Raw genomic sequence first — 55,947 nt, forward strand, 5'->3', positions numbered from 1 at the left:
CATGGCCTGCAGGCCTGGCTGGCGCTGAAGTTCGGCGCGCCTTTCCATGACTTCGCCGGCTCCGTCGTGGTGCACGCCTTCGGCGGCTGGCTGGCGCTGGCCGCGGTGCTGCTGCTGGGCCCGCGCAACGGCCGCTATCGCGAGGGCCGGCTGGTGGCCTTCGCGCCGTCGAACATTCCGTTCCTGGCCCTGGGCGCCTGGATCCTGGTGGTCGGCTGGTTCGGCTTCAACGTGATGAGCGCACAGACCCTGGACCACGCCAGCGGCCTGGTGGCGGTGAACTCGTTGCTGGCCATGGTCGGCGGCACCATCGCCTCGCTGCTGGTGGGGCGCAACGACCCCGGCTTCCTGCACAACGGCCCATTGGCCGGGCTGGTAGCAGTGTGCGCCGGTTCCGACCTGATGCACCCGGTGGGCGCCCTGGCCACTGGCCTTGTAGCCGGTGCGCTGTTCGTCTGGGTGTTCACCGCGGCGCAGACGCGCTGGAAGCTCGACGACGTACTCGGCGTGTGGCCGCTGCACGGCCTGTGCGGCGCCTGGGGCGGCATCGCCTGCGGCGTCTTCGGCCAGCAGGCGCTGGGTGGTTTGGGTGGGGTGAGTCTGGTCAGCCAGGTGTTGGGCACTCTGCTGGGCGTGGTCATCGCCTTCGTCGGTGGGGTGTTGGTCTACGGCGGGATCAAGGCGGTGGTGGGTATTCGCCTGAGCCAGGAGGAGGAGTATTACGGGGCTGACCTGTCGATCCACAAGATCGGGGCGATCAATCACGATTGAATGCTGTCCGTCCATTGGGGTATCTGGCGTGGCCGGTGAATTCAATCGCGGACGGAGTCCGCTCCTACGTTCGTGCTTTCCTGGTGTCGTGGTGGATAACGCCGTAGGTGTTAGGCGCCCTACGGATTTAGGTGCTGGGTTCAAGAGCGCCCTCTCCCCAACCCTCTCCCGCAAGCGGGAGAGGGGGCAGTCCGTGCCGAGAAAAGAATTGGCTCCAGCCGAACATCACCGAGGCTGCCGGCTAACGCCATAACATCAAGCCCTGCCCAACGGTTCCCTCTCCCTTCAGGGAGAGGGTTAGGGAGAGGGGCGGAGTTGAACCCGTGCGCGGATGTCACCGGCCAGTTCGCGAGCAAGCTCGCTCCTACGAAGAGCAAAAGCAAAAGCGCGTTTGCTCTTGGACTTCCAGAGAAACACCCGCGCGCACCGAAACGCCCCTTCAGAAGGCCGAGCGAAACCCGCGCTCAGGAGGTCATGCGACATGGATGTCGCGAGAGCCCCGCGGGCTACAGGGACGTACCCTCGGGGCGGGCCTCCGTGGCGGGGGAATTCGTGAGGGTAGCCCGGCTTCATCGGGCCCGTATGTTGGGGCAAGCCTTTTTGGTTCCTTTTGTGGCGTTTGACAAAAGGGACTCGCCCGAGGGGGCGAAACAAAAAATCTCCGCAGACTCGGAGCGGCGCGTTACACCAAGCAAGAAGGCAGCTGGGTTCCCGCGTTCGCGGGAATGACGGTGTTAGGTTGGGTGCAAGGGACCAAAGCTCACATGCGAAGCCATCGTCCCATCCCAAATGAAAAATGCCGTTTCCCCCAGGGAGAGAAACGGCATTTTCATGAGTAGCCCAAATTACCATCAAGGCCACTGGCACCAGGCCGGAAGGCCACTACGCATGGCCCCCGCCTGCAGTCCGCTACCAGAGCGGCATGGTATAGCTGAGGATCAGACGGTTCTCATCCGCAGCGTTGCTGGCAGCAGAGTTCCGACTGAAGTTGCTGCGAGTGGTCGCGTTACGCCATTTCACGCCGAAGCCCTTCAGCACACCGTCCTGGAACACATAGGCGACATCGGTATCGCGCTCCCATTCCTTACCTTCACCGCTGGTAGTCAGCAGGTCGATATTGTCGCCCTTGATGTAGCGGGTCATGAAGGTCAGGCCAGGGATGCCGATGCCGGCGAAGTTGTAGTCGTAGCGAGCCTGCCAGGACTTCTCGTCCTTGTTGGCGAAGTCGTTGATCTGTACGAAGTTCACCAGGTAGGGATCGGTGCCGTTGATGTAGGCGAAGCCGGTGTCGCCGCTCATCTTCTGGTAGCCGAGGCCGAAGGCGTGGTAGCCCAGGCTGTAGGTGAACATGGCGTTGAGCGCCTTGTTGTCGACGTTGCTGGTGCCGTCGTCGTTGGACTTGGCCCAGCGCAGGTCGGTCTTCAGCGACTGGCCCTCGGTGATCGGCAGGACGTAGGTCGCAGTCAGGAAGTGCTGCTTGTAGAAGTCCTCCAGCTGGCCGTAGTGGTAACCGGTGCTGAAGTTCTTGGTCCAGGCGTAGGTGCCGCCGGCGAAGTCGAATTCGTTGGTGGTGGCGCCGGTGCGGAAGGTGATGTTCTTCTTGCCGCCGCCGGTGATGGTCATCTCCTGGTAGTCGGAGGAATCACGCAGGTTGGTCTGGTTCAGGCGGCCGGCGTCGAAGGTCAGGCCGTCGAGCTGGGTGGAGTTGAAGGCGCCGCCCAGGAACACCTGCGGCAGCAGGCGGCTGTCGTTGGGCATGATCACCGGCAGTTTCGGGATCAGGGTGCCGACCTTCAGGGTGTTCTTCTCGTAGCGCAGCTTGGCGGTCATGCCCAGCTTGCTGTAGTCGTCGGCGGCGTCGCCGCTGGCGGTCTTGGGCAGCAGGCCGGTGCCGGTGCGGTCCGCGCTGGAGTCCAGCTTCAGGCCGAGCATGCCGATGGCGTCTACCCCCACGCCAATGGTGCCCTCGGTATAGCCGGACTCGTAACGCAGGATGAAGCCCTGCGCCCACTCTTCGGCCTTGCTCTGCTGGGCCGGAGTGGAGGTGCGGAAATCGCGGTTGAAGTAGAAGTTGCGCAGTTCGACGCTGGCCTTGCTGTCCGAGATGAAGTCGGCGTGAGCCAGGGCGGGGATGATGCAGGTGGAACCCAGCGTGGCCATGGCCACGGCGCGGGCGATCGGAGTCTTGCTCATTGTTATTGTCTCCTCGAGCGCTTTGAGCAGTTCGGTGATGCCTGGACTACGCCGGCATGTCGATCTGTTACAGCCTGTCTACTAAATCATTACAGGCTTTTTCCGACTCTTAGACCTTAGTCGCTGTTCTCCGAGTTATCCCGCTGATTTGCCTGGAGTTGGCCTACCCCCTGCGCTCTGCACCAAAGGAGGGCCTTTCATTGCACCCAATGCGGGTAGTAGCCGAGGCGGTCCTGTACCTGCGCGTCGTGCGCCGGGACCACGGTGATTTCCGGGTGCGCCAGGAGCATTTCGTGGACCTTCGCCAGTTGCGCCAGGGTCTGCGCGCGGTCGCGGTCCACCAGGCGGCTGCTGACCCAGAACTTCTGCCGCGGACCGCTGAAGCCTTCCAGGCGCCAGCTGGTGTCGCCGCTGAAGAAGAAGCGGCGGCCGTCCGCCAGGGTGAGGAACAGGCCGACCGAGCCGGGCGTGTGGCCGGGCATCGGCACCAGCACCAGGCTGCCGTCGCCGAACAGGTCCAGGCTCTCGTCGAAGGCCAGGAAGGGCGTGGGCGAGAACACGTAGGGCCGCCAGGGCGTCGCCGCGCTGAACTGGCTGGGGAACACCGCCGGCGGCGTGGCGATGTGGGCGTAGTCGATTTCCGCATAGGGCGCCCATACCGGCACCTCGGGGAAGTCCACCAGTGCCGAGGCATGGTCCCAGTGTGCGTGGGACAGGTAGATGCGGTCGATGCGGATGCCGCTGCCGGCCAGTTGCTCGCGCACCGGATGCACCTCGCCGAAACGGAACAGCGGCTTGTCCCACCAGGGCATGTCCTGGGCGAACTGCGCCTGCGCCTGGCTGCCCAGGCCGGTGTCGAACAGCAGCGTGGCCGCATGGTGCTGGATGAGCAGCGCTGTGTGGTTGACGCGCACCTTTCGCGTCCAGTCGCCGTCGGCGAGGGTCAGGGCGTCGAGGGTGGTGAGCCCGGAGGTGCGCACCAGGGCGAAGCGCAGCCCGTCGGCGTGGCCGGGCAGGCTGGCCAACCCCAGCAGCAGGGCGAGGAAGCATCTGGCGAGGCGCATGTTCGGCATCCTTTTCGACGGCTCAGAGCGTGGGCAGGGGGAGGTAGCCGGGGAGGGCGCGGATGCGTTCCTGCCAGGCCTGCACGTGGGGGTAGGCAGTGGTGTCCAGGCCGCCTTCGGGGGCCAGGGCGACGTAGGGGTAGACCGCGATGTCGGCGATGCTCGGCCCGGCCGTACGGGCCAGCCAGGGATGCCGCGACAGTTCCCCGTCGAGCAGTTCCAGGGCCTGGCGCGCCTTGGCCTGGGCTGCGCCGAGGTCGCCGGGGCGCTTGAACAGCTGGATGACCCGCGCCTGTGCCGGCCCGTGCTGGATCTCGTTGGCGGCGAAGCTCAGCCAGTGGGCGATGCGCCCCTGGGGCTCGGCGTCCAGCGGGTACCAGGACGGCTCGGCATAGCGGCGCGCCAGGTAGACAAGGATGGCCTGGGAGTCGCCCAGGCCGAAATCGCCATCCTCTAGGGCCGGCACCTGGCCGCGCGGGTTGATGGCGAGGAAGGCGGGGCGCTTGTGCACGCCGTTGCGCAGGTCGACGTTGACCAGTTCGGCGCTCTGACCGATCAGGCTGAGGAACAGGCGGACCTTGTAGGCATTTCCGGAGAGCGGGATGTCATGCAGTTTCATGGCGGTGTTCCTGCTGGGTGTTGTTGTCGGGAACGGCTTCGGTAAATATTAGACAGACAAGTCTGTATAGTTCAAGCTCGAAATACGGCCATCCCGTGCCCGCCGGTTCAAGAGCGCCGACGCCTCGCGCATAATGACCGCCCAGGAGGTGCCCATGACGTCCAGCAAGGCTTCCAGCAAGCGCGAGCAGTTGCTCAATACCGCCCTTGACCTGTTCTACCGCGAGGGCTACCACGCCACGGGCATCGACCGCATCCTGGCCGAGTCCGGGGTGGCCAAGATGACCCTGTACAAGCACTTCAAGTCCAAGGACGAGCTGATCATGGCCGCCCTGGAGGAACGCCATGCGCGCACCTTGCGGCGTTTCGGCGATGCACCGCGGCGGGCACCGCGCGAGGCCATCCTGGCGGTCTTCGACAACCTGCACGGCTACCTGCACGAGGACGGCTTCAGCGGTTGCGCCTTCATCCACGCGGCCGCCGAGTTCCATGACCGCGGGCACCCGATCCACCGCCAGGCCGCCGAGCACAAGGGCTTCATCGAGGCGTTCTTCCGTCGCCAACTGGAGGCCCTCGGCGTGCACGAACCGGGCAAGCTGGCGCGGCAGCTGCAATATTTGCTGGAAGGGGTGCTGGTCATGGCGCACATGCACGGTCCGGCCGACCAGGCCCTGGAAGCGCGCGAGGTGGCGGAAACCTTGCTGCGCCAGGCCGGCCATTGACGGGGGAGGAGACGATGGGCCCTGAATGCCAACTGTTCGGAACCCTGGGTTGCCACCTGTGCGAGGTGGCGGAAGCGGTGTTGATGCCTTTCGTCGAGCACGGCCTGCTGGTGGAACTGATCGACATCGCCGACCGCGAGGAATGGGTCGAGCGCTACGGCCTCAGCATCCCGGTGCTGCGCCGCTGTGACACGGGAGCGGAGCTGAACTGGCCGTTCGACGCCGAACAGGTAGCTGCTTTTTTGCGCTGCTGATTTTTCCTCCGACGTTTCTGTGCCTGGCGCTGCTCTGTGTCAGTCTTGCGCTGTCGTACCCTTTCGTTGGAGACAGCACTTATGAAAATCGGATTCCTCGGTCTTGGCGGCATGGGCGCCGGCATGGCCGCGAACCTCATCCGCGGCGGTCACCAGGTGCACCTGTGGAACCGCTCGCCGGCGGCGCTGGAGCCATTGCTGGCCCTGGGCGGCCTGGCGGCGGCCGACCCGGTCGCGGCCTTCGATGCCGACGTGGTGATTTCCATGCTCGCCGACGACACCGCGACCCGTGCGGTGCTCCTCGACAGCGGCGCCCTGGACTCGGCGCGGCCGGGGCTGATCCACCTGAGCATGGCCACGCTGTCGGTGGCCCTGGTGGGCGAGCTGGCCGAGCGCCATCGCCAGCGCGACGTCGCCTTCATCGCCGCGCCGGTGTTCGGCCGCACCGACGTGGCCGAGGCCGGCAAGCTCAACATCCTCGCCGCCGGGCCCACCGAGGCCATCGCCGAAGTGCAGCCGCTGCTCGACCTGATGGGGCAGAAGACCTGGCCGCTGGGCGACGCTCCCCTGAGCGCGGCGGCGGTGAAGATCGCCGGCAACTTCATGATCGCCAGCGCCATCGAGGCCATGGGCGAGGCTTCGGCCCTGGCCAAGGGCTTCGGCGTGGAGTCCGCGCAGTTGCTGGACATCATGGGCAGCACTCTGTTCAACGCACCGGTGTACCGCAACTACGGCGCGCTGATCGCCGAGCAGCGCTATGAGCCGGCGGCGTTCCGCCTGGTGCTCGGCCTGAAGGACGTGGGCCTGGCCCTGGCGGCGGGGCAGAGCTGCCACGTGCCGCTGCCGTTCGCCAGCGTGCTGCGCGACAACCTGCTGGAAGCGGTGGCCCAGGGCGACGGCGAACGGGACTGGGCGGCGCTGGCGCAGGTGGCGATGCGCCGCTCCGGGCAGGCCTGAAGCCAGGCACTTGTAGGAGCGGACTCCGTCCGCGATGGCATGCGCGCCGGCCTTGCCGGCGGAATCGCGGATAAATCCGCTCCTACGCTCTCCCGGACAGCATGTAGGCGCGCGCCCAGCGCGTGATTCGCGGGTGGGGAAATGCCTGCCGGGAAAAATCGCAGGCAATAAAAAACCCGCCGGTTAAGGCGGGTTTTTCGGGAATTGGTCGGAGCGACTGGATTCGAACCAGCGACCTTCTCGTCCCGAACGAGACGCGCTACCAAGCTGCGCTACGCTCCGTTTGATGGCGCGCATTCTACCGAAAAACTTTTGATGCACAAGGGGTTAGCGAAAATTTTTTCAGAAATATTTTCCGCCCCCCGAAAAAGCCGACGCCCCGCGGGACTCGGAGTCCGGCGGGGCGCCCTGGTGCTGGAGGTCGGGGATCAGAGATCCTTGACGGTACGCACCTGGTCCTTGTTCACGCGTACGCGTTTGCCGTCCAGTTGTTCGAATTCATAGAAACCGGTGTCGTCGTCGTACTTGGGCGTGTCGACGGACTGGATCTCGCGGCCGTCGTTCAGGGTGATGACGCTGGGGCTGGAGCAGCCAGCGAGTGCGCCAAGGCCCAGGACGAGCAGGAAAGCTGGGAGCGCGCGATTGATCATTCGTATATCTCCTGTACGAATCGAGGTTTGTTCGGAGTTTCCGACTGGGAGAGTAGTGGCAAAGTTCCCGGGAAATTCTCGAAAGACAGTGTATCGGCTGTCTAGCTCGGGCCGTTCAGCAGTTCGGGGGAGTTCAGGTTGGCCAGGCGGGGGTCCCCCTTGGCGCAGGCCACGGGACGCGCGCCCAGGGGTAGCAGGACCTGGCGCGGGCTGCGCTCGCCGCGTTGCCAGGCGGCTTCCAGCTGTGGCGCCAGGGCCTTGGGCAGGATGCAGAACAGCGGTTCCCAGTGGTCGCCGTCGTACAGCATGTGCGGTGCCTCTGGATGTGCCGCGGCGGCTTGGCGCAGGCGTTCGATGAGCTCTTCGTCGAACAGCGGGGCGTCGCAGGGCAGCACCAGCAGCCAGGGGTGGCGGGCGGCCTGCAGGCCGGCGCGGATGCCGGCGAGTGGGCCGGGGTAGTCCGGGGTGTCGTCGTGCACCAACTGGTCGGCGTAGGCCCGGTAGATGTCGGCGTTGCGGTTGCAGGAGATGATCAGGTCGTCGCTCAGCGGGCGCACGCGTTCGCGCAGGTAGCTGATCAAGGGCCGCCCGCGCCATTCCAGCAGGCCCTTGTCGCGCCCCCCCATGCGCTGGCCGCGCCCCCCGGCGAGCAGCAGGACGGAACAGGGCGGCAGGGTGGCGTCAGGCATGGCGAGGTCTCCGGAACGGGCCTGTGATATAACACCGGCATCCCCGTCTCTCAAGCAAGGACACCGTCCATGAGCCATTTGGCCACGCCCGAATTCGTGCCGCTGAACATCGCCGTGCTCACCGTCAGCGACACCCGCACGCTGGAGACCGACACCTCCGGCCAGCTGTTCGTCGACCGCCTCACCGCCGCCGGGCACAACCTGGCCGCGCGGGTGCTGCTGAAGGACGATCTCTACCGCATCCGCGCCCAGGTCGCCGCCTGGATCGCCGAGGAGCAGGTGCAGGTGGTGCTGGTCACCGGCGGCACCGGCTTCACCGGCCGCGACAGCACCCCGGAGGCGGTCACCTGCCTGCTGGACAAGCTGGTGGACGGCTTCGGCGAGCTGTTCCGGCAGATCTCGGTGGCCGACATCGGCACCTCCACCGTACAGTCCCGCGCCCTGGCCGGGCTGGCCAACGGCACCCTGGTGTGCTGCCTGCCGGGTTCCACCAACGCCTGCCGCACCGCCTGGGATGGCATCCTCGCCGAGCAACTGGACGCCCGCCACCGCCCGTGCAACTTCGTGCCGCACCTGAAGCAGGCCGCGCCCTGCGAGAGCCGCGGATGAGCTGCTGCGACAAGCCCGGCCTGCTGCTGGTCGAGGAAGCCCTGGCGCGGCTGATGGCGCTGGCGGCCCAGGCGCCGATCGCGGAAGTCGAACAGGTTTCCCTGGGCGAGGCCGAGGGCCGCGTGCTGGCCGAGCCGCTGTTGGCCGGCCTGGACCTGCCGCCCTGGGACAACAGTGCCATGGACGGCTACGCGCTGCGCCTGGCCGACTGGCAGGGCGAGCCGCTGCTGGTGAGCCAGAAGATTTTTGCCGGCATCGCCCCCGAGCCGCTGCAACCCGGCACCTGCGCACGCATCTTCACCGGCGCGCCGGTGCCCCATGGCGCGGATTGCGTGGAGATGCAGGAAAACGTCGAGGTGCTGGAGGACGGCCGCGTGCGCTTCCGCGAAGCGCTGCGCTTCGGCCAGCACATCCGCCCGCAGGGCCAGGAGACCCGCCAGGGTGACCAGGTGCTGCCCGCCGGCACGCGCCTGGGCGCCATCGAGCTTGGCCTGGCCGCCTCGCTCGGCCAGGCCGTGCTGAACGTGCGGCGCAAGCCGCGGGTGGCGCTGCTGTCCACCGGCGACGAGTTGGTGGAGCCGGGCCAGCCGCTGCGCACCGGGCAGATCTACAACAGCAACCGCGCCGTGCTGAAGGCCTGGCTGCTGCGTTCCGGCTGCGAGGTGCGAGATGCCGGCATCCTCCCCGACGACCTGGCGAAGACCCGCGAAGTGCTCGGCTCGCAGGGCGGCACCGACCTGATCCTGACCACCGGCGGCGTTTCCGTGGGTGAGGCCGACTTCCTCGGCGCGGCCCTGCGCGAGGCCGGCGAGCTGGCGCTGTGGAAGCTGGCGATCAAGCCGGGCAAGCCGCTGACCGTGGGCCACTACCAGGGGACGCCGGTGATCGGTCTGCCGGGCAACCCGGCCTCCACCCTGGTCACCTTCGCCCTGCTGGCGCGCCCCTACCTGCTGCGCCGCCTGGGCGTCGAGGCGGTGACGCCGCTGCGCTTCGAGGTGCCCGCCGGCTTCGCCTGGAAGCACGCCGGCAACCGCCGCGAATACCTGCGCGCGCGCCTGGAGAACGGCCGTGCGCTGATCTACCCGAACCAGAGCTCCGGCGTGCTGCGCAGCGCCGCCTGGGCCGATGGCCTGGTGGAAGTGCGCGAGGGGCGGACACTGGAAGAGGGCGAGATGGTGCCCTTCATTCCCCTGAGCGAAGTGCTGTTGTAGGTGCAACTGTCTTGCCGGCTGCGCCGGGGTGCTCTTCGTAGGAGCGAGCTTGCTCGCGAATGAGCCCAGCAGCGGAGTCTGTTCGCGAGCAAGCTCGCTCCTACGAAAAGCCGTGCTCGCCGGTAATGTAGGAGCGGACCTTGTCCGCGATAGCCGAGGATATCGGCGCGACTCGCGGATGAGATCCACTCCTCCCGCACCATTCCATGTAGGAGCGCGCCCTGCGCGCGAATCGCGGGCAGGGCCCGCTCCTACACCTCCGGCAAACACAAGGCCCCGTAGGATGGGTTGAGCGAAGCAATACCCATCACCGCCACCGCATGGGTTTCGCAAGCTCAACCCATCCTACGAAGAGCACTCCGGCGCGGCCGGCAAGACAGTTGCTCCTACAGGGGACACCCGGCACCTGCCCGCGAATCTACTCACCCCGCCGCCGGCCGATGGCGCTGGCGGTATTCCCCCGGCGTCTCCCCGGTCCAGCCCTTGAAGCTGCGGTGGAAGGAGCGCGACTCGGTGAAGCCCAGGTACTGGGCGATGTCCTGGATCTGCAGGTCGCTGTGCAGCAGGTAGTGCTCGGCCAGTTCCTGGCGCAGCGTGTCGAGGATCTGCTGGTAGCTGGTGCCGGCCTGCTGCAGGTGGCGTTGCAGGGTACGCACGGTCATGTCGAAGCGCTCGGCGACGCGTTCCTTGCGCGGCAGGCCGTCCTTCATCAGCAGGCGCAGGGCGTTCTTCACCCGTAGCGGCAGCGGTTCGTCGTCGTCCAGCTCGGCCATCATGGCCAGGGCGTGTTCTTCCAGGGTGCGCAGCAGGTTGGCGTCGGCCTGGCGCAGCGGGAAGGCCAGCAGGGGCAGCGGCACCAGCAGGGCGCTGCAGGGTTTCTCGAAGCGCACCGGGCAGCCGAACAGCCGCTCGTACTCGGCCAGCTCGGTGCCGGCCGGTTGCGCGTGCTCGAACCAGACTTCCTCGGGCGAGCCTTCGAAATCGGCGATCCAGCGCGCGTAGAGCAGCCACGAGGCCAGCACGTTCTCCACCATGTGGCGGCGGATTTCGGCGGCCTGGTGGCGGCAGTTCCAGACCAGGCGCACGTGGCCGTCGCCCGGCTCGACGCGGCTCACGCCCATGTCCCCCACCAGCTTCTCGTAGGGAATGATGCGGTTCATCGCCTCGCCCAGGGTGGCGCAGTTCATGGTGATGTAGCCGAGCACGCTCCAGGAGCCCGGCTGCACGAAGCGCGCGGCGTGCAGGCCGAACAGCGGGTCGTCGGCGTGTTCGCAGAAATACCCCAGCAGGCGTTCGTGGGCTTCACTGGGCAGGCGCTGGCTGTTGTCGGCCAGCTGTGCGCGGGTGAGGTCGGCGGCCCGCAGGGCGGCGTCGACGTCCAGGCCGAGGTGCTCGGCCTGGCGCAGGTACTTGAGCAGGGCGGGTACGGAGGTATAGCCGAGGGCGTGCATGGTGCGCTCTTGTTCTGGTGGCTCTATTGGCGACTGGCGCTGGCCCGATCCGACAGTGACAGGCCCGGGCGGCCGACTAGTATAGGCAGCCATTGCGAGCGACCGGAACAGGAGCACGGCAGGCATGCGACGCTGGAATGGCTGGGGTGAGGAAAGCACTTCGATGGAACTGCCCGGCTCGGGCCGGACCTTTCTCGCCGAGCAGATCGGCCCCGGCCTCGCGCTGCCCGACGCCAGCCTCGACGCCGTGCTGGCCAAGGTGCCGGCCTCGCGCCTGGCCGAGCACCCGCTGCTGCTTCGCGAGCCCATGGACCGCCTGCTGCACGCCCGCGGCCAGAGCCTGCCGGACTGGCTGGCCATGCGCGAGGGCGAGTTCGGCCGCTTCCCCGACGGCGTGGCCTACCCGCAGAGCGCCGAGCAGATCCGCGAACTGCTGCGCTATGCCGAACGCACCGATTGCCTGCTGATCCCCTACGGCGGTGGCACCTCGGTGGCCGGGCACATCAACCCGCCGGCCTCCGACAAGCCGGTGCTGACCGTTTCCCTGGCGCACATGAACCGCCTGCTGGAGCTGGACGAGGAGAGCCTGGTGGCCACCTTCGGCCCCGGCGCCAACGGCCCGCAGGTGGAAAGCCAGCTGCGCGCCCGCGGCTACACCCTCGGCCACTTCCCGCAGTCCTGGGAGCTGTCTACCCTCGGCGGCTGGGTGGCCAGCCGCTCCAGCGGCCAGCAATCGCTGCGCTACGGGCGCATCGAGCAACTGTTCGCCGGCGGCACCCTGGAGACCTTCGCCGGGCCGCTGGAAATCCCCACCTTCCCGGCATCCTCCGCCGGCCCCGACCTGCGCGAGCTGGTGCTGGGCTCGGAGGGCCGCTTCGGCGTCATCTCCTCGGTCAAGGTGCGCGTCTCGCGACTGGCCGAGCAGGAGCGCTTCTACGTGGTCTTCCTGCCGTCCTGGGAACAGGGCCTGGCGGCCATCCGCAGCCTGGCCCAGGCGCGGGTGCAACTGTCCATGCTGCGCCTGTCCAACGCGGTGGAAACCCGCACCCAGCTGACCCTGGCCGGCCATCCCGGGCAGATCGCCTGGCTGGAGCGCTACCTGAAGTGGCGCGGGGCGGGCGAGGGCAAGTGCATGCTGACCTTCGGCGTCACCGGCAGCCGCGCGCAGAACGTCGCCTCGCTGAAGCTCGCGCGGCGCCAGCTGAAGGGCTTCGGCGGGGTGTTCACCGGCACCCTGCTGGGGCGCAAGTGGGAAGCCAGCCGCTTCCGCTCGCCCTACCTGCGCGAGACGCTCTGGCAGGCCGGCTACGTGGTGGACACCCTGGAGACCGCCACCGACTGGAGCAACGTCGACAACCTGATGCAGCGCATCGAGGCCAGCCTGCACGACGGCCTGGCGGCGGAGGGCGAGCGGGTGCACGTGTTCAGCCACCTGTCCCACGTCTATGGCGAAGGCTCCAGCATCTACACCACCTACGTGTTCCGCCCGGCGTCCAGCTATGCCGCCACCCATGAGCGCTGGCGCCGGCTCAAGCAGGCCGCCAGCCGGACGATCGTCGAGAACCGCGGCACCATCAGCCACCAGCACGGCGTGGGCCGCGACCACGCGCCCTACCTGGCGCTGGAGAAGGGCGAACTGGGCATGGCCACCCTGCGCGCCCTGGCCGGCCATTTCGACCCCGCGGGCCGGCTCAACCCCGGCACCCTGCTGCAGGACTGACGCCATGTGGAACGCCGCCTGGCGTCGGCAGGCGCTGGCAGAACTGGCCGGGCGCGACTGGGACCTGATCGTGGTCGGCGGCGGCATCACCGGCGCCGGCATCCTCCGCGAGGCCGCCCGGCGCGGCTGGCGCTGCCTGCTGCTGGAACAGCGCGACTTCGCCTGGGGCACTTCCAGCCGTTCCTCGAAGATGGTCCACGGCGGCCTGCGCTACATCGCCAAGGGCCAGTTCGGCCTGACCCGCGACTCGGTGCGCGAGCGCCAGCGTCTGCTCGGCGAGGCGGCGGGGCTGGTGGAACCGTTGAGCTTCATCATGCCGCACTACCGCGGCGGCTTCCCCGGGCCGAAGGTGTTCGGCGGCCTGCTGGCCGTGTACGACGCCCTGGCCGGCAAGCGCAACCACCTCTATTACCCGCTGCAGCAACTGCGCTACCTGGCGCCGGGGCTGAAGGAGGATGGCCTGCTGGGCGGCACGCGCTTCGCCGATGCGGTGGTGGACGACGCCCGCCTGGTCATGCGCGTGCTGGACGAGGCCCGTGCCGACGGCGGCGAGGCGCTCAACGGCCTGCGCGTGCTGGAACTGAGCCGGGACGGCGGCCGGGTGACCGGCCTACTGGCCGAGGACCGGGAAAGCGGCGAGCGCTTCGCCTTGCGCGCCGGCGCGGTGGCCCTGGCCACCGGCGCCTGGGCCGACGGCTTGCGCCGCAGGGAAGGCGACGAGCACATTCGCCCCTTGCGCGGCAGCCATCTGCTGCTGCCGGCCTGGCGCCTGCCGGTGGCTCACGCCTTCAGCTTCATGCACGCGGCGGACCGGCGCCCGGTGTTCGTCTTCCCCTGGGAAGGCGCCAGCGTGGTCGGCACCACCGACCTGGACCATGGCGACGGCCTGGACAGCGATGCCTGCATCAGCGAGGAGGAAGTCGACTACCTGCTGGCCGCCTGCGCGCAGCAGTTCCCCGCCGCGTGCATCGGCCGGGCCGACATCCGTTCGACCTGGGCCGGCGTGCGTCCGGTGGTCAGCAGCGGCGCGGCGCAGAAGAAACCCTCGGACGAAAAGCGCGAGCACGCCCTGTGGCAGGAGCCCGGCTGCGTGACCCTGGCCGGCGGCAAGCTGACCACCTTCCGCCTGCTGGCCCTGGAAGTGCTGCAGGCCTGCGCGCCCATGCTTGGCAAGACGCTGGAGGACAGCGGCTCAGCAATTTTTGCCGCAGTGCCCGAGGTCGACCTGCCCGGCCTGGGTCCGCAGCAGCGGCGGCGCCTGGCCGGCCGCCACGGCCGCAACCTGCCGCAACTGGCGAGGTTGCTGGCGGAAATCGGCAACGGGCGAGTGGGCGACAGCGACTGCCTGTGGGCCGAACTGGCCTGGGCCGCCGAAGGCGAGCTGGTGCTGCACCTGGACGACCTGCTGCTGCGCCGCACGCGCCTGGGCCTGCTGCTGGAGAACGGCGGCGCCGGCGAACTGCCGGCCATCCGCGCGCTGTGCCAGGCGCGACTGGGCTGGGACGACGGGCGCTGGCATGAAGAAGAGCGCGCCTACCTGGAGCTTTGGCGGCGCTGCTACAGCTTGCCGGCCCTGTCGGGTAGCTGAAAGCCATGAGCGGCAAGCCGCAAGAAGACCGAGAGCGTGCAATGGATAACGACAAGAGCTACCTGCTGGCCATCGACAACGGCACCCAGAGCGTGCGGGCGCTGCTCTTCGACCTCGCCGGCAACCTGGTGGGCAAGGGCAAGGTCGAGCTGGAGGCCTACTATTCCAGCCAGCCCGGCTGGGCCGAGCAGGACCCGGAGTACTACTGGGCCAAGCTCGGCGAGGCCTGCCAGTTGCTCTGGGCGCAGAGCGGCATCGACCGCAGGCTGATCCGCGGCGTGTCGCTGACCACCCAGCGCGGCACCGTGATTCATGTCGACGGGCAGGGCAAGCCGCTGCGCCCGGCGATCCTCTGGCTGGACCAGCGCCGCGCGGAAGTCGAGGGCCGCATCAAGGGGCCCTGGGGCTGGCTGTTCAAGCTGGCCGGCGCCGAGGGCGCGGTGGATTACTTCCGCAGCCAGGCCGAGGTCAACTGGGTGGCGCAACAACAGCCGGAGCTGCACGCGGCCACGCACAAGGTGCTGCTGCTGTCCGGCTTCCTCACCCATCGTCTGTGTGGGCGTTTCGTCGACTCCCTGGCATGCAGCGTGGCCTACCTGCCGTTCGACTACAAACGCCTGAAGTGGGCCGCCCCGCGGGACTGGAAATGGCAGGCGGTGAAGGTGCGCCAGGAGCAACTGCCCGAGCTGTTCAAGCCCGGCGCCAAGCTCGGCGCGATCAGCGCCGAGGCCAGCCGCCACACCGGCATCCCCGAAGGCCTGCCGCTGATCGCCGCCGGCGCCGACAAGGCCTGCGAGGTGCTCGGCGCCGGGGCCATCGAGCCCAGCGTGGCCTGCCTGTCCTACGGCACCACGGCGACCATCAACACCACCCGTGCGCGCTACCTGGAGACCATCCCGCTGATCCCGCCATACCCGGCGGCGATTCCCGATCACTTCAACACCGAAGTCATGATCTACCGCGGCTTCTGGATGGTCAGCTGGTTCAAGCGCGAGTTCGGCCTGCGCGAGATGCAGCGTGCCGCCGAGCTGGGCGTGGAGCCGGAGAAGCTGTTCGACGAACTGGTCGAACAGGTGCCGCCCGGCTCCATGGGCCTGATGCTGCAACCCTACTGGACGCCGGGCATCCGCGAACCCGGCCTGGAAGCCAAGGGCGCGATCATCGGTTTCGGTGACGTGCACACCCGCGCGCACATCTACCGCGCCATTCTTGAAGGCCTGGCCTATGCGCTGCGCCAGGGCAAGGAGCGCATCGAGAAGCGTTCCGGCACCCGTATCGAGCGCCTGCGCGTGGCCGGCGGCGGCTCGCAGAGCGATGCGGCCATGCAACTGACCGCCGACATCTTCGGCCTGCCGGCGGAGCGCCCGCATGTCTACGAGGCCTCCGGCCTGGGCGCGGCCATCGACTGCGCGGTGGGGCTGGGACTGTTCCCGGACTTCGCCGCCGCCATCGCCGCCATGACCCGCGTCGGTGAGGTGTTCCAGCCGCGCCCGCAGGCGCAGCGCACCTACGAGCGGCTGTACCGCGAGGTCTACCAGCGCATGTACCGGCAACTGAAGCCGCTGTACCGGAGCATCCGCGAGATCACCGGCTACCCGGCCTGAACTTCGCGCCCCGGTTCGATGGTCCATAGTGAATGGACTTCAAGGAGGGGAGAGGACCATGGCGAAACCCGAGGCGATGCTCATCCTGCACGGCAAGCAGGCGGCCAACGACGAGGTGCGCGCGGCGGTGCTGGCGCGCCGCGAAGCCGGCTGGCGGCTGGACGTGCGGGTCACCTGGGAGGAGGGCGATGCCGAGCGCCTGGTCGGCGAAGCCCTGGCGGCCGGCTACCCGACGCTGGTCGCCGGCGGCGGCGACGGCACCGCGCGGGCCGTGGCCGAGGCGCTGTACCGCGCCGACGCCGCGGCCAGCCTGGCGCTGCTGCCGCTGGGCACGGCCAACGACTTCGCCCGCGCCGCCGGCATCCCGCTGGAGCCGGCCGCGGCGCTGGGCCTGCTGGAGGAGGTGGCGCGGCCCATCGACCTGGGCGAGGTGGAGAGGCGCATCTTCCTCAACATGGCCACCGGCGGCTTCGGTTCCACGGTCACGGCCAACACCTCCGAAGACCTGAAGAAGGCCCTGGGCGGCGCGGCATAGGCAATGGCCGCCAGGCCGGCGGCGGGCACCCGCTATGCGCCCAGGCGCTGGCCGACGACGGCCTGCTCGACGTCAGCATATTGCCGGCGCCGGGCGACATGCTGTCCGCCCTGGGCAGCCTGCTCGGCAGCGGTGGCGGGCTGCAGGAGCTGTTCGTCCGCGCGCGCCTGCCGTGGCTCGAACTGGAGGCCGGCGAGGGCCTGGCGATCAATCTCGATGGCGAGCCCCTTCAGGCGCGCCGGGCGCGTTTCGAGGTGCGTCCGGCGGCGCTGCGCCTGCATCTGCCGGCGGACTCGCCGCTGCTCGGCGGCTGATCGCCGGGGCTGGCCCGGAACGGGCTTCTGAGGCATGATGGCGTTGCGCCAGTATTTCGTCGCCGGAATTCTGGCCGATACAGCGACACGCTATTCATCCCGATTTCAGGAGCCCCCATGGCCGGCATTCTCGACAGCGTCGATCAACGCACCCGACTGGTGGGGCAGAACCGCCTGGAGATCCTGGTGTTCCGCCTGGCCGGCCGGCAGCAGTTCGCGATCAACGTGTTCAAGGTCCAGGAGGTGCTGCAGCTGCCGCGCCTGACGCTGATCCCGCAGCGCCACCCGATGATCTGCGGGGTGATCAACCTGCGCGGCCAGACGCTGCCGGTGATCGACCTGTCCCACGCCATCGGCATGCGCCCGCTGCGCCCCGAGGAGCGCAGCACCATCATCGTCACCGAGTACAACCGCTCGGTGCAGGCCTTCCTGGTCGGTGGCGTGGAGCGCATCCTCAACCTCAACTGGGAGGCGGTGCAGCCGCCGCCCGGCGGGGCCGGGCGCCAGCACTACCTGACCGCCATCACCCGCATCGACGAGCGCCTGGTGGAAATCATCGACGTGGAGAAGGTGCTGGCCGAGATCGTGCCGATGAACACCCGCGTCTCCGCCGAGCGCCTGGACGACGACCTGCTGGCGCAGACCAGCGGCCGCGAGGTGCTGGTGGTGGACGACTCCAGCGTCGCCGTCAACCAACTGCGCGACACCCTCGGCCAGCTCGGCCTGAAGCTGCACGTGGCCACCGACGGCCTGCGCGCGCTGCGCCAGCTGCAGGCCTGGGCCAATGCCGGCGAGGACATGGACGAGAAGCTGCTGATGGTCTTCACCGATGCCGAGATGCCGGAGATGGACGGCTACCGCCTGACCACCGAGATCCGCAACGACCCGCGCCTGGCCGGGCTCTACGTGGTGCTGCACACCTCGCTGTCGGGCAGCTTCAACGAGGCCATGGTGCGCAAGGTGGGCTGTGACGACTTCCTCTCCAAGTTCCAGCCGGACCTGCTGGTGGACGTGATCCGCCGGCGCCTGGAGAAGCTGCCGGCCTGAGCCGCGATGGTGTGAACGCCGGCGCCTGCCGGCGCAATCGCGAATGAGATCCGCTCCTACCATACGGGCGGGCACGGCTTCTCGTAGGAGCGAGCATCCCGGCGCGGCCTGCTCACCACCTGTAGGAGCGGGCCCTGCCCGCGATTCGCGCGCAGGGCGCGCTCCTACAGGGGAATGGCGCGGGTGGGGCGGCGTAGGAGCGGATCTCATCCGCGAATCGCGCCGACAGGTCCGCGATGCGCCGATTGCTAGGCGCCGGCCCGCCCCGTATAACGGCTTCTTTGCCGCATCAAGGAAGCCGCCAGCATGATTACCCTCAGCGCCCTCTACCGTTACCCGCTCAAGTCCGGGCAGTTCGAGCCCCTGGAGCGCATCGGGCTGGACGCCCTCGGCCTGCAGGGCGACCGTCGCTGGATGGCGGTGGAGGCTTCCAGCGGGCGCTTCCTCACCCAGCGCCTGCTGCCGCAGCTGGGCCGCATCGAGGCGCGCTGGCAGGACGGTGGCAAGGCCCTGCGCCTGCGTGCGCCGGGCATGGAGGACCTGCTGGTGGCGGTGCCCGGCGTGGACGATGCGTTGCGCGGCGTGACCATCTGGCGCGACAGCCTGCAGGTGCCGGATGCCGGCGAGGCCGCGGCGGACTGGCTGAGCCGCTTCCTCGGCCGCCCGTGCCGGCTGGTGGAGATCCCCGAGCAGCGCGCGCGGCAGGTGGACACCGCCTATGCCGAGCCGGGCGAGAAGGTGCATTTCGCCGATGGCTTCCCGCTGCTGCTGATGAGCCAGGCCTCGGTGGACGACCTGGCCGCGCGCGTCGGCCATCCCCTGGAGATGCTGCGCTTCCGCCCCAACCTGGTGCTGGAGGGCAGCGCGCCCTATGCCGAGGACGGCTGGAAGCGCATCCGCATCGGCGAGGTCGAGTTCCGCGTGGCCAAGCCCTGCGGCCGCTGCATCCTCACCACCATCGACCCGCACACCGGCGAACGCGACCCCAACCGCGAACCCCTGGCGACGCTGCTCAAGTACCGCCAGGTGGACGGCGAGGCGCTGCTCGGGCAGAACCTGCTCCCCCTCGGCCGCGGCGAGCTGCGCGTGGGCATGCCGGTGGAAGTCCTGGAGTGATCCAGCTCCCGCGGATGGGCTTTCGCCCGCACCTGTAGATACCGTGTCACCTAGCCTCGAGCAAGGGCCAGTTCCACATTGTATGGCTGGCCCGACTTGAGGACGCCATAGGCGATCTGCAGCAGCTTGCGCATGGCGGCACAGATGATCTGTTTACCCGCTTTGCCTTTCTCCTCGAGCCGTAAACGCAGTGCCCGTATCGCCTGGTTATGGCTCATGGCACAGATGGCTGGCATGAACAGGCCTGCCCGCAAGAGGCGTGAGCCGATCTTTGAAATCCTCACCTGGCCCTTGTGTTGACCGGATTCCCTGAGCCTCGGATTGAGCCCTGCAAAAGCCACGACCGCCCGGGCACTCTCGAAGCGGCTGATTGATCCAAGTTCGGCCAGCAACAGGGCTGCAGTTTTGTCGCTGATACCCTCGATACTCGTCAGCAGATCGCGCTTGCCCCGCAAGTCAGGATCGTTGTCGATATGTTGGCGAATCGCTTCCAGCGTCTGTTCAATCTGCTGTTCCAGATGGGCCGAGACCGACAGGATCGACTCTTTCACCACGTCGCTCTTGGCGGTTTCCAGGCGGTTGATTTCCATCTGGAACAGCTCCTTGAGCTCTTCGTAGCGCCGTACCAGCGCACGGAGTTGCCGCACGCTCACCGGGTCCGGCTGCCAGAGCTGGAGATCCTCGGCATGCCGAGCGCCGTAGAGGGCGATCAACTTGGCGTCGACCTTGTCGGTCTTGACCCGTTGCAACTGGCTTTGCGCATAGCTGGCGATACGTGCCGGATTCATCACGCAGACACGATATCCCCGGGCCAACAGATAATCGCCCAGAGCTTCGTGATAGATGTTGGTGGCTTCCATCACCACCCACGCCCCTGGCTCGGCATGTTTTTGCAGCCACTGGTCAAAGACGCTGAAGCCCGACTGATCGTTGCTCAGATTGCCTTTGGTGCGGTATTTGCCATTGCTCTGCAGAACCGCAATGTCGAAAGTTTTCTTGGCGATATCCACGCCAACTACGATGGCCATAACTCCTGCTACCTCTTACAGCTTTACATCATCAGCACTCCACTCCATCCAACCTTGCCTATACGAGCTACCACCGGGGTGGGGCTCCAGATACCGTTCGGACTCACGAGTGGATTGGGAAGGCAGGAGACTATCTACAGTGCAGGCTCGTAGCCTAGGAGCGGACACGTCTTCCTGGTCTTCCTTCCGGTGATCAGCCGGAGACTACCCGCCGTTATGGCGGGTCGTCGACATACAAGGAGCGGGCCCTGCCCGCGATTTCGCGCGCAGGGCGCGCTCCTACAGGGGGAATGGCGTTGGGAATAACGGTCTTGCCGACTGCGCCGAGATGCTCTTCGTAGGAGCGAGCCGTGCCCGCCCGTATGGTAGGAGCGGATTTCATCCGCGAATCGCGCCGATACCCCCGGCTATCGCGGACATGGTCCGCTCCTGCATTCTCCGGCAAACACCGCCGTAGGATGGGTCGAGCGAAGCGATACCCATCGCCACGATTCTGAAAGGCGCTCCGGCCCGCGCTCGCAGTGCGCGGATGCGAAGGTCAGGCGGCGGATAACCGCGAACGGTTATCCGCCCTACGCCAAGGGGCGGTCAGAGCTCGTCGAAGAAGCGCTCGTGCCAGTCCACCAGCGGCTGCGGCACGCCGATCTTCTGGCCGTAGATGACCGCGTAGGACAGCACGTTCTGCACGTACTGGCGGGTTTCGTCGAAGGGGATGCTCTCCACCCAGACGTCGAAGGACAGGTGGCGGGCGTCCTTCAGCCACTGGCGCACGCGGCCGGGGCCGGCGTTGTAGGCGGCGGTGGCGAGCACGCGGTTGCCGTTGAACTGGCCCTGCACCTGGCTGAGGTAGGCGGCGCCGAGGCGGATGTTGAGGTCCGGCACTATCAACTGCTGCGGCCCGGCCAGGGGAATGCCGAACTTCTTCGAGGTTTCCTTGGCGGTGGCCGGCATCAGCTGCATCAGGCCGGTGGCGCCGACGCCGGAGCGCGCATCGGACATGAAGGCGCTTTCCTGGCGGGTGATGGCGAACACCCAGCTGGGGTGCAGGTCGCGGTTGCGCGCTTCGCGCAGCAGGCTGTCGCGGTGCGCCACCGGGAAGCGGATGTCGAGGTCGTCCCAGTACTGCGCCTGGCTGATGGCGCGGATGGCCGGGAAGTACCACTGCATGTCGTAGGCCATGCGGGCCTGGGCCAGCAGTTCGTCGCGGTTGAACACCCGCGCGGCGTAGTACCACTCGCGGCGGGCGCTGATCACGTCGCCGCGGGCGTAGAACTCCAGGGCGCGGCGGGTGCTGGCGGCGTTGCGCACGCGCTGCATCACCTGCGGGCTGATGCTCACCGGGCGGTTGTTCAGCTGGTAGGGCGCGTTGATCCGGTCGGCGGCGAGGAAGCCGTAGAAGTCGCGCTCGCGCGCCAGCGGCTGGTACAGCGCCATGGCCTGCGGGTTCTGCGGCTGGGCCAGCTGCAGGGTGCGTGCCTGCCAGTAGCGCCAGCGGTTGGTCTCGGCGAGGTCCTTGGGCAACTGGCGCGTCAACTGGTAGGCGTCTTCCCAGCGGCCCAGGCGCATCAGCAGGCGCAGGCGCCATTCGCTGACGGTGTTGTCGCGCAGCTCGGGGTCGTAGCGGGTCATCAGCGGCAGGGCGCGCGGGTCATAGCGGCGCGCCAGGCCCAGGCCGATCTGCCGGGCGATGTTGACCTTCTCCTCGCCGGTGAACGGCAGGCTGCTCTCGTAGCCGTCGAGCAGGCCCAGGGCGCGCTCCGGGTCCTGCTTGGCCAGGCGCCGCAGGCCCAGGCCGACCACGTCGGCCATGGCGTGGGTGCGCAGGCTGAAGCGTTCGGTCTGGCTCAGTTGGGCGGGGTTCTGCGCCACCTTGACCATCAGCTCGCCGAGGCTGCCGAGGGTTGGCAGGCGCCTGGCGAGGGTGGTGGCCAGGCCGTAGTTGCCTTTCTCGGCCGCCAGCTTCAGGCGCTTCCAGACCATGTCCTCGGTGAGCTGGCCGTCGGCCTGCCAGAGGTCGAACAGGGTGTCGCAGGCGTCGGGCTGCGACTTGCCCACCAGCCACAGCTTCTGCGCGGTCTCGTAGCCGGCGGCCTTCTGCCCGTGGGTGAGCTGGTACTGGCCGTACAGGCAGTCCAGCTCGGTGAAGTTCATCTTCGGGTCGTAGTAGTTGAGGAAGGTCTTCCAGTCCTGGCGGTCGGCCAGCTGGCGCAGCCAGCGCAGTTTCAGCCAGTTGATCTGCGGCAGGTCGCCGTGCTCGGTGAGGAAGCCCTCGATCTCGGCGTCGCTGGCGCTTTTCAGACGGTTGGTCAGGTCGTCGTAGCCCAGGTAGGGTTCCAGCGGATAATCCGCCAGGGCCTGGCGGTAGCGCAGGTAGGGGCCGTTGTCGTTGCGCGCCAGGGCAGCCTTGGCCTCGTCGTACATCTGCCGCTGTTGCTGCAGCGGGGCAGCGTGCGCCGGCGCGGCGCTGGTCAGGGTGAGGATCAGGCAGGAGAACAATAGTGAAAGGCGACCGCGCATGACTCTTCCGCAAAGTGATTCGTGGCGCAGTCTGGCCGGCGCCGATAGGCACAAGCTTAGCCTGTTGCGCCGCGGCGGCGGAAGCGTTGTGGGGCTACCGTCGGGCACAAAAGATGACAGCCGCAGCGCTCGTGCAAGGCTCTGACTTTTTTCGAGTTTCCCTTACACTGCGGCCCCAGTTTCCGGAGATGCCCCATGACCCTGCTGAAGTTCACCGATGTATCCCTCGCCTTTGGCACCACGCCGCTCCTGGACCAGGTGTCCTGGCAGATCGAGAAGGGCGAGCGGGTCTGCATCATCGGTCGCAACGGCACCGGCAAGTCGAGCATGCTCAAGCTGGTCAAGGGCGAGCAGATGCCCGACGACGGCGCTATCTGGCGCGCCCCGGCGCTGAAGATCGGCGAGCTGCCGCAGGAGCTGCCGGTGGCCGACGAGCGCACGGTCTACGACGTGGTCGCCGAGGGCCTGGCCGAGGTCGGCGAGCTGCTCAGCCGCTACCACCACCTGAGCCTGCACATCCAGGGCGAGGACGACCTGACCCAGCTGGCGCGCGTCCAGCAGGCCCTGGAGGCCCGCGACGGCTGGCGCCTGCAGCAACTGGTGGAAACCACCCTCACGCGCCTGCAACTGCCGGCCGACAAGACCCTCTCCGAGCTTTCCGGTGGCTGGCGCCGCCGCGTGCTGCTGGCCCAGGCGCTGGTGGCCGAGCCGGACCTGCTGCTGCTGGACGAGCCGACCAACCACCTGGACATCGGCGCCATCGCCTGGCTGGAAGAGGCGCTGTCCGGCTTCCCCGGCGCGGTGCTGTTCATCACCCACGACCGCGCCTTCCTGCAGGCCGTGGCCAACCGCATCCTCGAACTGGACCGCGGCCACCTGATCGACTGGAAGGGCGACTACGCCAGCTTCCTGGTGCACAAGGAGCAGCAACTGGCGGCGGAAGAGGCGGCCAACGCGCTGTTCGACAAGCGCCTGGCCCAGGAGGAAGTGTGGATCCGCCAGGGCATCAAGGCCCGGCGCACCCGCAACGAGGGCCGCGTGCGCGCGCTCAAGGCCATGCGCAACGAGCGCGCCGAGCGCCGCGAGCGCACCGGCAAGGCCAGCTTCCAGATGGAGACGGCGGAGAAGTCCGGCAAGCAGGTGATAGTCGCCGAGAAGGTCGGTTTCGCCCATCCCGGCGGCGAGCCGCTGATCCGCGATTTCTCCATGGTGCTGCAGCGCGGTGACCGCATCGGCCTGCTCGGCGCCAACGGCACCGGCAAGACCACCCTGCTCAAGCTGCTGCTGGGCGACCTGCAGCCGACTTCCGGCAGCATCAAGGAAGGCACGCGCCTGGAAGTGGCCTATTTCGACCAGTTGCGTCACCAGCTGGAGCCGGAAAAGACTGTCATCGACAACATCGCCGAAGGCCGCGAATTCATCACCATCAACGGCCAGAACCGCCACGTGCTGAGCTACCTGGGCGACTTCCTGTTCTCCCCGCAGCGCGCCCGCACGCCGGTCAAGGCGCTGTCCGGCGGCGAACGGGCACGGCTGTTGCTGGCCAAGCTGTTCAGCAAGCCGGCCAACCTGCTGGTGCTGGACGAACCGACCAACGACCTGGACGTGGAAACCCTGGAGCTGCTGGAAGAGGTGCTGCTGAGTTTCGACGGCACCGTGCTGATGGTCAGCCACGACCGCGCCTTCCTCGACAACGTGGTGACCAGCACCCTGGTGTTCGAAGGCGAGGGCCGCGTGCGCGAGTTCGTCGGCGGCTACCAGGACTGGCTGCGCCAGGGCGGTTCGCCGCGCCTGCTGGGCGTGGGCGAGGAGAAGGCAGCGAAATCCGAGCCCGCCCCGCAGGCAACTGCGGCACCGGCCGCGGCGCCGGAGGCGGCGAAGAAGAAGCTCAGCTACAAGCTGCAGCGCGAACTGGAGGCCATCCCCGGGCAGATCGACGCCCTGGAGGCCGAACTGGCCGGCGTGCAGGAAGAAATCTCGGCGCCCAGCTTCTACCAGCGCCCGGCGGAGGAGACCCGCGTGGTGCTGGAGCGCCTGGACAGCCTGCAGGCCGAGCTGGACCGGCTGATCGAGCGCTGGGCCGAACTGGAAGAATGACCTGCCCCGTCGGGAAGGTGCCCGGGGGCTGCCGCTGTGGCGGCGATCGGCGAGTTGGGGAAGGGCATGGCGATCGAGTACCGCATCAATCTGGATGACGAACAGGGCTTCAGCTACCGCATCGAGCTGGAACGCCGCTTCGATGGCGAGCAGGCCACCGGGGCGCCGGCGTGGACGCGCCTGGAGCACAACCAGTGCAGCAACTGCCCGCTGTCCCGCGAGCAGCACAGGTATTGCCCGGCGGCGGTGGACCTGCACCGGGTGATCGAGGATTTCCGCGGCCTGCCGGCGCTGAAGAAGGTGGATGTGCTGGTGCGCACCCCCGAGCGCGAGTACCACAAGCAGGTCGGCCTGGAGGAGGGCCTGCGGGCGCTGCTGGGGGTGATCATGGCCACCAGCGCCTGCCCGCTGCTGGGGCGGCTCAAGCCCATGGCCCAGCAGCACCTGCCGTTCGCCAGCAACCAGGAGTTCATCACCCGCGCGGTGTCGCTGTACCTGATGCGCCAGTACTTCAACTACCGCGAGGGGCGCCACGCCGACTGGGAACTGAAGGGGCTGGTGCGCCTATACCAGCAGCTGCAGCTGGTCAACCAGGCGTTCTGGCAGCGCATCCACGACAGCTGCGTGGGCGACTCCAACCTCAAGGCCTTCCTCAGCTTCTTCTCCATGTCCTCGAGCATGAGCTATTCGCTGGAGGCGCAGTTGCAGAAGGTTCGCCCGGCATTGATGAGCGGGGGAGAGGTGTTCTGAAGCCAGGCGCCCGCCGCGACGGGCGCCCGGGCTGACTCACTCGGTCTTCTGCAGGCGCACCGCCAGCACGTCGCAGGGCGCGCCGTGCAGCACGTCGTTGGCGGTGGAGCCCAGCAGCAGGGCCAGGCCGTGGCGGCCGTGGCTGCCGACGATGATCAGGTCGCAGCCCTGCTCCTTGGCCAGGCGGTGGATTTCCTGGCGCGGCTGGCCGTAGACCAGGTGGCTCTGGGCGATGGATACCTGCGGGTAGCAGAGGGTGAACTGGTGCATGCGCTCCTTGGCCTGGTCGAACTGCTGTTGCTGCAGCATCGACAGGTCCATCGGCACGTCACCGCCGAAGGCCATGGCCATGGGCTCGACCACGTGCACGGTGGACAGCTGCGCCTGGGTGCTGGAGGCCAGCGCCACGGCGCGCTTCATCACCGGATCGCATTCGTCGGTGAGGTCCACGGCGACCAGGATGTGTTGGTAGGGCATGAGCGTCTCCTCCGGGGGACAGTTATGAATGCAAGTATGGCTCTTTGGGCCGAGGTATACCCGATATGACGGTCTGGTGGTCGATTCTGCTCCTGGCGCTGGTGCTCAGCCCGCTGGCCTGGCTGATGCCTTCGCGCGGCCAGCGCGGGCAGATGGACCTGCGCCTGCAGGCGCGGCGCCTGGGGCTGGCCATGCAGATGGCGCGCCAGGAGTGGCCGCACTGGCTGGAGCGGCAACCGCCGCAGAGCTGCGCGCAGTACCACCGCGGCCGCAGCCGTGGGCGCAACGACGAGTGGCGCTACTGGCAGAGCGCACCGGGCGTGTGGCTGGACCGCTGGCGCGAGCCCTGCGCCGATGCGCAGCTGCTCGCCGACCTGGCGACGCTGCCGGGTGATGTGTACATGGTCGAGGCTTCGGCGCAGTTCATCGCCCTGTACTGGGGCGAGCGCGGCGACGCCAGCCACCTGCAGCGCATCGCCGAGTTCCTTTCCCGGCGCGCCTGAGCGCCGTGGCGCTGCCGTCATTCAGAGCTGCGCCGCGGCATAGCGGCCGGAGACCTGCTCCAGGTCGGTGATGATGCCGTCGGAGTACTTGTCGATGAGGAAGGGCACGTTGCTCTGCGCGGCGCTCTGCAGCGATTTCTCGATGAACCGCCACTTGGTGGAGATGGCCCGCAGCTCGCGGCCGATCTCCGGGCTGGTCTGCGGCGCCTGCTGCAGTTGCAGCAGGTTGATGGCGAAGCGGTTGGTCAGGTCGTCGAGGGCCTGCTGGTCCTCGCTGCGCACCGGGTTGGCGCCCACCGAGGCGTTGCGCGACACGTAGTTCCAGGTGATCGACTGCATCAGCAGGCTCTGCTCGCGGCTCTGCTGGGTGAGCGGCGGCACCTGCTGGCCGCTGTCCTTCTGGATGCCCTCGTAGAGCTGTTCGGCGGTATCCAGCAGCTGGCTGTTGCGGCTGGCCAGATCGCCCAGGGGCTGGAAGTCGTTGTAGCCGTTCTGCTTCTGCGCCTGCAGCTGCTGCTCCAGGGCCTGGCGGTAGCCGTCCCACTGTTCCTGCAGCTTGCTCCTGAGCTGCGCCGAGGCGCTGCCGGGCATCTGCCCCAGGCGTTCCAGGGCGGCGCCGGCGTCGGCCGTGGAGCTGGCCACCAGGCCCGCGTAGCGCGGGTCCCCAGCCATGGCGTTGAGCAGGAACAGGTCGCTCAGGCTGCGCTGGGCGGCCAGGCGCATCTGGTGCAGCGCCAGCAGGTCGCCGGCGGGCTCGGCGTGGGCCAGAAAGGGCAGGGCGGACAGGACGAACAGGGACAACAGGCGGGCCAGCGGTCGGCATGGCATGGGCGCGTCTCCTTGGGGCCGTGGGGCTTCTTGTTGTTCTTCGCGATGCTCGGCGACAAGCGATTCGCCGGACTCTAACCCGCGTCCGGGCATTTTGCCAACGACGTGGCTGGCCCCGGGCCAGACAGCGGCACGGGGCGCCATGGTTTTGCTGAATGTCGCGGCAGAACCTCGCTGAATGCGGCGAACCAGAGGCCTTTCGGACAGCCGTCCGCGATTGACAAGCGCAGGCTTTTCGAAGAAGGTGTGCACACCCGAATCAAACGGGCGTATGAATCGAGCGTTTGCCATGTACGAACGGTCGAACCAAGGCCCCGACTATCGCATCGGCGGGTGTGCCGCAGGCTTTGGGACTATGCTCCGCGACTGCGGAACGGTCCCGATACACGGCGTCCGATGCGTGAGTTCAAGCTTCCCTAGCGTGGAGATCAGTTGATGATTTACCAAGGTAAAGCCATCACGGTTAAGGCTCTTGAGAGCGGCATCGTCGAGCTGAATTTCGACCTCAAGGGCGAGTCCGTCAACAAGTTCAACCGGCTCACCCTGAACGAACTGCGTGAAGCAGTCGATGCGATCAAGGCCGATGCGTCCGTCAAGGGCGTGATCGTGACCAGCGGCAAAGGCGTGTTCATCGTCGGCGCCGACATCACCGAATTCGTCGACAACTTCAAGCTGCCGGACGAAGAACTGCTGGCCGGCAACCTCGAAGCCAACACGATCTTCAGCGCCTTCGAGGACCTCGAGGTCCCGACCGTCGCCGCGATCAACGGCATCGCCCTGGGCGGCGGCCTGGAAATGTGCCTGGCCGCGGACTTCCGCGTGATGAGCGCCACCGCCAAGATCGGCCTGCCGGAAGTCAAGCTGGGCATCTACCCGGGCTTCGGCGGCACCGTGCGCCTGCCGCGCCTGATCGGCGTGGACAACGCCGTGGAGTGGATCGCCTCGGGCAAGGAAAACCGTGCCGAGGACGCCCTGAAAGTCGGCGCCGTCGACGCCGTGGTCGCCCCCGAGCAACTGCAGGCCGCGGCCCTGGACCTGGTCAAGCGCGCCATCGCCGGCGAGCTGGACCACAAGGCCCGCCGCCAGCCCAAGCTGGAAAAGATCAAGCTCAACGCCATCGAGCAGATGATGGCCTTCGAGACCGCCAAGGGCTTCGTCGCTGGCCAGGCCGGCCCGAACTACCCGGCCCCGGTCGAAGCCATCAAGTCGATCCAGAAGGCCGCCAACTTCGGCCGTGACAAGGCGCTGGAAGTCGAGGCCCAGGGCTTCGTCAAGCTGGCCAAGACCTCGGTCGCGCAAAGCCTGATCGGCCTGTTCCTGAACGACCAGGAACTGAAGAAGAAAGCCAAGCAGTACGACGAAGTCGCCAAGGACGTGAAACTGGCCGCCGTGCTCGGCGCCGGCATCATGGGCGGCGGCATCGCCTACCAGTCGGCGGTCAAGGGCACCCCGATCCTGATGAAGGATATCCGCGAAGAGGGTATCCAGATGGGCCTGAACGAGGCCTCCAAGCTGCTCGGCAAGCGCGTCGAGAAGGGCCGCCTGACCCCGGCCAAGATGGCCGAGGCGCTGAACGCCATCCGCCCGACCATGTCCTACGGCGACTTCGGCAACGTCGACATCGTCGTCGAAGCCGTGGTCGAGAACCCCAAGGTCAAGCAGATCGTGCTGGCCGAGGTGGAAGGCGTGGTCAAGGAGGACGCGATCCTCGCTTCCAACACCTCGACCATCTCCATCAGCCTGCTGGCCCAGGCCCTGAAGCGCCCGGAAAACTTCGTCGGCATGCACTTCTTCAACCCGGTGCACATGATGCCCTTGGTCGAGGTCATCCGCGGTGAGAAGTCCGGTGAAGTGGCCGTCGCCACCACCGTGGCCTACGCCAAGAAGATGGGCAAGAACCCCATCGTGGTGAATGACTGCCCCGGCTTCCTGGTCAACCGCGTGCTGTTCCCGTACTTCGGCGGCTTCTCCAAGCTGCTGGGCTTCGGCGTCGACTTCGCGCGCATCGACAAGGTGATGGAGAAGTTCGGCTGGCCCATGGGCCCGGCCTACCTGTCCGACGTGGTCGGCATCGACACCGGCCACCATGGCCGCGACGTGATGGCCGAAGGCTTCCCGGACCGCATGGCCGTTGAAGGCAAGACCGCCGTCGACGTCATGTACGAGGCCAACCGCCTGGGCCAGAAGAACGGCAAGGGCTTCTACGTCTACGAGACCGACAAGCGCGGCAAGCCGAAGAAAGTCAACGACCCGCAGGCCTACGAACTGCTCAAGGCCATCGTCAGCGAGCAGCGTGAGCTGACCGACGAGGACATCATCAACTACATGATGATCCCGCTGTGCCTGGAGACCGTGCGCTGCCTGGAAGACGGCATCGTCGAAACCGCCGCCGAGGCCGACATGGGCCTGATCTACGGCATCGGCTTCCCGCCCTTCCGTGGCGGTGCGCTGCGCTACATCGACTCCATCGGCGTGGCCGAATTCGTCGCCCTGGCCGACAAGTACGCCGACCTGGGCCCGCTGTACCACCCGACCGCGAAGCTGCGTGAAATGGCCAAGAACGGCCAGAAGTTCTTCGGTTGAGTGCGAACGAATAGAGCGAGAGTGAATTTATGAGCCTGAATCCGAGAGACGCCGTCATTGTCGACTTCGGCCGCACCCCGATGGGCCGTTCCAAGGGCGGGATGCACCGCAACACCCGTGCGGAGAACATGTCCGCGCACCTGATCAGCGGCGTGCTTGCACGCAACCCGAAGGTCGACCCGGCGGAAGTCGAGGACGTCATCTGGGGCTGCGTGAACCAGACCCTGGAACAGGGCTGGAACATCGCGCGCATGGCCTCGCTGATGACCCCGATCCCCCACACCAGCGCCGGCCAGACCGTCAGCCGCCTGTGCGGCTCGTCGATGAGCGCCCTGCACACCGCCGTGCAGGCGATCCAGACCGGCAACGGCGACGTCTTCGTCGTCGGCGGCGTGGAGCACATGGGCCACGTCGGCATGATGCACGGCGTCGACCCGAACCCGCACCTGTCGCTGTACGCCGCCAAGGCCTCCGGCATGATGGGCCTGACCGCCGAGATGCTGGGCAAGATGCACGGCATCACCCGCGAGGCCCAGGACAAGTTCGGCGTGCGTTCGCACCAGCTGGCGTGGAAGGCTACCCAGGAAGGCAAGTTCAAGGACGAGATCATCCCGATGGAAGGGTATGACGAGAACGGCTTCCTGAAGGTCTTCGATTTCGACGAGACCATTCGTCCGGAAACCTCCCTGGAAAGCCTGGCCGCGCTGAAGCCGGCGTTCAACCCGAAAGGCGGCACCGTGACTGCGGGTACCTCCTCGCAGATCACCGACGGCGCTTCCTGCATGATCGTCATGAGCGCCCAGCGCGCCAAGGACCTGGGCATCCAGCCGATGGCCGTGGTCCGCGCCATGGCCGTGGCGGGCGTCGACCCGGCGATCATGGGCTACGGCCCGGTGCCCTCGACCAACAAGGCGCTCAAGCGCGCCGGCCTGACCATCGACGACATCGACTTCGTCGAGCTCAACGAGGCCTTCGCCGCCCAGGCCCTGCCGGTGCTGAAGGACCTCAAGCTGCTCGACAAGATGGACCAGAAGGTCAACCTGCACGGCGGCGCCATCGCCCTGGGCCACCCGTTCGGCTGCTCCGGTGCGCGTATCTCCGGCACCCTGCTGAACGTGATGAAACAGAACGGCGGCACCCTGGGCGTGTCCACCATGTGCGTGGGCCTCGGCCAGGGCATCACCACCATCTTCGAACGCGTCTAGGAACCTGCCCACGATCTGCTGCGCCAGCTAGCGAGATCGTGAACAGATTCTAAGCTTTCGTCGATGGACGAGCCGGGGCCCTGTGCCCCGGCTTTCGTTTTTCCGGGAATGGGGGATTGCCCCGATCGCCCGGGGCCTGGAGAATCGCGGCTTTTTTGCCGAGGAGGGCAGCGTATGGAACTGCAGACCGGCCTGTACCGTCACTACAAGGGCCAGCACTACCGCGTGCTGGGCGTGGCGCGGCATTCGGAGAGCGAGGAGACCCTGGTGGTCTACCAGGCGCTGTACGGCGAGTTCGGCCTCTGGGTGCGCCCGCTGGGCATGTTCACCGAAGCGGTGGAGGTGGACGGCGAGCTGGTTCCGCGCTTTGCTCTGGTGAGCGCCGAAAGCGACCCGCTGGGATTGACCCAGGTCGGTTTCGGCGAATCCTGAACTTGACCTTGGGCGGACCACCACTATATATAGCGGTGCCGTTCCGGGCGCCTCCCTCCTTATATTCACCTTCTCGAAGCAGGAATCTTCCGATCCATGGGTAAATCGCTGGTCATCGTGGAATCACCGGCCAAGGCCAAGACCATCAACAAGTACCTGGGCAGCCAGTACGTGGTGAAGTCGAGCATCGGCCACATTCGCGACCTGCCCACCAGCGGTTCGTCCAGCGCGAAGGAGCCGGCCGCGGCCAAGGCCCGCAAGAGCGCTGCCGAAGCCCCTGCGCTGTCGCCGAAGGAGAAGGCCAAGCGCCAGCTGTTCACCCGCATGGGCGTGGACCCGGAGCACGGCTGGAAGGCCAAGTACGAGATCCTTCCCGGCAAGGAGAAGGTGATCGACGAGCTGCGCCGCCTGGCCAAGGATGCCGACACCATCTATCTCGCAACCGACTTGGACCGCGAAGGGGAGGCCATCGCCTGGCACCTGCGCGAGGCCATCGGCGGCGACGACAGCCGCTACAAGCGCGTGGTGTTCAACGAAATCACCAAGAAGGCCATCCAGGAGGCCTTCTCGCAGCCCGGCGAGCTGGACATCAACCGCGTCAACGCCCAGCAGGCGCGGCGCTTCCTCGACCGCGTGGTGGGCTACATGGTCTCGCCGCTGCTGTGGGCCAAGATCGCCCGCGGCTTGTCCGCCGGCCGCGTGCAGTCGGTGGCGGTGAAGCTGGTGGTGGAGCGCGAGCGCGAGATCCGCGCCTTCGTCCCCGAGGAATACTGGGAAATCCATGCCGACCTGAACAGCCCGCGCGGCGAGAAGGCTCGCTTCGAAGTGGTGCGCGAGAAGGGCGAAGCCTTCAAGCCGCTCAACGAAGCCCAGGCCATGGCCGCCCTGGAGAAGCTCAAGGCCTCCAGCTACAGCGTGGCCAAGCGCGAGGACAAACCGACCTCCAGCCGGCCCTCGGCGCCCTTCATCACCTCGACCCTGCAGCAGGCCGCGAGCAACCGCCTGGGCTTCGGCGTGAAGAAGACCATGATGATGGCCCAGCGTCTCTACGAAGCCGGCTACATCACCTACATGCGTACCGACTCGACCAACCTGTCGGCCGACGCCATCGACATGGTGCGCGGCTTCATCGACGGCGAGTTCGGCAAGAAATACCTGCCGGCCAAGCCGAACTTCTATTCCAGCAAGGAAGGCGCCCAGGAAGCGCACGAAGCGATTCGTCCGTCCGACGTCAACCTGCGTCCGACCCAGCTGTCGGGCATGGAGCGCGACGCCGAGCGCCTGTACGACCTGATCTGGCGCCAGTTCGTGGCCTGTCAGATGCCGCCGGCCGAATACCTGTCCACCACCGTCAGCGTCGCCGCCGGTGACTTCGAGCTGCGCGCCAAGGGCCGCATCCTCAAGTTCGACGGCTACACCAAGGTGCTGCCGCAGCAGAGCAGGCCGGGCGAGGACGACGTGCTGCCGATGATGGACCAGGGCGATGCGATGAAGCTGCTCAAGCTCGACCCGAGCCAGCACTTCACCAAGCCGCCGGCGCGCTATTCCGAAGCCAGCCTGGTCAAGGAACTGGAGAAGCGCGGCATCGGCCGCCCGTCGACCTACGCGGCGATCATCTCGACCATCCAGGAGCGCGGCTACGTCACCACCCACAACCGCCGCTTCTACGCCGAGAAGATGGGCGACATCGTCACCGACCGCCTCAACGAGAGCTTCTCCAACCTGATGGACTACGGCTTCACCGCCGGCATGGAAGAGCACTTGGATGACGTGGCCCAGGGCGAGCGCGACTGGAAGCACCTGCTCGACGAGTTCTACGGCGACTTCAAGAAGAAGCTCGAAGTGGCCGAGGTCAGCGAGAAAGGCATGCGCGCCAACCAGCCGACCCTGACCAGCATTCCCTGCCGCGAGTGCGGCCGGCCGATGATGATCCGCACCGCCTCCACCGGCGTGTTCCTCGGCTGCTCCGGCTACAGCCTGCCGCCGAAGGAGCGCTGCAAGGCGACCATCAACCTCATCCCCGGCGACGAGATCGCCGCGGACGACGAGGGCGAGTCCGAATCCCGCGTGCTGCGCGGCAAGCACCGCTGCCCGATCTGCAGCACGGCGATGGACGCCTACCTGCTGGACGAGAAGCACAAGCTGCACATCTGCGGCAACAACCCGGATTGCCCGGGCTACGAGATCGAGGAAGGCCAGTACCGCATCAAGGGCTACGAAGGCCCGAGCCTGGAATGCGACAAGTGCGGCAGCCAGATGCAGCTCAAGACCGGCCGCTTCGGCAAGTTCTTCGGTTGCACCAACCCGACCTGCAAGAACACCCGCAAGCTGCTGAAGAACGGCGAACCGGCACCGCCGAAGATGGACGCCATCCGTATGCCCGAGCTCAAGTGCGAGAAGGTCGACGACGTCTACGTGCTGCGCGACGGCGCTTCCGGCCTGTTCCTGGCCGCCAGCCAGTTCCCCAAGAACCGCGAGACCCGCGCGCCCCTGGTGAGCGAGCTGATCCCGCACAAGGACGAGCTGGACCCGAAATACCACTTCCTGCTCGTTGCGCCGCAGAAGGACCCGGACGGCCGCCCGGCGGTGATCCGCTTCAGCCGCAAGACCAAGGAGCAGTACGTGCAGTCCGAGGTGGACGGCAAGCCCAGCGGCTGGCGCGCCTTCTTCGACGGCGGCAAGTGGAAGGTCGAGGACAAGCGCTGATGGGCGGCGCGCCCCACGCAGGCGGGGCGCGCATATACTGCCGAGTGACCGCATGAGGGCGCGCTGATGGCTCAGGAACTCTACACCCGCACCAACCAGAAGCTGTATTTCGCCGGCCTGGCCCTGGAAGCCTGGCGCAAGGCGGAAGAGGCGCGGCCGATGAACGCCCAGGCGCTGGTGCAGGCCGAGCGCGAGGCGGCGCTGTTCCACCTGTACGGCGCGGTGCTGGGCGTAGCCCATGAGATCGCCGGCTACTACCGCCTGCCCGAGGCCAATGCGCCGCGCGTCGAACTGCTGCTCAACGCCGAGGTGCTGGCGGCCTCGCCGAGCCCAGAACTGGCCGAGCTGGTGGAGCTGGCGCAGCAGCCGGAAACCTGGCTGGCGCAGCTGCTGGCCGCCTACGCCGAGCTGTTCCTGCCGCCGCGCGAGCCGCGCAAGGCCAAGGTCGACCCGACCCAGCCGCTGATCCAGGCCGTCAGCCTGGACGACGAAGAGCCGCAGGTCCTGGGCAACGCCGAACTGGAAGCCTGGCGCAAGTCGCTGAAGGAAATGGTATTGCGCTTCCGCGGGGCGCTGACCGAGCTCTGAAGCCTGCCGGAAGTCGGTTGGGCTAGGGGAGAGCGGCCATGACTGTTACAATGGCCGTTCTGCTGTGAGAGAACCTAGCCATGCCGACCTCATTCCTGGAAATCGTTGAACTGCCCGATGGGCGCATCGTACTGCGCCGCGCGGAAGACGAGGAGGCGCTGGTGACCCTGGAGTTCTCCAACGACGCCAAGGGCTTCCTGCAGGGCCAGCACATCGAGATCGCCAAGGCGATGTTCAACGTCGGCGTGCAACTGGCCGGCCGCCTCGCCGAAGGTGGCGAGGTCGAGCAGGACGGCCCGCGCGTCCTGCACTGATTCCTTCCTTTACTACCCCAGACGGATATTCAGGCTCTGCGCCTGCCCGGCGAGCGCCGCGCGGGACAGTTGCGCGCGCGCCTTGCCGCTGAGCGCCGGCAGCCAACTGACCACCGTGTGGCTGTGGCCCAGGCGCAGCGCCTCGCAAGCCAGGCTCAGGGCGGATGCCTGGTCGCGCGCGGGCAGCAGCAGGATGCGCTCGCGGTTCAGCCCGGCCTTGCGCAGCCAGTCGTGGGTGAGGCTGGCCGGCGGGGCGATCAGCGTCAGCCAGCGGGCATCCTTCTCTTCGCTGAGTTCGCGCAGGATGGGCGCCAGCAGGCTCTGGCAGTGGCCCGGCAGACCGCGCAGCGACAGCTCGCTGAAGGCTTCGTCCTCGACGGCATCCGGTTCTGCCAGCTTGGCCAGCAGGGGCTCTTCGGCGTTGGCCCAGAGCGCCTCCTGGAACAGCGGCAGTTGGGGCAGGTCCAGCGGCTGGGGATACTGCATGGTGCCTCCTGTCAGCGGCGGATGACGCCGACGCTCAAGCCTTCGATGATCAGTTCCTGTTCCTTGAGGTCGACCTCAATGGGGGCGAACTCGGGGTTCTCGGCGATCAGCCAGACCTTGCTGCCCTCGCGCTTGAAGCGCTTCACCGTGACTTCCTCGCCAAGGCGGGCGACGACGATCTGGCCGTTGCGCGCCTCGCGGGTGACGTGCACGGCGAGCAGGTCGCCGTCGAGGATGCCGACGTCCTTCATGCTTTGCCCGCGCACGCGCAGCAGGTAGTCGGCGCGCGGGTTGAAGAAGGCCGGGTTGATGCGGCAGGCGTCCTCGACGTTCTGCTCGGCGAGGATTGGCGCGCCGGCGGCGACGCGGCCGATGATCGGCAGTTCGTCCTCGTTGGCGGCGGCCTTGGGTTCGAAGCCGGGGATGCGGATGCCGCGCGAGGCGCCGGGGGTCATCTCGATGGCGCCCTTGCGGGCCAGTGCCTTGAGGTGCTCCTCGGCGGCGTTGGGCGACTTGAAGCCGAGCTCCTGGGCGATCTCGGCGCGCGTCGGCGGGTAGCCGTTGTCTTCCAGGCAACGCTTGATGAAGGCGAGGATCTCGGCTTGGCGCGGCGTCAGCTTCTGCATGTCCCTACTCTGTCTTTTTGTACAGTTGCTGGGATTATATACAGTGGTCGGCCGCTGGCAACGAATTATTTCATCGGCCGGAGGCTGTAATTCGGCGGATTCGGCCAACGTCCCGCTGGTATCGTTCGTCGTATTGCCCGAGAATCCGCAACAATCCCTCTGCGCCAGGCTTGACAATGGATTGCTGTGAAACGTAAGTTTCAAACAAGTGTTTGTCAGGTGAATTCATCCATGGCCCAGTCGGAAACCGTCGAACGTATCCTCGATGCTGCGGAGCAGCTGTTCGCGGAAAAAGGCTTCGCCGAGACCTCGTTGCGTCTGATCACCAGCAAGGCCGGGGTCAACCTGGCGGCGGTGAACTACCATTTCGGCTCGAAGAAGGCGCTGATCCAGGCGGTCTTCTCGCGCTTCCTCGGGCCCTTCTGCGCCAGTCTGGAAAAGGAACTGGACCGGCGCCAGGCCAAGCCCGACGCGCCGCGCGCCAGCCTCGAGGAACTGCTCGAACTGCTGGTGGTGCAGGCCATGGCGGTGAAGCCGCGCAGCGGCAACGACCTGTCGATCTTCATGCGCCTGCTGGGCCTGGCCTTCAGCCAGAGCCAGGGGCACCTGCGCAAGTACCTCGAAGAGGTCTACGGCAAGGTGTTCCGCCGCTACATGCTGTTGGTCAACGAGGCTGCGCCGCGCCTGCCGCCCATCGAGCTGTTCTGGCGCGTGCACTTCATGCTCGGTGCCGCCGCCTTCAGCATGTCCGGGATCAAGGCGCTGCGCGCCATGGCCGAAAACGACTTCGGGGTGAACACCTCCATCGAGCAGGTGATGCGACTGATGGTGCCGTTCCTCGCCGCCGGCATGCGCGCCGACAGCGGCGTCAGCGACCCGTCCCTGGCCGGCGCCCAGCCCAAGCCGCGGAGCAAGGCGCCGGCGCCAGCCAAGGTCTGACCGCGCTGGGCCTGCCACGGCCGATCGGCTAAAGTAGCGGGCCATTCCTGCTGTCACTGGCGGACGATGCCCGATCTCGACCTGCTGCACATTTCCCTCGCCGACCAGATGCTCTACGGCTTCGCCGCGCGGCGTCTGGTGCTGCGTTTGCCCGTCTCCACCGCGCTGAATGGCGCCGGCGAGCGCCAAGGCTCCGGCTGCACGCCGCGCGGCCTGCACCAGGTTCGGGCGAAGATCGGCGAAGGCCTGCCCTGCGGCGCGGTGTTGCGTGGCCGGCGCTGGACCGGCGAGGTGTGGAGCCCGGCGCTGCACGAGCAGTTTCCCGGGCGCGACTGGATCCTCACCCGCATCCTCTGGCTGAGCGGCTGCGAGCCCGGCGTCAACCGCCTGGGCGAGGTGGATACCTTCCGTCGCTACATCTACCTGCACGGCACGCCGGATTGCGAACCCATGGGCGCGCCGTTGTCCCATGGCTGCGTGCGCCTGCGCAACGCCGACCTGCTGCAACTCTTCCCCCGTGTGCCGCTGCACTGCCCCGTGCGCCTCGACGAGGCGCCGCAGCCGCAGTGGCGCGCGGCCGAACTCTGTTAAGGATTCCCCCATGCAAGGCTCCCTGATGCTCGACATCGGCGGCACCTGGCTCACCGCCGAGGACCGCCGGATCCTGCGCCACCCCGAAGTGGGCGGGCTGATCATCTTCGCCCGCAACATCGAAAGCCCGCGCCAGGTGCGCGAACTCTGCGCGGCCATCCGCGCCCTGCGCCCGGACCTGCTGCTGGCGGTGGACCAGGAGGGCGGCCGCGTGCAGCGCCTGCGCCAGGGCTTCCTGCGCCTGCCGGCGATGCGCGCCATCGCCGATAACGACAATGCCGAGCGCCTGGCCGAGCAGTGCGGCTGGCTGATGGCCACCGAGGTGCTGGCGGTGGGCCTGGACCTGAGCTTCGCTCCGGTGCTGGACCTGGACCACCAGCGCAGCGCCGTGGTCGGCAGCCGCGCCTTCGAGGGCGACCCCGAGCGCGCCACGCGGCTGGCCGGCGCCTTCATCCGTGGCATGCACGCCGCCGGCATGGCCGCCACCGGCAAGCACTTCCCCGGCCACGGCTGGGCCGAGGTGGATTCCCACGTGGGGATTCCCGAGGACGAGCGCAGCCTCGACGAGATCCGCCGCAGCGACCTGGTGCCTTTCCAGCGCCTGGCCGGCGAGCTGGATGCGGTGATGCCCGCCCACGTCATCTACCCGCAGGTGGATGCCGGCCCTGCCGGTTTCTCGCGGCGCTGGCTGCAGGACATCCTGCGCGGCGAGCTGGGCTTCGACGGGGTGATCTTCAGCGACGACCTGTCCATGGCCGGCGCCCACGTGGCGGGCGACGCCGCCAGCCGCATCCAGGCCGCACTGAACGCCGGCTGCGACATGGGCCTGGTATGCAACGACCGCGGCTCGGCCGAACTGGCCCTGGGCGCCCTGCAGCGCCTGAAGGCGAAGGCCCCCGAGCGCCTGGCGCGGATGCGCGCCAAGGCCTGGCCGGGCATCGAATACAAGCAGCTGCCGCGCTGGCAGCAGGCCGTGGGCGAACTGCGCGCGGCACAACTGATCGACTGAGGATTCGCCATGACCGTCTACGCCATCATCGGCGGCACCGGCCTGACCCAGCTGGAAGGCCTGACCCTGAAGGATTCGCTGAACCTGGACACGCCCTACGGCGCACCCTCGGCGCCGATCCAGCGCGGCGAGTACGCCGGCCGCGAGGTGCTGTTCCTGGCCCGCCACGGCCACCCGCACCGCTTCCCGCCGCACCAGGTGAACTACCGCGCCAACCTCTGGGCGCTCAAGCAGGCCGGCGCCCAGGCGGTGCTGGCGGTCAACGCGGTGGGCGGCATCCATGCCGCCATGGGCAGCGGCCACCTCTGCGTGCCGCACCAGATCATCGACTACACCTACGGCCGCGAGCACACCTACTTCGCCGGCGACATCGACCACGTCACCCATATCGACTTCAGCCATCCCTATGACGAAGGGCTGCGCCAGAAGCTGGTGGCGGCGTTGCAGGCGCTGGGGCACCCGCACAGCAGCCATGGCGTCTACGCCGCGACCCAGGGCCCGCGTCTGGAAACGGTGGCGGAAATCGCCCGGCTGGAGCGCGACGGCTGCGACATCGTCGGCATGACCGGCATGCCCGAAGCCGCCCTGGCCCGTGAGCTGGAGCTGCCCTATGCCTGCCTGTCGCTGGTGGTCAACCCGGCGGCGGGCAAGTCCAGCGGCATCATCACCATGGCCGAGATCGAACAGGCCCTGCACGAGGGCATCGGCAAGGTGCGCGAGGTGCTGGCGCGGGTGTTGGTGGGCTGAAAGGCCTCGTACCGCGATTCACGCCGGGATGTCCGGTTATCGCGGACAAGGTCCCACCATACCGGCGGGTACGGCTTCTCGTAGGAGCGAGCTTGCTCGCGAATGAGCCCCGCAGCGGAGTCTGTTCGCGAGCAAGCTCGCTCCTACGAAGAGCACTCCGGCGCGGTCTGCCCGCGATTCGCGCGCAGGGCGCGCTCCTACAAGGGGGTATGGTGTGAGGGCGTCCCCGTAGGAGCGGATCTTATCCGCGAATCGCGCCGGGACGTCCGGCTATCGCGGACAAGGTCCGCTCCACAATGGAACGCCATGCCTCCCGGCGGCTGTAGGAGCGGGCCCTGCCCGCGATTTCGGGCGCAGGGCGCGCGTATGGTGTGAGGGCGTACCCGTAGGAGCGGATCTTATCCGCGAATCGCGCCGGGACGTCCGGCTATCGCGGACAAGGTCCGCTCCTACAATGGAACGCCATGCCTCCCGGCGGCTGTAGGAGCGGGCCCTGCCCGCGATTTCGCGCGCAGGGCGCGCGCATGGTGTGAGGGCGTACCCGTAGGAGCGGATCTTATCCGCGAATCGCGCCGGTGGTTCCGGCTATCGCGGACAAGGTCCGCTCCTACAATGGAACGCCATGCCTCCCGGTGGGCTGTAGGAGCGGGCCCTGCCCGCGATTTCGCGTGCAGGGCGCGCTCCTACATGAGAATCGTGCGGCAGGTCAGGCTTTCGGCAGGGGCGCGAAGAGGGCGTCTATATCGCTGTCCTGCAGCTGCAGGCCGCCGTCCTTGCCTTCTTCCAATACGCCGGCCGCCAGCGCCGCCTTCCTTGCCTGCAACTGCTGGATCTTCTCTTCCAGGGTGCCGCGGGCGATCAGCTTGTAGACGAACACCGGCTTGTCCTGGCCGATGCGGTAGGCGCGGTCGGTGGCCTGCTGTTCCACCGCCGGGTTCCACCAGGGGTCGTAGTGGATCACGGTGTCGGCGGCGGTGAGGTTGAGGCCGGTGCCGCCGGCCTTCAGGCTGATCAGGAACAGCGGCACGCGGCCCTGCTGGAAGTCTTCCACCGGCTGGCGGCGGTCGCGGGTGTCGCCGGTGAGCAGGGCGTAGGGGATGCCGCGTTGCTCCAGCTCCGTCTGGATCAGTTCGAGCATCGAGGTGAACTGCGAGAACAGCAGCACGCGGCGGCCTTCCTCCAGCAGTTCGTCGAGCATTTCCAGCAGGCCGGCGAGCTTGCCCGAGCCTACCGCCGGCAGAGTGCTGTCCAGCAGGCGCGGGTCGCAGCAGACCTGGCGCAGCTTGAGCAGGGCTTCGAGGACCACGATGTGGCTGCGCGCCAGGCCCTTGCGCTGGATTTCCGCGCGGACCTTGCTGTCCATGGCCAGGCGTACGGTCTCGTAGAGGTCGCGCTGGACGTTGCTGAGTTCCACCCAGTGGGTGATCTCGCTCTTGGGCGGCAGTTCGCTGGCCACCTGTTCCTTCTTGCGCCGCAGCAGGAAGGGCTTGATGCGGGCGTTGAGGTGGGCCAGGCGTTGGCCGTCGCTGGCCTTTTCGATGGGGTTGCGGTACAGGCGGGCAAAGCCGCGCGCATCGCCCAGCCAGCCGGGCATGATCAGGTCGAACAGCGCCCAGAGTTCGCCCAGGTGGTTCTCCAGCGGCGTGCCGGTCAGGCACAGGCGCTGGCGGGCGTCGAGCTTCGCCGCGGCCTGGGCCGACTTGCTGCTGGCGTTCTTCAGGTACTGCGCCTCGTCGAATACCGCCAGGTGCAGCGGCTGCCGGCTCAGCGCTTCGATGTCCCGCGGCAGCAGGGCGTAGGTGCTGAGCAGCAGGTTGTACTGGCCAAGCTCGTCGAAGCCCTTGTGGCGGTCGCTGCCGTGCAGGGTGAGCACGCGCAGGTCCGGGGCGAAGCGTGCGGCCTCGTCCTGCCAGTTGGCCACCAGGCTGGTGGGCATCAGCACCAGGGCCGGGCGGTCCAGGCGCCCGGCGCGCTTCTCCGTGAGGATGTGCGCCAGCACCTGCAGCGTCTTGCCCAGGCCCATGTCGTCGCCGAGGATGCCGCCCACCTCCAGTTCGCGCAGCGCCTGCATCCAGGCCAGGCCCTGAAGCTGGTAGGGGCGCAGTTCGGCTCGCAAGCCCGCTGGCGCCGCGCAGGGCTGTTGCTGGTGGCCGCGCAGGCGCTTGGCGAAGCGCAGCAGGCGCTCGCCGCCCTGCCAGTGCAGGGGGTGTTCGTCGAGCGGGGCGAGCAGGCCGGCGTCGGCGCTCGACAGGCGCAGGCTGGCGTCGTCCCGCTGCGCGCTGGCCAGCAGCAGGCCTTCGAGGAGCTGGAGCATGGCCTGCACGCGGGCCAGGGGCAGGCTCACGCTCAGGGGCTTGCCATCGGCCCGGCGGCGGGCATCGAGGCGGATCGGCAGTTCGGCACCGGCGCCGCCATGCAGCGCCGCAGGGCGATGGCGGATCAGTTCCAGCAGCGGTTGCAGCAGGCTGATCTGCTGGCCGTCGACCACGATGCCCAGTTCCAGGTCGAACCAGGCGTGGCCGGGCTCTTCGTCGATGCGGGCGTACCAGTCCTCGACCTCGCTGAAGTCGAAGGGGAAGTCCGCGTCGATCTCGACCTCCCAGCCCTGGGCGCGCAGCTCCGGGAGCTGCCGGACGATGCGCGCCCATTGCCCGTCGTCGGCCGGGCGGTAGCAGTCGTAGCGGCTTTCCAGGCCGTGGGACGTTGCGCCCTTGTCGAGCTTCCTCAGGCCCAGGCGCTGCAGGACCTTGCGCAAGGCCTGCTCGGCCTTGGGCTGGCGCTCGACGACGACGAAGGCGCCGTCCTCCAGATAGCGGACCGGCTGGCCGCTGCGCGCCGGCCCGTGCACGCGCTCCTTGCCATAGGCGAATTCGAGGCAGGCCTGGTGCTTGTCGCGGTCGCCGAAGATGTGGTCGCTCAGGGTGCTCAGCCGCAGGTGCGGCACCGGCTGCACGTCATCCAGCCGGCGTTCGCCGGCGGGGACCGGCAAGGGCGCGGTGGGTGCCAGTTCCTTCAGTTGCAGGGCGAACAGCGTGGCCTGCTCCGCCGGTACCGGCGGGGCGTTCAGCAGGTAGCCGGCCAGGGCGTCGGGCAGGTCGTGGCGCAGGGGCCCGGCGCGCCGGCCCTGGCGGTCGACGTACCAGGGCGGCGTCAGTTGCGTCAGCAGTTGCGGTCGGGGCTCGGCGTCGGTTTCCCAGGCGATGGCGTAGCAGTTGTCCTCGCGGTAGTGCCAGGCGAGCCGGGCGGGTAGCTCCGGCCCCGGCTGCAGGCGGCTGGAGAGGTCGTCGAGTTCGAGGAACAGCTGCCCGCTGCGCAGGAGCAACGCCAGCAGCTCGGCGCCATCGCTGCCTTGCAGGAGCACTTCGTTGTCGTGGGGCTGCACGCCCGCGGCGCCCAGCGCACGCGTCAGGATCGGCCGGTCCTGCTCGGCGACGCCGCGGCCCAGGGCCAGGGCGATCGACTGGATGCGCGGGTAGCCCAGGGGGCGGCTGTCCTCGCCGTACGCCGCGGTATGGATGAACACCCGGCCGCTCTTCGTCAGCCGGTAGTGCAGGGGCGCGTTGTACGCTTGCCGGGCTGCCGGCTGCGCCTTGAGGGTTGCGGGCAGCTTCTTCAGCCAGGTCTGCAGCAGGGGCGACAGGTTGCTGGCGGGCTGGCTGACTGGCGGCGCGGGCGGAGGTGGCGACGGCGTGGCAGCGGAAGCCGGCTGTTCCTCCAGCAGTTGCAGCAGCGCCGCCACGCAGTGCTTGCAGTCGAAGCCGACCGGGCAGTCGCACTGGCAGTCGAGGGTGTCGCCGCTGCGGGAGAAGCTGATGCGCTGGCGGTAGCGGTTGCCGCCCGAGCCCTGGCACAGGCTGTCCAGCGTACGCTCGGTGAGGCGGCTGAGTCGCACCCGGCCCTCGCGGGCGTAGGCCTCGCCGCGCACCAGGGTGACGGCGGGGAACAGGCGGCGCCAGGGGATGCGTTGCAGGTGTTCGGCGAACGGAACCATGGCGCGGCCTTCAGGGCGGGTTTACTGCTGGTCGGGCTCGCTCGCCGGCGGGGCGTCGAAGCCGCCGTTGGCCGGGGCTTCCGGGGCGGGCTGCTGCGGTTGCCCGGCAGGCGCCTCTTCCTGCATCTCCGCCGGCGGCGGGGTGGTCGGCTTGGCGTTGAGCGGGCTGACGCGGATCAGCATGCCCAGGCTGGGGTGGTCGAGGTAGGCCAGCACGTCGTTCTTCAGGCTGACGTCCTGGACCATGTGCTGGCTGTTGGCGAGCAGGCCGTCGGCGCCGAACTGGTTGATCCAGAAGTCCACCTGGGTGTCGACGAAACGCTGCTGGCGCAGGCTGATGGTGCCTTCCACGGGGAAGTGGTCGTCCTGCTGGCGGCCTTCGCTGAGGGCGATCTTCACCGGCGTGTCGCCAATGGACTGTTTCCAGGCCTTGTGCATCAGCACGTGGTAGCCCTGGGTCTGGGCCAGCTTGTTGGCCTGGGCGTCCATCGCCGTCGGCCGGCGGCTGTCCTCGCCCAGCGGCTGGGCGCCCTTGGCCCAGTCGTCGGGCGCCGGCTGGCTGGAGTAGACGACGTCGCCTTCCTGCTGGAACAGGATCAGTTCGACCTGGTAGAGATCGTCGGCGAAGCTCGCCGGGGCGATAAGGGCAAGCAGCAGCGGCAGGTAGCGGAACATACTGGTCCTTTAGGAAACGTTGGGCGCGAGGCGCTCGAACAGCGCCTCGAGGGTGTTGAAGCGTTCTTCCGGGCGCTCCATGGGCACCTGGAACTTGAACAGGGTCGCGCCTTCGAACCTGTAGCGGTTCGGCTGGCTCTGGATCAGCTTGATCAGCACCAGCGGGTCGACGCAGGTATCGGCGGCGAATTCTACCCGGCCTCCCTGGGGCCCGGCATCCACCTTGACGATGCCGAGCTTCTCCGCCTGCAGTTTCAGGAGTGTCAGACGCACCAGGTTCTTCGCCGGGTCGGGCAGCAGGCCGAAGCGGTCGATCATCTCCACCTGCAGTTCGCGCAGGCCGTCCTCGTCCAGCTGGTTGGCGATGCGCTTGTAGAGGATCAGCCGGGCGTGCACGTCGGGCAGGTAGTCCTCGGGGATCAGCGCCGGCACCCGCAGGTTGATGTCCGGGCCGCCGCCCAGGGGCTGCTCCAGGTTGGGCTGTTCGCCCTTGCGGATGGCCTTGACCGCGCGTTCGAGCATTTCCATGTAGAGGGTGAAGCCCACCGCTTGGATCTGCCCGCTCTGGCCTTCGCCGAGCAGTTCGCCGGCGCCGCGGATTTCCAGGTCGTGGGTGGCCAGGACGAAGCCGGCGCCCAGGTCCTGGGCGTTGGCGATGGCTTCCAGGCGCTTCTCGGCGTCGGGCGTCATCTGCTTGCGCGGCGGCGTGAGCAGGTAGGCGTAGGCCTGGTGGTGGCTGCGGCCGACGCGCCCGCGCAGCTGGTGCAGCTGGGCCAGGCCGAACTTGTCGGCGCGCTCGATGAGGATGGTGTTGGCGCTGGGCACGTCGATGCCGGTCTCGATGATGGTCGAGGCCACCAGCACGTTGAAGCGCTTGTGGTAGAAGTCGCTCATCACCCGTTCGAGGTCGCGTTCGTGCATCTGCCCGTGGCCGATGCCGATGCGCGCCTCGGGCACCAGTTCGGCCAGGTCGCGGGCGCACTTCTCGATGCTCTTCACCTCGTTGTGCAGGTAGTAGACCTGGCCGCCGCGCAGCAGCTCGCGCAGCAGCGCTTCCTTGATCACCGCCTTCTGTTCTTCCATGACGAAGGTGCGCACCGACAGGCGGCGCGCCGGCGGCGTGGCGATGATCGACAGGTCGCGCATGCCGGCCACGGCCATGTTCAGCGTGCGCGGGATCGGCGTGGCGGTGAGGGTGAGGATGTCCACCTCGCTGCGCAGGGCCTTGAGCTGCTCCTTCTGGCGTACGCCGAAGCGGTGTTCCTCGTCGATGATGACCAGGCCGAGGTTCTTGAACTTGACGTCGCCCTGCAGCAGCTTGTGGGTGCCGATGACGATGTCCACCTTGCCTTCGGCGAGCTGGCCGACCGCGCCTTCGACTTCCTTGGCGGTCTTGAAGCGGCTCATCACCTCGACGTTCACCGGCCAGTCGGCGAAGCGGTCGCGGAAGCTGTTGTAGTGTTGCTGGGCTAGCAGAGTGGTGGGCACCAGCACCGCCACCTGCCTGCCGCTGTGCACGGCGACGAAGGCGGCGCGCATGGCCACCTCGGTCTTGCCGAAGCCGACGTCGCCGCAGACCAGGCGGTCCATCGGCTTGTCGGCGAGCATGTCGGCCACCACGGCGTCGATGGCCGCCTGCTGGTCCGGCGTCTCCTCGAAGGGAAAGCCGGCGGAGAAGGTGGCGTAGTCGGCCTGCGGGTCCTTGAACGCATAGCCCTTGCGCGCGGCGCGGCGGGCATAGATGTCGAGCAGTTCGGCGGCGACGTCGCGGACCTGCTCGGCGGCCTTGCGCTTGGCCTTCTGCCAGGCCTCGGAGCCGAGCTTGTGCAGCGGCGCCAGGGCGTCGTCGCTGCCGGTGTAGCGGGCGATCAGGTGCAGGTTGGCCACCGGCACGTAGAGCTTGGCCTCGTCGGCGTACTGCAGGGCCAGGAATTCGGCGCTCTGCCCGTCGATCTCCAGGGTGATCAGGCCCATGTAGCGGCCGACGCCGTGGTCGATGTGCACCACCGGCGCGCCTTCGCGCAGCTCGGTGAGGTTCTTGATGACGTTCTCGCCGCCGTCGCGGCTCTTCTCGCGGCGCCGGCGCTGCATCACGCGCTGGCCGAACAGCGGGCTCTCGGCGATCAGCGCCACCTCGTCCTGCAGCAGCAGGCCGTCGTCCAGCGGCGCGATGGTGATGGCCAGACGCTCGGGCTGGGCGAGGAAGGCCGGCCAGCCGTCCACCTCGCCGGGGCGCAGCTTCAGCCGCGCCAGCAGTTCCAGCAGCACCTCGCGGCGCCCGGCGGATTCGGCGCTGAACAGGATGCGCCCGGGAAATTCCTCGATGAAGCGGCGCAGCTTGGCCAGCGGTTCCGTGGCCTTGGCCTCGATGGCCAGGTCCGGCAGCGGCTCGGCGGGGAAGCTCTCGCGGCCGACGCCCGGCTCGACGGGCTCGGCGCTGACCACCACGCGCGGCCAGTTCTTCAGGCGGGCGAAACAGTCCTCCACCGGCAGGAACAGCTCGGCCGGCGGCAGCAGCGGCCGCTCGGGGTCGTAGCGGCGGTCCTCGTAGCGGCTGCGCACGTCGTTCCAGAACTGCTCGGCGGCCTGCTCGATGCCCGGCAGGGAGAACACCTGGGTGTCCTGCGGCAGGTAGTCGAACAGGGTGGAGGTCTCGCCTTCCTCGAAGAACAGCGGCAGGTAGTACTCGATGCCGGCCGGGGTCAGGCCGCTGGTCAGGTCCTGGTAGATCGGGCAGCGCCGGTAGTCGACGTCGAAGCGCTCGCGGAAGCGCGCGCGAAAGCCGGCGACCGCTTCCTTGCGCAAGGGGAACTCGCGCGCCGGCAGCAGGCGGATGCTCTGCACCTTGTCGATGGAGCGCTGGTTCTCCGGGTCGAAGGTGCGCAGCGTCTCGATCTCGTCGTCGAACAGGTCGATGCGGTAGGGCAGCTCGCTGCCCATCGGGAACAGGTCGATGAGCGCGCCGCGCACGGCGAACTCGCCGTGTTCGTAGACGGTGTCCACGCAGCGGTAGCCGGCGGCTTCCAGGCGCAGGCGCATCTGCTCGACGTCGAGCTTCTGGCCCACGTCCAGCACCAGGCTGCTGCCCAGCAGGAACCTGGCCGGCGCCAGGCGGTGCAGGGCGGTGCTGATCGGCACCACCAGCACGCCGTGCTTGAGACCGGGCAACTGGTAGAGGGTGGCGACGCGCTGGGAAATGATGTCCTGGTGCGGCGAGAACACGTCGTAGGGCAGGGTTTCCCAGTCCGGGAGCTGCAGCACGGGCAGGTCCGGGGCGAAGAAACGCAGCTCCTGCTCCAGCCGTTCGGCGTTCTGGCTGTCGGCGGTGAGCAACAGGGTGAATCGTTTCGCCTGGGCGGCGGCCTCGGCGATCGCCAGGCTCAGGGCGGCGCCGGGCAGGTTGCCCCAGGTTTGCTTGCCAGCCGCGGCCGGCAAGGCGGGAATACGCAATACGGACACGGGCGTAGCGGGCTCCGGTCGGAAATTTGACCGGGTGGATTGTAACTATCCCGATTGACGGCTGTCAGTCTTTGCAGCGCTGCAGATTGCCGGCGATGGCCTGCACCGTCATAATGTAGCCCCTTTTTTCTTCTCCTACATGTGGAAGGTAATGCCCGTGAATCAGAAGCCCGACCAGTGTCTCGGTGAGTGGATCGATCGTGAAGCCCTCGCGGAAGCCATGATTCCGCTGATCGGCCAGCTCTACCGCAACAACAACGTGGTGACCTCGATCTACGGCCGTGGCCTGATCAACCGTTCGGTGATCGACATCCTCAAGGCTCACCGTTTCGCCCGCCACCGCCTGGCCGACGAAGCCGAGCTGTCGGTCCACGACACCTTCCCCATCCTCAAGGCCATGAGCGACCTGAAGCTCGGCGCAGCTTCCGTCGACCTGGGCAAGATGGTCGCCAAGTTCAAGGCCGAGGGTAACGGCCGCAGCATCGAGCAGTTCACCAAGGACGAGCTGGCCGACGTGGTCGGCAAGCAGAACGGCGCCGCCCGCGAAGGCACCGACGTCGTGCTGTACGGCTTCGGCCGCATCGGCCGCCTGCTGGCGCGCATCCTCATCGAGAAGACCGGTGGCGGCGACGGCCTGCGCCTGCGCGCCATCGTCGTGCGCAAGGGCGCCGAGAACGACCTGGTCAAGCGCGCCAGCCTGCTGCGCCGCGACTCCGTGCATGGCAAGTTCGACGGCACCATCACCATCGATGAAGCCAACAACACCATCACCGCCAACGGCAACCTGATCCAGGTGATCTACTCCAACGATCCGTCCTCGGTGGACTACACCCAGTACGGCATCAAGAACGCCCTGCTGGTCGACAACACCGGCAAGTGGCGCGACGCCGAGGGCCTGGGCCAGCACCTGAAGTGCGCCGGCGTCGACCGCGTGATCCTCACCGCCCCGGGCAAGGGCGCGCTGAAGAACATCGTCCACGGCATCAACCATGGCGAGATCACCGCCGACGACAAGATCGTCTCCGCCGCCTCCTGCACCACCAACGCCATCGTGCCGGTGCTCAAGGCTGTGGATGACCAGTACGGCATCGTCAACGGCCACGTCGAAACCGTTCACTCGTACACCAACGACCAGAACCTGATCGACAACTTCCACAAGGGCAGCCGCCGCGGCCGCAGCGCTCCGCTGAACATGGTGATCACCGAGACCGGTGCCGCCACCGCCGCCGCCAAGGCCCTGCCGGTGCTGAAAGGCAAGCTGACCGGCAACGCCATCCGCGTTCCCACCCCGAACGTGTCCATGGCCATCCTCAACCTGAACCTGAACAAGTCGACCTCCCGCGAGGAGATCAACGAGTACCTGCGCCAGATGGCCATGCACTCGGACCTGCAGAAGCAGATCGACTTCGTCAGCTCGCAGGAAGTGGTCTCCACCGACTTCGTCGGCTCCCGCCACGCCGGCGTGGTCGATGCCGAAGCCACCATCTGCAACGACAACCGCGTCGTGCTGTACGTGTGGTACGACAACGAGTTCGGCTACAGCTGCCAGGTGGTCCGCGTGATGGAAGAGATGGCAGGGGTCAACCCGCCGGCCTTCCCGCGCTGATTCACGCCTGAAAATCGAAAACGGGAGCTCTCGGGCTCCCGTTTTTCGTTAGTCTTCGCGCTTACCCCGCGCACCATAACGATAAAAATGCCAACCCCCTCTACCGAGGAACCCCGCAATGGATGGACACCCCCATCTGCATGAAGGCTCGCTCAAACGCGGCCTGAAGAACCGCCACATCCAGCTGATCGCCCTGGGTGGCGCCATCGGTACCGGCCTGTTCCTGGGCTCGGCCGGTGTCCTGCAATCCGCCGGCCCGTCGATGATCCTCGGCTACGCCATCGGCGGCTTCATCGCCTTCCTGATCATGCGCCAGCTCGGCGAGATGATCGTCGAGGAGCCGGTCGCCGGTTCCTTCAGCCACTTCGCCCACAAGTACTGGGGCGGCTTCGCCGGCTTCATGTCCGGCTGGAACTACTGGGTGCTGTACATCCTGGTCGGCATGTCGGAACTGACGGCGGTCGGCAAGTACATCCAGTTCTGGTGGCCGGAGTTCCCCACCTGGGCCACCGCGGCGGTGTTCTTCGTGCTGATCAACGCCATCAACCTGTTCAACGTGAAGGCCTTCGGCGAGACCGAGTTCTGGTTCGCCATCATCAAGGTCGCCGCCATCATCGGCATGATCCTGCTCGGCATCTGGCTGCTGGCCAGCGGCCACGGCGGCCCGCAGGCCTCGGTGAGCAACCTGTGGAGCCACGGCGGCTTCTTCCCCAACGGCATTTCCGGCCTGGTGATGGTCCTGGCGATCATCATGTTCTCCTTCGGCGGCCTGGAGCTGGTGGGCATCACCGCGGCCGAGGCTGCGGAACCGAAGAAGGTGATCCCCAAGGCGATCAACCAGGTGATCTACCGCATCCTGATCTTCTACATCGGCGCCCTGGCCGTGCTGCTCTCGCTGTACCCGTGGGATGCGCTGCTGCAGAGCATCAACAGCTCCGGCGACCCGTACAGCGGCAGCCCCTTCGTGAAGGTGTTCTCGCTGCTGGGCAGCGAAGTGGCGGCCAACGTGCTGAACTTCGTGGTGCTGACCGCGGCGCTGTCGGTCTACAACAGCTGCGTGTACTGCAACAGCCGCATGCTCTTCGGCCTGGCCGAGCAGGGCGACGCCCCGCGCGCCTTCGCCAAGGTCGACGACCGCGGCGTGCCGCTGCTGGCCATCGGCGTCTCGGCCTTCATCACCCTGGCCTGCGTGGTGGTCAACTACGTGATCCCGCACCAGGCGCTGGAGCTGCTGATGTCGCTGGTGGTGGCGGCGCTGGTGATCAACTGGGCGATGATCAGCCTGGCCCACCTGATGTTCCGCCGCGCCAAGAATCGCGAGGGCGTGCGCACCAGCTTCCGCGCCCTGTGGTACCCGTTCAGCAACTGGCTGTGCCTGGCCTTCGTGGTGTTCATCCTCGGCATCATGCTGCAGATCCCGGGCATCGACGTGTCGGTGTACGCCATCCCGGTGTGGGTGGTGCTGATGGGCATCTGCTACCTGGTCAAGCGCAAGGGCGAGGCACGGGCTACCGCCTGATCCCGCCGGCGCTGGACGAGAAAGGGCCGCATTCCTACCGGGGTGCGGCCTTTTTGCTTGCAGCGGCGGATAACCGCGAACGGTTATCCGCCCTACGTCATGGTTGGGCATTGCGTAGGGCGCATAACGCCTACGGCGTTATCCGCCGTTTGACCGTGATTCCAGGCGCGTTCCGGGTTCGAGCCCGGAGCACCTGTTCCCGGGGCACTCCGGGCCCGACCCGCCATGGCGATGGGTATCGCTTCGCTCAACCCTTCCTACGAAAAGCCGTGCTTCCTGGAACCGTAGGAGCGGACTCCGTCCGCGATGGGCCCCACCGGCGGCGCTGTAGGCCGGCCAGCGCCGTACTACACCCGCCCGTCGCGATAATCCCGCGCCACCGCCTCCAGCCCGGCCTGGGCGAACAGCTGCAGGTGGCGGGCGAGGTCTTCCGGCGGCTGTTCGAACAGGCCGGTCAGCGGCGTGGGGATTTCCCGGCTGATCACCTGCAGCGTCAGGTAGGGCGCTATCACGCTGAACAGGCAGCGCAGCAGCGCCGGCTCCTGGGCGGGGATGCCGGTGACCTCGCCGAGCAGCGCCAGCACCAGGCGCACCTTGGGCATGGCCTCCTGGTCGATGAGTTCGGAGAGGAAGGGCGAGGGCGTCAGCAGCTCGCGGGCCCACAGGCGTGCCTGCCAGCGCTGGCCGTTGGCGACGTTGAGGGTCAGCGCCCCGATCAGGCCGGCGAGCTTGTCGCGGGGCGGGCGCTCGTTGCGGGTCAGCTGTTCGAGCTGGTCGTAGCTGATCAGGTGCTTGTGCATGTCCTGCAGCACCGCGCGGTAGAGCCCGTCGCGGCTGCCAAAGTGGTAGTTCACCGCGGCCATGTTGCACTGCGCGCGCTGGCAGATGGCCTTGCTGGTGGTGTCGGCGTAGCCACGCTCGGCGAACAGTTCGCCGGCCGCCAGGAGAATGCGCTGGCGGGTGGCTTCGCCGTCCTGGCGGGGCGCGCGTTGCGGCGCTTGGCGGGGCTTGGGAGGAGAGCTAGGCATGACGGCACCCTGCTGGATCAGGTGTAGCAGACTAAAGCCTGCATAGATCAAATTCAAATTTGAATTACTGGTCTATGCTTGTATGCTTGTTTCTCGTCGCCACTGGCTAGCGGGTCGTCATCATGCGCAAGAAGCTCATCGTTGTCCTGGCATTGCTCGCCGTAGCGGGTCTGGGAGCCTGGTACTACTTCCACTCGAAGGCCGAGCAGGGCGGCGACCTGGTGCTCTACGGCAACGTCGACATCCGCCAGGTGTCCCTGGCCTTCACCGGCAGCGAGCGCATCGCCGAGATGCGCGTGGAGGAGGGCGACGTGGTCAAGGCCGGGCAGGTCCTGGCCAGCCTCGACAGCCGCACCCTGAAGTTGCAGATCGACCAGGCCAAGGCGCAGATCGCCGCCCAGGAAGCCAACGTCCTGCGCCTGCACAACGGCTCGCGCCCCGAGGACATCGACCGCGCCAAGGCCCAGGTGGATGGCGCCAGGGCCCAGGTCGAACTGGCCGGCATCCAGCTGCGCCGCCTGCAGGGCATCCGCGCCAACAGCCCCGGCGGGCGCGCGGTCAGCCAGCAGGACTTGGACAACGCCAGCGCCCAGCTGAAGGTCGACCAGGCCCAGTTGGAGGATGCGCAAAAGGCCCTGCGCCTGGCGAAGATCGGCCCGCGCGCCGAGGACATCGCCCAGGCCGAGGCCCAGCTGCAGGGCGCCCGCGCCCAGCTCGCGCTGCTGCAGCACAACCTCGACGAAACCCAGCTGCGCGCCCCGCAGGACGCCACGGTGCGCTCGCGCCTGCTGGAACCGGGCGACATGGCCTCGCCGCAGCGCGCGGTCTACGCCCTGGCCATCACCGATCCGAAGTGGGTGCGGGTGTACGTCAACGAAACCCAGCTCGGCCACATCAAGCCGGGCATGCGCGCCAGCGTCAGCACCGACAGCCATCCGGAGCAGCCGGTGCAGGGGCACGTCGGCTACATCTCCGACGTCGCCGAGTTCACCCCCAAGGCCGTACAGACCGAGGAGCTGCGCACCGCGCTGGTCTACGAGGTGCGGGTGATAGTCGAGGACAAGGACAACCGCCTGCGCCTGGGCATGCCGGCCACGGTGCGCATCGCCGAGGGCGACCAGGTACGCGACGGGAAGGCCGACTGATGGACCTGGTGATAGACGCCCGCGGCGTCGCCAGGCAGTTCCTGGTCAAGGAATCCGGGCAGATCGTGCAGGCCCTGCACGGCCTCGACCTGCAGGTGCGCAAGGGCGCGCTGACCGCGCTGGTGGGCCCGGACGGCGCCGGCAAGACCACCTTCCTGCGCCTGGTGGCCGGGCTGCTGCGCGCCGACGGCGGCGAGCTGGAGGTGCTGGGCATCGACGTCAAGGCGCACCCGCAGCGTGTGCAGGACCTGATCAGCTACATGCCGCAGCGCTTCGGCCTCTACGAGGACCTGAGCGTGCAGGAGAACCTCGACCTCTACGCCGACCTCCACGGCGTCGGCGCGCAGCAGCGCCGCCAGCGCTTCGAGCGCCTGCTGCAGATGACCGACCTGGGACGCTTCACCGACCGCCCGGCGGGCAAGCTGTCCGGCGGCATGAAGCAGAAGCTCGGCCTGGCCTGCACCCTAGTGCGCTCGCCGCAACTCCTGCTGCTCGACGAACCGACCGTGGGCGTCGACCCGCTGTCGCGCCGCGAGCTGTGGGAGATCGTCCAGCAACTGGTGGAGGAGGAGAGCCTGAGCGTGCTGCTGACCACCTCCTATATGGACGAGGCCGAGCGCTGCGCGGAGGTGTACCTGCTGCACCAGGGGCAACTGCTGGCCCAGGGCCTGCCCGAGGACATCCGCCGCCACGCCGACGGCCTCTGCCGCGTCGCCGTGCCGCCGGCCGACCAGCCGGCGCGCAAGCTGCAGGCGCGGCTGCTGGACGACCCGCAGCTGATCATCGACGCGGTGCCCCAGGGCGGCGAGGTGCGTTTCATCCGCCAGCGCGATGCCGATGAAAAGCGCCTGGACGAACTGCTCGACGGCGCCCCGGTACGCGAGGTGGAAGCGCGCCTGGAGGACGGCTTCATGGTCCTGCTGCGGGCCAGGAGCGGCGCCGAGCAGGTGGATACCGAGGCGCTCAAGGCCGCCGCGCCGGGCAGCACGTCCGACAACGGCGGGGCGGTGATCGAAGTGAAGGACCTGGTGCGCAAGTTCGGCGACTTCACCGCGGTGGACCGCACCAGCTTCAGCGTGGCCCGCGGCGAAATCTTCGGCCTGCTGGGGCCCAACGGCGCCGGCAAGACCACCACCTTCCGCATGCTCTGCGGGCTGCTGCCGGCGTCTTCCGGCAGCCTGCAGGTGGCCGGCGTCAACCTGCGCCACGCCCGCGCCCAGGCGCGCCGGCGCATCGGCTACGTGTCGCAGAAGTTCTCGCTGTACGGCAACCTCTCGGTGCGCGAGAACCTGCAGTTCTTCGGCGGCGCCTACGGCCTGGCCGGCAAGCAGCTGGGACGGCGCATGGACGAGGTGTCGCGGCAGTTCGACCTTTCCGGCCACGAGGGCGAGCCCAGCGGCCAGTTGCCCGGCGGCTACAAGCAGCGCCTGGCCATGGCCGTGGGCCTGCTCCACGAGCCGGAAATCCTCTTCCTCGACGAACCCACCAGCGGCGCCGATCCCCTGGCCCGGCGCGGCTTCTGGCAGCGCATCACGGCGCTGGCGGCCGGCGGCACCACCATCATCATCACCACCCACTTCATGGAAGAGGCCGAGTACTGCGACCGCATCGTCATCCAGGACGCCGGGCGCATCCTCGCCATGGGCACGCCGCAGCAGGTGCGCGAGCAGGCCGGCGGCCAGGGTAGCTCGCTGAACATGGAGCAGGCCTTCATCGAGATCGTCGAGCAGGCCCGCCAGCACCAGCAGGAGGCGCGCGCATGAGCGGTTCGTTCTGGCGCCGGCTGCTCTCGTTGACGCGCAAGGAAGTGCGCCAACTGCTGCGCGACCACAGCAACCTGATGATCGGCATCGGCCTGCCCATCGCGCTGATCCTGATCTTCGGCTACGGCCTGTCGCTGGACGTGCGCCACAGCCTGGTGGCGGTGGTGCAGGACGACCCGGCGCCGCAGTCCCGCGACCTGCTCGCCAGCATCAGCGACTCGGAATACCTGCGGCCGCTGCCGCTGAAGTCCTTCGAGGAGGGCCGGCGCATGCTGGAGTCGCGCCAGGCCGACGCCCTGGTCTACCTGCCCGCCGACTTCAGCCGCCGCCTGCAGGACGGCAACGCCCAGGTGCTGGTGCTGGTGCAGGGCTCCGACGCCACCCGTGCCTCGGGGGTGAGCAACTACCTCAACCAGGCCCTGGCGCTGTGGGGCGAGAAGCAGGCGGCGCGCAACGCCGGGCTGCAATCCGGCGGCGTGCGCATCGAGCAGCGCATGTGGTTCAACGCCGCCAACACCAGCACCTGGTACCTGGTGCCGGGGCTGATCGTCCTCATCATGACCCTGGTGGGCGCCTTCCTCACCGCGCTGGTGATGGCCCGCGAATGGGAGCGCGGCACCCTGGAGGCGCTGTTCGTCACCCCGGTGCGCTCGGTGGAAATCCTCCTGGCGAAGATCATCCCCTGCTTCCTGGTCGGCCTGCTGGGCCTGGCGCTGTGCCTGCTGGCGGCGCGCCTGCTGTTCCACGTGCCGATCTACGGCTCGCTGCTGGCGCTGCTGGTCAGCTCCATGCTCTACCTGTTCGTCGCCCTGGGCATCGGCCTGCTGATCTCGGCGGTGACCAAGAACCAGTTCCTCGCCAGCCAGATTTCCCTGCTCGCCAGCTTCCTCCCGGCGATGATGCTCTCGGGCTTCATCTTCGACCTGCGCAACGTGCCCACCGCCGTGCGGGTGGTCGGCAACCTGCTGCCGGCGACCTACTTCATGGAACTGGTGAAATCGTTGTTCCTGGCCGGCGACTTCTGGCCGCTGATCATCCGCAACTGCCTGATCCTCGCCGGCTACGCCGTGGTCCTGCTGGGCCTGGCACGCCTGGCCACGCGCAAGAGGCTGGACTGAGATGGGCGCCTTCGCCGAATTCCTCCGCCGCCTGGCCAACCTCTGGCGCAAGGAGCTGCTGGTGATCCTCAAGGACCCGGCCAACCGCATCGTGCTGCTGGCGC

At 67.7% G+C, this 55,947-nt stretch carries 46 protein-coding genes, 1 tRNA gene and 1 pseudogene (2 of these 48 running past the window's edge); 31 read left to right on the top strand and 17 right to left on the bottom strand.

All coding sequences use genetic code 11. The features are described from left to right. Positions 1-771, top strand: partial view of an ammonium transporter gene (locus tag ACTWJ5_RS09145; protein ID WP_253392135.1) — the 3' portion only. Its footprint begins 438 nt before the window's first position; 771 of the gene's 1,209 nt are visible here — the last part of the coding sequence; its start codon lies beyond the left edge, outside the window; its stop codon occupies positions 769-771. Positions 772-1,680: 909 nt separating this feature from the next. On the opposite strand, the gene ACTWJ5_RS09150 is transcribed toward ACTWJ5_RS09145, so the two are convergent. The 3 genes from ACTWJ5_RS09150 to ACTWJ5_RS09160 all read right to left on the bottom strand — a co-directional run bounded on the left by ACTWJ5_RS09150 (position 1,681) and on the right by ACTWJ5_RS09160 (position 4,647). Continuing rightward, positions 1,681-2,964, bottom strand: coding sequence for an OprD family porin (locus ACTWJ5_RS09150; RefSeq protein ID WP_444438236.1), 1,284 nt, complete (start codon positions 2,962-2,964; stop codon positions 1,681-1,683). A gap of 197 nt (positions 2,965-3,161) precedes the next feature. Beyond that, positions 3,162-4,028 carry an MBL fold metallo-hydrolase gene (locus ACTWJ5_RS09155; protein ID WP_444438238.1) on the bottom strand — a complete coding sequence of 289 codons (867 nt, stop codon included), beginning with the start codon at positions 4,026-4,028 and terminating at the stop codon, positions 3,162-3,164. A gap of 22 nt (positions 4,029-4,050) precedes the next feature. After that, entirely contained in the window at positions 4,051-4,647 is a 597-nt protein-coding gene (locus ACTWJ5_RS09160) for a glutathione S-transferase family protein (protein ID WP_249919242.1), read from the bottom strand. Positions 4,648-4,801: 154 nt separating this feature from the next. On the opposite strand from ACTWJ5_RS09160, the gene ACTWJ5_RS09165 reads away from it, so the two are divergent. The 3 genes from ACTWJ5_RS09165 to ACTWJ5_RS09175 all read left to right on the top strand — a co-directional run bounded on the left by ACTWJ5_RS09165 (position 4,802) and on the right by ACTWJ5_RS09175 (position 6,579). Next, complete coding sequence (locus ACTWJ5_RS09165; RefSeq protein WP_116424907.1) at positions 4,802-5,368, top strand: TetR/AcrR family transcriptional regulator; 567 nt, start codon at positions 4,802-4,804, stop codon at positions 5,366-5,368. A 14-nt stretch (positions 5,369-5,382) separates the two neighbouring features. Beyond that, positions 5,383-5,622 carry a glutaredoxin family protein gene (locus ACTWJ5_RS09170; RefSeq protein ID WP_074979974.1) on the top strand — a complete coding sequence of 80 codons (240 nt, stop codon included), beginning with the start codon at positions 5,383-5,385 and terminating at the stop codon, positions 5,620-5,622. An 81-nt stretch (positions 5,623-5,703) separates the two neighbouring features. Beyond that, positions 5,704-6,579: an NAD(P)-dependent oxidoreductase gene (locus ACTWJ5_RS09175; protein WP_444438242.1), complete on the top strand. Its 876-nt coding sequence runs from the start codon at positions 5,704-5,706 to the stop codon at positions 6,577-6,579. Between the two features lie 205 nt (positions 6,580-6,784). Here the strand turns inward: ACTWJ5_RS09175 and ACTWJ5_RS09180 are convergent. The 3 genes from ACTWJ5_RS09180 to mobA all read right to left on the bottom strand — a co-directional run bounded on the left by ACTWJ5_RS09180 (position 6,785) and on the right by mobA (position 7,918). Further along, positions 6,785-6,861, bottom strand: a tRNA-Pro gene (locus tag ACTWJ5_RS09180). Between the two features lie 146 nt (positions 6,862-7,007). Then, on the bottom strand, positions 7,008-7,229 hold the full coding sequence (locus ACTWJ5_RS09185) for a YgdI/YgdR family lipoprotein (RefSeq protein ID WP_009621327.1): 222 nt from the start codon (positions 7,227-7,229) through the stop codon (positions 7,008-7,010). Between the two features lie 101 nt (positions 7,230-7,330). After that, positions 7,331-7,918 (bottom strand): molybdenum cofactor guanylyltransferase MobA, encoded by a 588-nt coding sequence (gene mobA / locus ACTWJ5_RS09190; RefSeq protein WP_074979969.1) that lies wholly within the window; start codon positions 7,916-7,918, stop codon positions 7,331-7,333. Between the two features lie 69 nt (positions 7,919-7,987). Here mobA and moaB point away from each other — a divergent pair, with 69 nt between their 5' ends. Together moaB and ACTWJ5_RS09200 are read left to right on the top strand one after the other, a co-directional pair. Continuing rightward, positions 7,988-8,527, top strand: coding sequence for a molybdenum cofactor biosynthesis protein B (gene moaB, locus ACTWJ5_RS09195; RefSeq protein ID WP_009621330.1), 540 nt, complete (start codon positions 7,988-7,990; stop codon positions 8,525-8,527). Further along, on the top strand, positions 8,524-9,738 hold the full coding sequence (locus tag ACTWJ5_RS09200; protein WP_444438245.1) for a molybdopterin molybdotransferase MoeA: 1,215 nt from the start codon (positions 8,524-8,526) through the stop codon (positions 9,736-9,738). Before moaB ends, ACTWJ5_RS09200 begins: the two co-directional genes overlap by 4 nt. A gap of 422 nt (positions 9,739-10,160) precedes the next feature. Here the strand turns inward: ACTWJ5_RS09200 and gliR are convergent, their stop codons facing one another. Then, positions 10,161-11,189, bottom strand: coding sequence for an AraC family transcriptional regulator GliR (gliR, locus tag ACTWJ5_RS09205; protein ID WP_444438247.1), 1,029 nt, complete (start codon positions 11,187-11,189; stop codon positions 10,161-10,163). A 124-nt stretch (positions 11,190-11,313) separates the two neighbouring features. Here gliR and ACTWJ5_RS09210 point away from each other — a divergent pair, with 124 nt between their 5' ends. The 6 genes and pseudogenes from ACTWJ5_RS09210 (at position 11,314) to ACTWJ5_RS09235 (ending at position 19,113) form a co-directional block, all read left to right on the top strand. After that, positions 11,314-12,909, top strand: coding sequence for an FAD-binding oxidoreductase (locus ACTWJ5_RS09210; RefSeq protein ID WP_444438249.1), 1,596 nt, complete (start codon positions 11,314-11,316; stop codon positions 12,907-12,909). A 4-nt stretch (positions 12,910-12,913) separates the two neighbouring features. Beyond that, positions 12,914-14,497 (top strand): glycerol-3-phosphate dehydrogenase/oxidase, encoded by a 1,584-nt coding sequence (locus tag ACTWJ5_RS09215; protein WP_256514723.1) that lies wholly within the window; start codon positions 12,914-12,916, stop codon positions 14,495-14,497. A gap of 41 nt (positions 14,498-14,538) precedes the next feature. Then, complete coding sequence (locus tag ACTWJ5_RS09220) at positions 14,539-16,101, top strand: FGGY-family carbohydrate kinase (protein WP_444438251.1); 1,563 nt, start codon at positions 14,539-14,541, stop codon at positions 16,099-16,101. Positions 16,102-16,159: 58 nt separating this feature from the next. Beyond that, positions 16,160-16,950, top strand: a pseudogene (locus tag ACTWJ5_RS09225) (diacylglycerol kinase family protein). Between the two features lie 117 nt (positions 16,951-17,067). After that, a complete protein-coding gene (locus ACTWJ5_RS09230) occupies positions 17,068-17,997 on the top strand; it encodes a chemotaxis protein CheV (protein WP_074979952.1) in 930 nt (309 codons plus the stop codon). 306 nt (positions 17,998-18,303) lie between these two features. Next, the gene (locus tag ACTWJ5_RS09235; RefSeq protein WP_301500375.1) at positions 18,304-19,113 is read left to right on the top strand and encodes an MOSC domain-containing protein; all 810 of its coding nucleotides are present in this window, start codon (positions 18,304-18,306) and stop codon (positions 19,111-19,113) included. A 50-nt stretch (positions 19,114-19,163) separates the two neighbouring features. Here the strand turns inward: ACTWJ5_RS09235 and ACTWJ5_RS09240 are convergent, their stop codons facing one another. Next, positions 19,164-20,141, bottom strand: coding sequence for an IS110 family transposase (locus ACTWJ5_RS09240; protein WP_444436200.1), 978 nt, complete (start codon positions 20,139-20,141; stop codon positions 19,164-19,166). 588 nt (positions 20,142-20,729) lie between these two features. Beyond that, complete coding sequence (locus ACTWJ5_RS09245) at positions 20,730-22,658, bottom strand: transglycosylase SLT domain-containing protein (protein WP_444438254.1); 1,929 nt, start codon at positions 22,656-22,658, stop codon at positions 20,730-20,732. Between the two features lie 195 nt (positions 22,659-22,853). Here ACTWJ5_RS09245 and ACTWJ5_RS09250 point away from each other — a divergent pair, with 195 nt between their 5' ends. Next, the gene (locus tag ACTWJ5_RS09250) at positions 22,854-24,755 is read left to right on the top strand and encodes an ATP-binding cassette domain-containing protein (protein WP_444438256.1); all 1,902 of its coding nucleotides are present in this window, start codon (positions 22,854-22,856) and stop codon (positions 24,753-24,755) included. Between the two features lie 66 nt (positions 24,756-24,821). Next, on the top strand, positions 24,822-25,505 hold the full coding sequence (locus tag ACTWJ5_RS09255; RefSeq protein WP_074979941.1) for a DUF6901 family protein: 684 nt from the start codon (positions 24,822-24,824) through the stop codon (positions 25,503-25,505). A 36-nt stretch (positions 25,506-25,541) separates the two neighbouring features. On the opposite strand, the gene ACTWJ5_RS09260 is transcribed toward ACTWJ5_RS09255, so the two are convergent. Next, positions 25,542-25,982, bottom strand: a complete 441-nt coding sequence (locus ACTWJ5_RS09260; RefSeq protein ID WP_043267328.1) for a universal stress protein — start codon at positions 25,980-25,982, stop codon at positions 25,542-25,544. Positions 25,983-26,047: 65 nt separating this feature from the next. Here ACTWJ5_RS09260 and ACTWJ5_RS09265 point away from each other — a divergent pair, with 65 nt between their 5' ends. Next, positions 26,048-26,485: a hypothetical protein gene (locus ACTWJ5_RS09265; RefSeq protein WP_009621349.1), complete on the top strand. Its 438-nt coding sequence runs from the start codon at positions 26,048-26,050 to the stop codon at positions 26,483-26,485. 21 nt (positions 26,486-26,506) lie between these two features. On the opposite strand, the gene ACTWJ5_RS09270 is transcribed toward ACTWJ5_RS09265, so the two are convergent. Continuing rightward, positions 26,507-27,313 carry a hypothetical protein gene (locus ACTWJ5_RS09270; protein WP_444438258.1) on the bottom strand — a complete coding sequence of 269 codons (807 nt, stop codon included), beginning with the start codon at positions 27,311-27,313 and terminating at the stop codon, positions 26,507-26,509. A gap of 435 nt (positions 27,314-27,748) precedes the next feature. On the opposite strand from ACTWJ5_RS09270, the gene fadB reads away from it, so the two are divergent. The 6 genes from fadB (at position 27,749) to ACTWJ5_RS09300 (ending at position 35,141) form a co-directional block, all read left to right on the top strand. Next, entirely contained in the window at positions 27,749-29,896 is a 2,148-nt protein-coding gene (gene fadB / locus ACTWJ5_RS09275) for a fatty acid oxidation complex subunit alpha FadB (RefSeq protein WP_074979932.1), read from the top strand. Between the two features lie 29 nt (positions 29,897-29,925). Beyond that, entirely contained in the window at positions 29,926-31,101 is a 1,176-nt protein-coding gene (gene fadA / locus ACTWJ5_RS09280; protein ID WP_074979929.1) for an acetyl-CoA C-acyltransferase FadA, read from the top strand. A gap of 174 nt (positions 31,102-31,275) precedes the next feature. After that, positions 31,276-31,533 carry a DUF1653 domain-containing protein gene (locus ACTWJ5_RS09285; protein ID WP_169720923.1) on the top strand — a complete coding sequence of 86 codons (258 nt, stop codon included), beginning with the start codon at positions 31,276-31,278 and terminating at the stop codon, positions 31,531-31,533. A gap of 96 nt (positions 31,534-31,629) precedes the next feature. Continuing rightward, the gene (gene topA, locus ACTWJ5_RS09290) at positions 31,630-34,239 is read left to right on the top strand and encodes a type I DNA topoisomerase (protein WP_444438261.1); all 2,610 of its coding nucleotides are present in this window, start codon (positions 31,630-31,632) and stop codon (positions 34,237-34,239) included. Positions 34,240-34,305: 66 nt separating this feature from the next. Next, entirely contained in the window at positions 34,306-34,827 is a 522-nt protein-coding gene (locus tag ACTWJ5_RS09295; protein ID WP_444438262.1) for a DUF6586 family protein, read from the top strand. 80 nt (positions 34,828-34,907) lie between these two features. Next, positions 34,908-35,141, top strand: a complete 234-nt coding sequence (locus tag ACTWJ5_RS09300; protein WP_009621357.1) for a hypothetical protein — start codon at positions 34,908-34,910, stop codon at positions 35,139-35,141. 12 nt (positions 35,142-35,153) lie between these two features. On the opposite strand, the gene sulA is transcribed toward ACTWJ5_RS09300, so the two are convergent. Both sulA and lexA read right to left on the bottom strand, forming a co-directional pair. Continuing rightward, on the bottom strand, positions 35,154-35,627 hold the full coding sequence (sulA, locus tag ACTWJ5_RS09305; protein WP_074979922.1) for an SOS-induced cell division inhibitor SulA: 474 nt from the start codon (positions 35,625-35,627) through the stop codon (positions 35,154-35,156). Between the two features lie 11 nt (positions 35,628-35,638). Beyond that, the gene (gene lexA, locus ACTWJ5_RS09310) at positions 35,639-36,253 is read right to left on the bottom strand and encodes a transcriptional repressor LexA (RefSeq protein ID WP_074979919.1); all 615 of its coding nucleotides are present in this window, start codon (positions 36,251-36,253) and stop codon (positions 35,639-35,641) included. A gap of 231 nt (positions 36,254-36,484) precedes the next feature. Here lexA and ACTWJ5_RS09315 point away from each other — a divergent pair, with 231 nt between their 5' ends. The 4 genes from ACTWJ5_RS09315 (at position 36,485) to ACTWJ5_RS09330 (ending at position 39,539) form a co-directional block, all read left to right on the top strand. Further along, positions 36,485-37,192 (top strand): TetR/AcrR family transcriptional regulator, encoded by a 708-nt coding sequence (locus ACTWJ5_RS09315; protein WP_058488916.1) that lies wholly within the window; start codon positions 36,485-36,487, stop codon positions 37,190-37,192. A 66-nt stretch (positions 37,193-37,258) separates the two neighbouring features. Continuing rightward, on the top strand, positions 37,259-37,783 hold the full coding sequence (locus ACTWJ5_RS09320; protein ID WP_074979916.1) for a L,D-transpeptidase: 525 nt from the start codon (positions 37,259-37,261) through the stop codon (positions 37,781-37,783). A 10-nt stretch (positions 37,784-37,793) separates the two neighbouring features. Beyond that, positions 37,794-38,792, top strand: coding sequence for a beta-N-acetylhexosaminidase (gene nagZ, locus ACTWJ5_RS09325; protein ID WP_249919258.1), 999 nt, complete (start codon positions 37,794-37,796; stop codon positions 38,790-38,792). A gap of 9 nt (positions 38,793-38,801) precedes the next feature. Beyond that, the gene (locus tag ACTWJ5_RS09330; protein WP_043267310.1) at positions 38,802-39,539 is read left to right on the top strand and encodes an S-methyl-5'-thioinosine phosphorylase; all 738 of its coding nucleotides are present in this window, start codon (positions 38,802-38,804) and stop codon (positions 39,537-39,539) included. A 706-nt stretch (positions 39,540-40,245) separates the two neighbouring features. Here ACTWJ5_RS09330 and ACTWJ5_RS09335 read toward each other — a convergent pair. Genes ACTWJ5_RS09335 through mfd form a run of 3 tightly spaced genes read right to left on the bottom strand, consistent with a single transcriptional unit; the run spans position 40,246 to position 47,664 of the window. Continuing rightward, positions 40,246-43,530 (bottom strand): DEAD/DEAH box helicase, encoded by a 3,285-nt coding sequence (locus tag ACTWJ5_RS09335; RefSeq protein WP_444438266.1) that lies wholly within the window; start codon positions 43,528-43,530, stop codon positions 40,246-40,248. Positions 43,531-43,551: 21 nt separating this feature from the next. Beyond that, positions 43,552-44,205, bottom strand: a complete 654-nt coding sequence (locus ACTWJ5_RS09340) for a CsiV family protein (protein ID WP_074979907.1) — start codon at positions 44,203-44,205, stop codon at positions 43,552-43,554. 9 nt (positions 44,206-44,214) lie between these two features. After that, positions 44,215-47,664, bottom strand: coding sequence for a transcription-repair coupling factor (mfd, locus tag ACTWJ5_RS09345; protein WP_444438268.1), 3,450 nt, complete (start codon positions 47,662-47,664; stop codon positions 44,215-44,217). 139 nt (positions 47,665-47,803) lie between these two features. Between mfd and ACTWJ5_RS09350 the strand changes: the two genes are divergently transcribed. Together ACTWJ5_RS09350 and ACTWJ5_RS09355 are read left to right on the top strand one after the other, a co-directional pair. Next, positions 47,804-49,270 (top strand): glyceraldehyde-3-phosphate dehydrogenase, encoded by a 1,467-nt coding sequence (locus tag ACTWJ5_RS09350; RefSeq protein WP_074979902.1) that lies wholly within the window; start codon positions 47,804-47,806, stop codon positions 49,268-49,270. A gap of 118 nt (positions 49,271-49,388) precedes the next feature. Continuing rightward, complete coding sequence (locus tag ACTWJ5_RS09355; RefSeq protein ID WP_074979899.1) at positions 49,389-50,789, top strand: amino acid permease; 1,401 nt, start codon at positions 49,389-49,391, stop codon at positions 50,787-50,789. 347 nt (positions 50,790-51,136) lie between these two features. Here the strand turns inward: ACTWJ5_RS09355 and ACTWJ5_RS09360 are convergent, their stop codons facing one another. Then, a complete protein-coding gene (locus ACTWJ5_RS09360) occupies positions 51,137-51,817 on the bottom strand; it encodes a TetR/AcrR family transcriptional regulator (protein WP_074979896.1) in 681 nt (226 codons plus the stop codon). A 122-nt stretch (positions 51,818-51,939) separates the two neighbouring features. Between ACTWJ5_RS09360 and ACTWJ5_RS09365 the strand changes: the two genes are divergently transcribed. The 4 genes in view from ACTWJ5_RS09365 to ACTWJ5_RS09380 are tightly spaced (at most 1 nt apart) and all read left to right on the top strand, a layout consistent with a single transcriptional unit that may run on beyond the window. After that, entirely contained in the window at positions 51,940-52,962 is a 1,023-nt protein-coding gene (locus tag ACTWJ5_RS09365) for an efflux RND transporter periplasmic adaptor subunit (RefSeq protein WP_444438271.1), read from the top strand. Then, entirely contained in the window at positions 52,962-54,725 is a 1,764-nt protein-coding gene (locus tag ACTWJ5_RS09370; protein WP_261746668.1) for an ATP-binding cassette domain-containing protein, read from the top strand. The genes ACTWJ5_RS09365 and ACTWJ5_RS09370 overlap by 1 nt, the downstream gene beginning before the upstream one ends. Further along, positions 54,722-55,843: an ABC transporter permease gene (locus ACTWJ5_RS09375; protein WP_074979888.1), complete on the top strand. Its 1,122-nt coding sequence runs from the start codon at positions 54,722-54,724 to the stop codon at positions 55,841-55,843. The genes ACTWJ5_RS09370 and ACTWJ5_RS09375 overlap by 4 nt, the downstream gene beginning before the upstream one ends. A 1-nt stretch (position 55,844) precedes the next feature. Further along, a protein-coding gene (locus tag ACTWJ5_RS09380) for an ABC transporter permease (protein WP_249919263.1) crosses the window boundary here: on the top strand, positions 55,845-55,947 show its 5' portion. 1,013 nt of this gene lie beyond the right edge of the window; 103 of the gene's 1,116 nt are visible here — the first part of the coding sequence; its start codon is at positions 55,845-55,847; the stop codon falls past the right edge of the window.

Source organism: Pseudomonas sp. A6, from assembly GCF_052367875.1.
GTDB lineage: Bacteria > Pseudomonadota > Gammaproteobacteria > Pseudomonadales > Pseudomonadaceae > Pseudomonas > Pseudomonas citronellolis.

Excerpts from the sequence above, each read along its gene's own strand:
- ACTWJ5_RS09150 (WP_444438236.1), bottom strand. The coding sequence starts at position 2,964 with ATGAGCAAGACTCCGATCGCCCGCGCCGTGGCCATGGCCACGCTGGGT.
- ACTWJ5_RS09155 (WP_444438238.1), bottom strand. The coding sequence starts at position 4,028 with ATGCGCCTCGCCAGATGCTTCCTCGCCCTGCTGCTGGGGTTGGCCAGC.
- ACTWJ5_RS09160 (WP_249919242.1), bottom strand. The coding sequence starts at position 4,647 with ATGAAACTGCATGACATCCCGCTCTCCGGAAATGCCTACAAGGTCCGC.
- ACTWJ5_RS09165 (WP_116424907.1), top strand. The coding sequence starts at position 4,802 with ATGACGTCCAGCAAGGCTTCCAGCAAGCGCGAGCAGTTGCTCAATACC.
- ACTWJ5_RS09170 (WP_074979974.1), top strand. The coding sequence starts at position 5,383 with ATGGGCCCTGAATGCCAACTGTTCGGAACCCTGGGTTGCCACCTGTGC.
- ACTWJ5_RS09175 (WP_444438242.1), top strand. The coding sequence starts at position 5,704 with ATGAAAATCGGATTCCTCGGTCTTGGCGGCATGGGCGCCGGCATGGCC.
- ACTWJ5_RS09185 (WP_009621327.1), bottom strand. The coding sequence starts at position 7,229 with ATGATCAATCGCGCGCTCCCAGCTTTCCTGCTCGTCCTGGGCCTTGGC.
- mobA (WP_074979969.1), bottom strand. The coding sequence starts at position 7,918 with ATGCCTGACGCCACCCTGCCGCCCTGTTCCGTCCTGCTGCTCGCCGGG.
- moaB (WP_009621330.1), top strand. The coding sequence starts at position 7,988 with ATGAGCCATTTGGCCACGCCCGAATTCGTGCCGCTGAACATCGCCGTG.
- ACTWJ5_RS09200 (WP_444438245.1), top strand. The coding sequence starts at position 8,524 with ATGAGCTGCTGCGACAAGCCCGGCCTGCTGCTGGTCGAGGAAGCCCTG.
- gliR (WP_444438247.1), bottom strand. The coding sequence starts at position 11,189 with ATGCACGCCCTCGGCTATACCTCCGTACCCGCCCTGCTCAAGTACCTG.
- ACTWJ5_RS09210 (WP_444438249.1), top strand. The coding sequence starts at position 11,314 with ATGCGACGCTGGAATGGCTGGGGTGAGGAAAGCACTTCGATGGAACTG.
- ACTWJ5_RS09215 (WP_256514723.1), top strand. The coding sequence starts at position 12,914 with ATGTGGAACGCCGCCTGGCGTCGGCAGGCGCTGGCAGAACTGGCCGGG.
- ACTWJ5_RS09220 (WP_444438251.1), top strand. The coding sequence starts at position 14,539 with ATGGATAACGACAAGAGCTACCTGCTGGCCATCGACAACGGCACCCAG.
- ACTWJ5_RS09230 (WP_074979952.1), top strand. The coding sequence starts at position 17,068 with ATGGCCGGCATTCTCGACAGCGTCGATCAACGCACCCGACTGGTGGGG.
- ACTWJ5_RS09235 (WP_301500375.1), top strand. The coding sequence starts at position 18,304 with ATGATTACCCTCAGCGCCCTCTACCGTTACCCGCTCAAGTCCGGGCAG.
- ACTWJ5_RS09240 (WP_444436200.1), bottom strand. The coding sequence starts at position 20,141 with ATGGCCATCGTAGTTGGCGTGGATATCGCCAAGAAAACTTTCGACATT.
- ACTWJ5_RS09245 (WP_444438254.1), bottom strand. The coding sequence starts at position 22,658 with ATGCGCGGTCGCCTTTCACTATTGTTCTCCTGCCTGATCCTCACCCTG.
- ACTWJ5_RS09250 (WP_444438256.1), top strand. The coding sequence starts at position 22,854 with ATGACCCTGCTGAAGTTCACCGATGTATCCCTCGCCTTTGGCACCACG.
- ACTWJ5_RS09255 (WP_074979941.1), top strand. The coding sequence starts at position 24,822 with ATGGCGATCGAGTACCGCATCAATCTGGATGACGAACAGGGCTTCAGC.
- ACTWJ5_RS09260 (WP_043267328.1), bottom strand. The coding sequence starts at position 25,982 with ATGCCCTACCAACACATCCTGGTCGCCGTGGACCTCACCGACGAATGC.
- ACTWJ5_RS09265 (WP_009621349.1), top strand. The coding sequence starts at position 26,048 with ATGACGGTCTGGTGGTCGATTCTGCTCCTGGCGCTGGTGCTCAGCCCG.
- ACTWJ5_RS09270 (WP_444438258.1), bottom strand. The coding sequence starts at position 27,313 with ATGCCATGCCGACCGCTGGCCCGCCTGTTGTCCCTGTTCGTCCTGTCC.
- fadB (WP_074979932.1), top strand. The coding sequence starts at position 27,749 with ATGATTTACCAAGGTAAAGCCATCACGGTTAAGGCTCTTGAGAGCGGC.
- fadA (WP_074979929.1), top strand. The coding sequence starts at position 29,926 with ATGAGCCTGAATCCGAGAGACGCCGTCATTGTCGACTTCGGCCGCACC.
- ACTWJ5_RS09285 (WP_169720923.1), top strand. The coding sequence starts at position 31,276 with ATGGAACTGCAGACCGGCCTGTACCGTCACTACAAGGGCCAGCACTAC.
- topA (WP_444438261.1), top strand. The coding sequence starts at position 31,630 with ATGGGTAAATCGCTGGTCATCGTGGAATCACCGGCCAAGGCCAAGACC.
- ACTWJ5_RS09295 (WP_444438262.1), top strand. The coding sequence starts at position 34,306 with ATGGCTCAGGAACTCTACACCCGCACCAACCAGAAGCTGTATTTCGCC.
- ACTWJ5_RS09300 (WP_009621357.1), top strand. The coding sequence starts at position 34,908 with ATGCCGACCTCATTCCTGGAAATCGTTGAACTGCCCGATGGGCGCATC.
- sulA (WP_074979922.1), bottom strand. The coding sequence starts at position 35,627 with ATGCAGTATCCCCAGCCGCTGGACCTGCCCCAACTGCCGCTGTTCCAG.
- lexA (WP_074979919.1), bottom strand. The coding sequence starts at position 36,253 with ATGCAGAAGCTGACGCCGCGCCAAGCCGAGATCCTCGCCTTCATCAAG.
- ACTWJ5_RS09315 (WP_058488916.1), top strand. The coding sequence starts at position 36,485 with ATGGCCCAGTCGGAAACCGTCGAACGTATCCTCGATGCTGCGGAGCAG.
- ACTWJ5_RS09320 (WP_074979916.1), top strand. The coding sequence starts at position 37,259 with ATGCCCGATCTCGACCTGCTGCACATTTCCCTCGCCGACCAGATGCTC.
- nagZ (WP_249919258.1), top strand. The coding sequence starts at position 37,794 with ATGCAAGGCTCCCTGATGCTCGACATCGGCGGCACCTGGCTCACCGCC.
- ACTWJ5_RS09330 (WP_043267310.1), top strand. The coding sequence starts at position 38,802 with ATGACCGTCTACGCCATCATCGGCGGCACCGGCCTGACCCAGCTGGAA.
- ACTWJ5_RS09335 (WP_444438266.1), bottom strand. The coding sequence starts at position 43,530 with ATGGTTCCGTTCGCCGAACACCTGCAACGCATCCCCTGGCGCCGCCTG.
- ACTWJ5_RS09340 (WP_074979907.1), bottom strand. The coding sequence starts at position 44,205 with ATGTTCCGCTACCTGCCGCTGCTGCTTGCCCTTATCGCCCCGGCGAGC.
- ACTWJ5_RS09350 (WP_074979902.1), top strand. The coding sequence starts at position 47,804 with ATGTGGAAGGTAATGCCCGTGAATCAGAAGCCCGACCAGTGTCTCGGT.
- ACTWJ5_RS09355 (WP_074979899.1), top strand. The coding sequence starts at position 49,389 with ATGGATGGACACCCCCATCTGCATGAAGGCTCGCTCAAACGCGGCCTG.
- ACTWJ5_RS09360 (WP_074979896.1), bottom strand. The coding sequence starts at position 51,817 with ATGCCTAGCTCTCCTCCCAAGCCCCGCCAAGCGCCGCAACGCGCGCCC.
- ACTWJ5_RS09365 (WP_444438271.1), top strand. The coding sequence starts at position 51,940 with ATGCGCAAGAAGCTCATCGTTGTCCTGGCATTGCTCGCCGTAGCGGGT.
- ACTWJ5_RS09370 (WP_261746668.1), top strand. The coding sequence starts at position 52,962 with ATGGACCTGGTGATAGACGCCCGCGGCGTCGCCAGGCAGTTCCTGGTC.
- ACTWJ5_RS09375 (WP_074979888.1), top strand. The coding sequence starts at position 54,722 with ATGAGCGGTTCGTTCTGGCGCCGGCTGCTCTCGTTGACGCGCAAGGAA.